We start from the raw sequence: 56866 nt of genomic DNA, 5'->3' as shown, positions 1-56866 counted from the left end.
ACGGCAGGCAGCTGACGTTGAACGTCGCCGACATCATCGACAGCCTCCGCCACGCCTTGGCCCCCGACCGCTGCTGGCTGGCCGGCCTGACACAGGGCGACCCGACGGAGCCCAACATCGCCGATCCGCTGTGCTGGCTCGATTTCGAGTTCGCCGGCCGCAACATCGCCGTGGGTGAAGCCGCCAACATGCTCTGGTACTTGATGGCCCTCGGCGGCTGGCTCGTCCCGGACTACCAACCCGACGTATACGCCCGCACCCTCCGCCTCGCCCTCCCGCCACAAACCCGCCCCCGCATCGAACACCTGGAGCTCCATGAGAGCCGCCGACACATCGACGTCCTGTACTCCTGGAACACCGGCCCCGGCCGGAGTGCGGCCATCGCCCGGGCCCTGGACGGTCTCCAAGGAGAGGACGGCACCACCCTGCAGGAGATCCACGCCCACCTTGCCCTGCGCATCCTCGGCGTCATTCCGGCAGCCCGGCTGACCGGACACGACCTCCTGCTCGTGCTGATCAAGCTCGCCGAAAGCCAGGACCCGATCACGACCCTCGACACGTTCTTCACCACCACACAGGCACCTAACCCCAACCACGGTGAAGGGAGCAGCCATGCCCCTGCCCCTGCTTGAGATCCCCCTCCAGGCCCGGCCGCTCCAGGGCCGCAACGCCCTCGTCACCGGCGGAGCCACCGGCATCGGCGCCGAGATCGGACGGGCCCTCGCCGCAGCCGGAGCCACCGTCGCCGTCAACCACCTTGGCCAGGACGCCGACGCCCTCCTCGCCGCCCTCGAGCGCGACGGAAACGCCGGCATCGCAGTGAACGCCGACCTGACCGATCCCACCGCCGTGCAGACCATGGCCGACCTCGTACGTGCCGAGATCGGGCCCGTCGACATCCTCGTCAACAACGCCGGCTCCTACCCCCGCGTCCCCTGGCAGAACACCGACGAAGCCGCCTGGAACTACTCCCTCGACGTGAACCTCACCGCCCACTACCGCACCTGCCACGTCCTGACTCCCGGCATGATCGAACGCCACTGGGGCCGGATCGTGAACATTGGCAGCGTCAATGCCCGCGCCGGCCGAACCAACCTCGTCGCCTACAGCACAGCCAAGGCGGGCCTCCTGGGCCTGACCCGCTCCCCGGCCCGCGAGCTCGGCCCGCACGGCATCTGCGTCAACACCGTCCTGCCCGGCGCCATCGAGGTGGAAGCCGAGACCGCCATCCCCGCCCAACACCGCGCCCGCCCGGAAGACCAGATCAACCGCCAGTGCGTCCCGCGACGCGGGCGCCCCGAAGACGTGGCAGCCCTGGTGGCGTTCCTCGTCGGCCCGTCCGCATCGTTCATCACTGGGCAATCCGTCCACGTCGACGGCGGTTGGCTGCTGCACTGAGACCATCAACAAACAAGGAGACAGAGCGAAATGATCGAACGAGTCCGAGCCGTCCTCGTCACCGCGGACGACACGATGCTGGTCATCTGCCGCACCAAGCCCGGCCTCCCCGTGTACTGGGTCCTGCCCGGCGGCGGCGTCGAAGCCGGCGACGACTCCCGGGAAGCCGCCCTCCACCGGGAGATCCACGAAGAGGTCGCGGGCAACGCCGACATCGTCCGCCTGCTGCACACGATAGAGACGGACGAGGAGCGTCAGTTCTTCTACCTCGCCCGCATCGCGACGTGGAACTTCGACGACCGCACCGGTCCCGAGTTCAGCGCCGAAGGCCGAGGCGAATACGCGCTGCAAGAGATCCCGCTGACCGTGGAGCGACTAGACGGCATCGACCTCAAGCCCGAGGAGATCGCCCACGTCCTGCGTGGTGCCATCGATGACGGCACCCTCATGGACGCATCGGCACTCTGACCGCCGCGTGGATGTGCGGACGGGGCCAATGCTGAAGTGCGTTGATCCCGTCTGCGGTTGTGTGATCAGGCCGTGAAGGTCAGGCGTGCGGCGACGCCACGTGCTGCTGGGGAGACCGGCCCTCCAGGCCGCGTGACCGAACCTGTCACCCAAACCTGCAGCAGACCCGATTCCCGTCCCGCCGCCTGGGGCGAGGCGCGGCCATGGCTGTCTTGGAGGCAGGAGCGGCACCCAGGAGCGGAGCCGGGAAGCGCACCTGGCGGAGCGGAGCGCAGCCGTGTGCCTTGATGAGAGAAAGTTCTATTGCGTTGCTGTCAGACGCTTGCTGTCGTGCTCCGGCGCGTGGGGCCGGCGCCATCGAGGGCGTTCAGGAGACTCCTCAAGCGGGACCCGGAGCAGTAGCCAGGCAGATAGACACGCACGCAGAAACAGGTGAAGCGTCTACCGAATCCGGTAGTCGTCTTCGCACCCTCACCTCAGACCACCGCTGAACCCTCGACCAAGATCAGCGACACCCGTGCTGCCCGCCGCCGACGGCGCCGCATCCTCTGAGCGGAAAAACCCGGCGGCACCCCATGTCCGCATCCACATCAGCATCGACCGATTCTGATGTGGATGACAGTGGTTAGACCCCGGGTCCCGGGTCACCGCCGCCGTCGAGGCATTCCCTTGCGGCATCGAGCCAGTCGCCTGCTGATTCAGCAACCCGCTCGCGTTCGATGCCGGTTGCCCGTCGAGGACGAGCCGACCAGCACCACCATCTGCGTGCGCCCGTGCGCCCGTGCGTCGTGGCGTCGACGAGAGCAAACAGTTCCTCATCGTGCCTACGGCCCACATACGACGGCAGTGGGGACTGCCGCCCTCGCCCGATCGCACCGTCCGGGCCTCTGCCGTATCCATGACGCGTGGGGACTTCGGCCGCGGGATGCACTTCCAGGTCATGCGGATTGCAGTCCGCGATTGGCTTTCCCAGTGCGCCGCCCGGGCCGTGAGGCGCCCCACTCGCAGTGGCCAGCAAGTCTAGTAAGGGGCGGACTTCTAGGCGGAGGGCACGCGCCAACGCGCCCACCGTCTGCGCAGTAGGCGAAGGCGCGGTGTTGCTGAGCGCCTGGCTGACCGAGGTACGGCCCAGGCTGGCACGGCGGGCCAGTTCAGTCTGGTTCAGCCCCAACGCAACCCGACCAGCCTCCAGTTGGGCGCGCAGTTCCGCCAGTGCGGCTGCCGGATCCTGGAAGTGGTTCGTCCCCACGCTGCCCCCCTGTGCTGTGCCGCTGTTCGCCATCGTTCATCTTCGACCGTGCGAACCACGGCGAACACTGGATCCACAAGATTCGGCATCACGACAACACTCGCTGTGCCGAGAGGAACTGACACCATGTCTGACCACATCGCCCTGATTTTGCTCGCCTGCACCCTGGCACTTGTGGTCGCCGCCATCGTCGGGACGGGCGCCGGCTACCTCGCCCGCCGCGACTACGCCACCTATCCCACCGCGCTGACTCGCGCCGCTGTAGCCTTCGCCGCGACCCTCAACCTCGCCGCCGCCCTCACTACAGCCCTGTTCGCACTGGGGTATTAGTTCCTGCCGTAGGCCAGATATGAGTCAGTCACCGGCCAGGCAAACTGCCGCGATCACTGTCGCGGGATCACCGGCATGCGTAAGGTGCGGTTCGTCTGCCTCGGGGAGAAAGAAGCGGGCGCGGTACCGCTGGAGGTCACTCACGGAGAAGTAGGGTCGACTCGGCCCCGCTGCCGCCGCACATACGAAGATAATGTCGGCGACGCTTGAATTGTGAGCCAGTTCCGCACGGCCGGGTCGAGCGACAGGCGTTCCTCGCCAACTACGGCTTCCGTGCGGCCTCCAGCTACCTGCTCGTTCACGATGTCGGATCAGAGGAGGAGCGCACGTGCCATTGGAGTTCGGGCTGTGGCGAGTGGATGACAGGCCGATACGGGTCACTACGCGGCCGATGCGAGTGGAGGCGAGACTCGAAGACCTCATTGAGGCTGATCCGGAGATCCTGGGGAGGCCCCTCCTCTTGATCGGTCGGCAGGTGCAGACCGACCACGGAAAATTCATAGACCTACTCGGCATAGACGTCGAGGGGGGCTTGCACGTCCTGGAGCTCAAACGGGACCGCACGCCTCGGGAGGTCGTCGCCCAGCTCCTCGACTACGGCTCTTGGGTCCAAGACCTCAGCAATGAGCAGGTGCGTGAGATCTACGGAGGGTACGCCCGAGGGCGCGGCTTGGCAGAGGAGCTGGACGAGGCGTTCGCGCTCCGCTTCGGTGGCAGCCCGCCGGAAGCGCTAAACAGCGCCCACACCCTCACTGTCGTCGCGAGCGAGATCGATGCGGCCACGGAGCGGATCGTCACCTACCTGGCAGCCGGCTACCAGGTTCCCCTCAACGTACTGTTCTTCCGCCACTTCGAGGATGAGGGGCGCTCTTATCTCGCCCGTACCTGGCTGATGGACGAGGCCGAGACGGTGGTGGCTCCCGCTGGTGCCAAGGCCCGCGGGAAACAGGAGCCCTGGAACGGCACGGACTGGTACGTCTCGTTCGGGGATGAGTCCGGAAGCCGCAGTTGGGAGGACGCCCTTCAGTACGGCTTTGTGTCAGCCGGCGGTGGAGACTGGTTCTCCCGGACGCTGCGCTCTCTACCTGTAGGGGCGCGGGTGTTCACCCATATCCCCAAGGCGGGATACGTAGGAGTGGGCACGGTGTCCGGTGAGCCGCGGCCCTTTGAGGACGCCACGCTCACCGTTGACGGCGAGAGCCGGCAGATGGCCGAGCTACCCCTAAAGGGCAGCTACCGAGCCCACGCAGATACGGCGGACGACGGAGATGGGGAGGACCGCCGCGAGTGGGTCGTGCCAGTCGACTGGGAAGAAGCTCTGCCGCGCGCGGGGGCGTTGTGGCGGGCTGGCTTCTTCGCCAACCAGAACTCCGCCTGCAAGCTCCGCGCCCGCTTCACGATCGAAGAAGTCTCCCGCCACTTCGGTATCGGTTGACGGCGCAGGAGCCGCCGAGGTCGCGCTACGGGGCTCAGCAGCGTTAGAGCGAGGCGGGAGACCAAAACTGAGACTTCGCACGTTGAAGGGCCCCACTGCGAACTCATTTTGCTTGATCTCCGCCCGTGTGGGCCGCCCGGGGGATCGGCGCGATGGGGCCGGGCGCAGGCCGGGCCGATCGAAGAGTGTTAGCGGCGGCGGAACACGCAGACGAGGCCAACGCGTTCGTCGCCACTGAGGGTCTTGCTCTCGCCTGTCGCCATGTTGGCCAACGCCCATCCTTCGGCTTCGATGGCTTCGATCTGCTCGCCTACGCCGGTCATGGGTCCGGTGTAATCAATGCTGCCCCCGCTCGCTTCTATGATCTTGTACACGAGAACGGCGCGTCCTTCGGCGTAGGCCTTACGCGCTTCGTCGGTGGCACCTTGCGCCTTGGCATTCTTGATGAACTCGGCGCCGCGCGCCATGGCGTCGTTGATGAACCCCACGGATCCCCCAGGAACGTTGAGATGGAAGACCCATCGTCCCGACCGGTGTGGACGGTGTGAAGGGGTATGACGTGCCTGTGACGTTGCGATCTGCAAGATCGATCGCTGCGCGATGCGAGGTGCCGGAACGAGGCCAGCTGGTCGCTCACACATCCGGCTTCAGTCACCGCCGTGTGCCATCGTTCGCCGTCATTGACGTCAGTTGGTGATGTCAGACCGACAGACGGTCTATGCGCTGACGGCCAACTCTCGTGCGCGCTCGCGAGCTTGGGATCTCAGGTTCTTGAGACGGCTGTGGAACGGGTTGTGGCGGTTCTGGTCGAGGTTCAGCGGCAGGTCGAGTTGAGAGATGAGTTCCGACTCCAGCGCCCACGGTTCGTTGTGCTCGATCCAGCACACTCGGGCGTTCTCTGCCATCCACTGGCTGAGGACGGCTTCCCCGGCCTTGCCGAAGGTCATACGCGTCCCGCTCCCCACCCGACGAAGCTCAATCCCGAGCAGGCAACCGAGCGTGAGGCGAAGCGTCGATCCGGCCGCATTGCCCCGGTAGTGATACCTCACGCGCTTACGCAGGTTCTGCGTGCTGGTCCGGTTCGCCATGTGTCGCGGGGCTATACCGACGTAGAGCAGGCGCCCGGCATCGAGGTCTGGGCAGGGAGCGGCGATGAGACAGTGGCTGAGCGTCTCGGAGAGCGCGGCTGGCTGTCCCGGGATGCTGAAGTGTTTACGACACCCTCGTGACAGCAGCGATCGAGGTCGCCACGCAGACCGAAACCCCAACACCGCTCCTTCACGCCCTGATCCGGGCGTCGCCGAGCACCTGCTCGCGACGGGCGAGGGTCGCCTCGTACAGGTGTACCGCGCCAGCAATTCATCGAGGTCAGCCAGTAGCAGGCCAACGGTTTCCTGTGCCCCGGCGGTCGCCCTGGTCGCAGGCTTCAAGGACTTCGGCAACTTCACTGTGGATAACGGAGAGAGAGTCACCCTGGATCAAGACGCCGGGGAACCGACGCGGCGGCAGGCGCACCACAGCGTTGTTCCCACCGTCCGTGAACAGCTCTGCCTCAACGCGCTCCATCGCACCATCCAACCCCGCTGGATGCCCACGAGGTCCCGCGGCCGGACTGATCTCAAGGCTCCGGTCAAAGCTGGATCGCTGCTTTGTAAGGGCGGGGGTACGGGGTCGCCGTGATGCCCAGGTCACAAGGGCTCTGGCTGCAGCCCAGGTCAACGGCGCATCTCGACTGCAGCAAACCCTCATTGACCGTGATTGACCGCACGATGTGGCACGGCTGTGGCACGTTCTAAGCGGCCGAGCGCTTAGAAGGCGCCCGGACAGTGCGGGAGAGGACACCGCCTGAGCTGCCTTTATCCGCTATCACTGTTGGCTGGCGAGCTCGCTTCGACACGCATTCGACACGGCGGCGACGCTACCAGTCGCGCCACCGGTCCGTGAGTTCGTAGTGCCCCAAACCATGTCGTGCGGTCAGAGCAAGGACATTGACTCCCTGCTCGGCGAGGGCTTCGTCGATGTAGTGGCACAGTTGCTCACGTTCGTCCGTCTCGTAAGCGGCACCGTCGTGCTCGTCGTTGACGGCGTTCAGGGCCAGGACAACACGCTGAACTGCATCGAAGATGCGCTCGTCGGAAGCATCCTGGAGCGCTGAGATATCTGCTTCGAACGCGTCCAGGACGCTGTCTGTGGCGGTGATCAGGCTCTCCGGGAACAGTTCAGCCATGCACGCACAGTCCGCATCCAGCGTGCCGGTGGCCAGCTTGCGTTGCTCCCTCTCTATGCCCTTGCGCCAACCTGTCGTGGGTCTTTCGTTCATGGGCGGACCGTACAGCTGGCCACTGACAGCGCTGCTCCGCGATCGCACACGACTCCGGAGGGCAGGCGCCATTGATCTTGACTTCCCGGCATGACCTGAGGAAACGTCAGCAGGTAGCGAGAAGTCTCGGACGCTCACGCGCCACTCACGCGCGCCCTAGCGGAGAGGCGTTCGCGTGAGCCAACGCGTCACGAGGCAGGCCCTGACTTCGAGGTCCAATCACTCCAAGCTCGACAAGGCCCTGACCTGCATGGAAGCGGATGGGGCGGGTGCCGTCGTCATCTGCGCCACCGGCTATATCCCGGAATGTTGCATTCCGTGAGCGCGCGACCAGCGGCCGAAGAGCTTGATCCTTAAGGGGGCGGGAACGAGGTGGCTTTAGTCTGACCGCGCACCTCCTCTCTATCGGCGGTACGCGCGTGGATGGAGCGGTAGTCTGCCTGCGGAGACAGCCAGTGTCGTATGGGAGTGGACAGTGAGCGGGGAAGAGCGAGTTGTAGAGGCCCGCCTGCCTGACGGTGGGCTCGTCTCGATCGTCGCGATGGCGACCGACGGACACGACCCTGCGCAGGACATCGCCGCCCGGGGCGTCCCCTCGCTTGACGATGTGCGGTCCGCGATCACGGGCATGGCTACCTTGGCTCGTGACGCTGTGCAGGCTGTTCGCCCTGATTCGGCGAGCGTAGAGTTCGGTGTTGATGTCAAGGTTGAATCCGGCAAGCTCGGCGGCTTGATTGTCTCTGGCTCGGCAAATGCAACTCTGAAAGTTACGCTCACCTGGAATTCTGCGCCGACTCCACCGTCGGCTTGAGGGAGCAGAGCGGCGCGAGGCAGCTAGTTGGAGTCGCAATCAAATCCTGTGCATGACCTGCTTATGGAGTGCACAGCTCAAGTAAGATCAACTAGAGCAATTGGCACGGGCTTTTTTGTTGCGCCTGGTCGACTAATTACGTGTGCTCATGTCGTCGCAGAGGCATCCCGAATCGGGGAGGCACTTACGGTGGAAATGCGCGATATGAGTCACTCAGCTCACGTTCGCGTTATTTGCCCCCCACCCCCAGAGCTCCCCGCGCAGCTAGCAAGCCCCTATCCATGGCCAGACATGGCCTGTTTAGAGATCGACTATCAGCAGCATCGCTGCGTTCAGCTAGATCCAAGAGAGCCGAGCCTCGCGCACCCTGCTACGGAAGGGTGGGCATGGGGCTACACTGATCGTTTCCAGCAGAGCATCTTCCGGCCGTCATCAGCTCGGTTTATTTTCGAAGGGCCGGCTGACATTGGGGATGGTCGTAGGTGGACTCTCAAGTCCGGTCAGGCATCGCCTGGCATGAGTGGCGCGCCTCTTCTCAACCAGGACACCCATCAGGTCTTCGGAATGGTTACGCGCACGCGAGATGCTGCGAGCGACTTGGGCGCGTGGGCAGTGCCCATAGTCGAGGCGATGCGTGTCTCGCCAGGTCTATCAGAGCTACTCGATCTGAATCTTCGATTCCACGAATCTGATAAGACTTGGCAGAATGCTCTAGCGCGTAGTGCGCAGCAGACGGTTTTGAGGCCCAGCATTGTCTGGGTGAACAGCGGGGACCCTGACACTGTTAGCCCGATCATCGGGTCCGCTGTTGACATGCTAACGGCGCAGTGGCCGCCGAATGAAATTTCTGTGACCAAGGTCCGATTCGCCTCCCGTCCCGGAGCAGAGGCAGATGCGATCGACAAAATGATGGCGCGCGTTTCAGCAGCAATCATTATCGTCGATGACGAGTCGCCCTCAGCCTCCTGCGTGGAGCTTGCAGAGGCAGCGGCGCGAGGTGGCATCCCCACTATTGTGCTTTCCAAAATGGATCTGGACTGGTACTCGAAGGGTCTATTCGAGCAGCTAGGAGCTGACCATGCATACTCTTTCGAGTATGGAACCTACCAAGGCGAGTCACCCATCCAAGCTGTCGTGGCTTATCTGAATAGAACGGCTCTCCAGATGGATCGCATGGATCCCGGTAGACGGCGAGGAAATCTTCGCTCCATTCCCATGCGAGGCAGGTGAAAGACGATATGAATGACTGGGTAGTGGCGGCACTTTGCCCGCACGACGTATTGCCGGTTAATGGGCGAGATCCTGGGTACTCGCGGAGTGCCACCGCACTTTCATTTGTCCTCTTGGGGCGTCTGATGGAGTACGATCTTTGGCGTGGCCGGGAATCTCCCGAGTCTGTCCCAGATCTGCTTGGCGAGTACCCGATGCCCTCTAGTGAGTGGGCGTTCGTTCGCTCGGTCTTGCGCTCTGTCTTGGACGAGACGCAAGAAATGGGAGCCATCGAACTCGAAAATTTCGCTTTCGATGGAGATCTAGATTCCGACCTGCGGGCCATTTCGTGCATTCTAGCAAGTGTCGCATATGCCGACATGGAAATGCATGATCAAGCCCTTCATATTTGCGAGCGGCTACTCGAAGAGCAGCCGGATCTAAGCGCTTTCCCTAGCGTCATGATGCAGCTTCAGGCATCCCTGCGGAACGCAGAGGTCAAGAAATACTCACGCGCTCTATATTGGGCAAACTCTGCGAAAGTGAAGATTGCAGAGTTCCCGCCTGGCGGCGCTCATACTCTAAAAGTAGCGCTCGACGGACTAAAGTATTCGGCTGAAAGCAACGTCGGCGCCATGAATGCCATGCTGTCCGATGAGTTTCTTCTGGCTGAACGTGGTGATCGGCCGGCCTCCCCCCGCTTCTGGATCGACCTTGACTCAATGGCATCCTCAGCCGCTGTTGAGTACATGTCGGAGGACTTCAAAAATCGAATTAGAGATCGAGCCTTGCCGAAGCCTCCTCGCGCGATCAGAAATGATGACTACATCTCGCGTAACCTGTACGCCTACTACTTGCGCGTACAGGTGGTTGGTCATTGGCATAGATACCTTGAAGCTTCTCAGCGGCTTGGGATGGAGCGAATGCTTCGACCACTTGAGGGCGCAGACGGAGTAACAGCGCAGTTTAGCCAAGGGCTGGCTTACCTCAGGAAAGGTTGGGGAAGTCGTAGTTATATCGATGGACTGCGACTCGTACGTGAAGAGGGCCCGCTAGATGCGCTAGACAGCGAATTGCAGAAGGCGCTAGGAAGACTAGAGCGCGAAGTTACCGATCTTGAGTTTCACCTTCTTCGTGTGGGAGCTCCCCTGCTCCGAGCTGAAGAAGCTGACTCGGTAATCCGTTCGTTGCTCGACGATCGGCTTCCTATGCATGCGCGTAGGGCTCATGGTTGGTACCGAACCGAATTTCCGCTTTGGGATGCGGTAGCGGCTTTGGCTCGAGAGCTTGCGGATGGTGATTATCTATCGCGACGCATAAGGGAAAGAGTGGGAGATGAGGATTCGACGCAATCTTTCCACATGGGTAAGGCTGTCGACGTCCTCGATTGGTCCCTAGTTTCCTCCACTGAGCAAGAGAATTGGATCAACCTGCTTCGCTCAAGTGCTGCTGTCGACGGTGACTGGCGTACTCTGCTTGACTCGGTCCTCTATGAAATCTGCCGAACCGGAAATCCTGTAGCCAGAGAGCTCTTCCACTCGGCGTGCCGCACGGAACTTACACTTGAGCGCTCTGCGCAGCTAGTGGACTTGCCAGATGAGGTGGGTGCAGACCTACTAGGAATCCTTTCTGGAGCCGTTGCCGATTTGTGCACAAGGGAAATTGGCAGAATCCGCAATCAAGCTTCGCGAGGATCGTGGAATTTCGGTGCCAGTAATCCTGCTTTGATTGGTGCGGCTCTCTCGACCAAGAGGCCGTGGGATTCCATTTGGCCTGCGATTTCAGAGTTCCTGCGGGATCCGCTGGTTGCAGCGGATGACAAAGAGCCAGTCTTGGACTTTCTTGCCGTCCGGGTGAGTGAAATCCCGAGTGATGTTGTGCGAGAGATTTCAAGTGATCCAGATCGCTTGACTTCAGTTCATTCTGGCCTATTCGATAGTTCCGATCGAAGCTCTGGTGCACTGTTCAGATTTCTCTGTGCTGCTCAGGCAATTGGATCGAATGATGCCTTGGTCACGCTTCTTCGACTTTCAAGCACGTCCGCATCGAGCGTTCGCGTTGAGGCAGCCAAGTCGCTACCCGCTGCCCGCAAAGTGCTAGGAGACGCCCTTGCTATCGGATACTTGATGCAGATGACTGCTGACGTATCAGTGTTCGTGCGGGCTCAGGCTGCCGAGATGCTCGGGTACTGCCTCGACGACGACTCTGGAAATGTCGATCGCCGACTGGTGAGTCAGAGGTTGGTGCAGATGCTCGGCGCGAACGGTGTGGCTGTGCCGTTCGGTGCCCTCCGTGGTCTACTGCGGGCTAAAAGGAGAGGCGTGGCACTCGGGTATCCCGATATCTCTGAAGAGTTGCGTAAAATCGAGCGCGATCATCCTATTGCCAGAGTTCGAAAGGCAGCAAGATCTCTACTTGATTGAGCGCATGGCGGACTTGATTGCCGAGAGCTCCCTGGCGGTGCACTCGCTCGGAGTCGCCCCTGCCAGGTTTCAGGCACTGCCCGTCGGAGCTGGTGGCCATCCTGCTCACTGCCATCCGAACGATTTGCCCGCAGCCGGGAACGCGGCCCCCTCCCACCCGGTGCCGCCCGATTCCCCGCCGGAGGCATCGCCTTCCGACGGAGAGTTGAGCTGTGCGGTTGCCCGCTGCACAGCCCCGGCACCCATCATGTTGTCCCTCCCCTCATAGCGTGAAGACCGTGACTGCAGGGGAAGTTGAGAGTCATGGCGGAGAAGCGTCGAAAGTTCGATCCGGAGTTCCGTGAGGGGGCAGTACGGATCGTGGCGGAGACCGAGAAGTCGGTCGCCGAGGTCGCCAAGGATCTGGGCATCAACGAGACGACCCTGGCCAGTTGGGTGTCCCGGGCCCGCCGAGCCGGGACGGCGCCCGGTGCGGAAAACGATGAACTGGAGCGGCTGAGGCGGGAGCATGCTCAGCTCAAGCGGGACAACAAGGAACTGGTCATGGAGCGTGATGTGCTCAAACGCTGCATGGTCCTGTGGGTGAAGTAGCCGTGGCGGACCCGTCCCAAGTGGTCGGGGCGATTAGCGACTTCAGGACCGAGCAGGGCATTCCGCACCGCATCTCCTGCCGCGCCCTGGGCGTGAGTGAGTCGTGGTTCTACAAGCACCGCGGCCGCAGGCCCACCGCGCGACAGACGCGCCACCTGCTGCTGGTGGAGGCGGTCAAGGAGGAGTTCACGAGCTCCGGCGGCACTTACGGCTCCCCGAAAATTTGGATCACGCTGGTTCGCAAGGGCTGGCGCGTCTCGGTGAACACCATCGCGAAGATCATGGCCGAGCTCGGCCTGGCGGTCCGCACGGTCCGTAGACGGCGTGGGCTGACCAGGCCGGGCAGGCGACCGGCCAGCCCGGACTTCGTGCGCCGCGACTTCGCCGCGGAGGCGCCCGACCTCGTGTGGTGCGGGGACATGACTGAGATCGAGACCGGCGAGGGCAAGCTGTATCTGGCCACGGTCATCGACCTGTTCTCCCGCCGCCTGCTCGGCTATGCGATGGGAGAGCGACACGACGCCGGCCTGTTCGTCGCTGCCCTGAACATGGCCGCGGCCACCCGCGGTGGGGACGTCCGCGGCGTCATTTTCCACACCGACCGCGGCAGCGAATACGCCTCGCGAAAGTTCCGACGGGCCTGCCGCCGGCTGGGCGTCTTTCAATCCATGGGCCGGGTCGGCTCGTGCTTCGACAACGCCGTGAGTGAGGCGTTCAACAGCGTGCTGAAGGTCGAGTACGTCCACCGGCACGCCTTCGCAACTCGCGCCGAAGCCCGGATGCGGATTGCGACCTGGATCACCAATTTCTACAACACGCGACGACTGCACAGCGTTTGCGACTGGAAGAGCCCGATCGACTACGAACACGGCTACCGGGCCGGCTTCACCGAGGAGCTGGCTGCATAGGAAGGTCTCCACGAAACGGGGGGATTGACATGTGGGCGGGCGTAGGCGTAGTGCCCGTAGCGCGGGCCGAAGGCATGAGCGCGAAGGGCGGCGGAGCTGGGAGCCCGCCCGGTGGAGCCGAGCGCAGCCGGTCTTGATGAAGTAGAGAATGTTCTATCGCGTCGGCGTCGGACGCTTGCTGATGTGGCTCCGGCAACTCCCCGGGAGTGCCCGCCGTGTCTGCGGGGCCGGTGCGCTCGACGAGGGCGCCCGGGTGCTGGTCGCTGATGCCGCTCGTAGGGTGGGATCTCTAGGGGGCTGCTCTGGAGGTTCTTCATGCCCCATGCTGTTTGGAGCGGAGCTATCAGCTTTGGCCTGGTCACGATCCCGATCAAGGGCACGGCTGCGACCGAAGATCATTCGATCCGCTTCCACCAGTGCCACCTGGACGACATGGCTCGGATCCGCACGCGGAAGTTCTGCGAGATCGAGGGGGCCGAGGTCCGCGCCGAGGAGATTGGCAAAGGCTACGAGGTCAGCAAAGACACGATCGTCGCCATCTCGGACGAGGACCTCGCTGGCCTGCCCCTGACCACGGCGAAGGTGATCGAGATCGTGGCGTTCGTGCCGTACAGCGAGATCGACCCCATCCGCATCGGCGAGGGCTACTACCTTGAGCCCGACGGCCAGGTCGCTGCCAAGCCGTACACGCTCCTGCGTCAGGCTCTGGAGCGGAACTCGAATGCGGCCGTCGCACGGTTCGCGTGGCGGGGGCGGGAACGCCTCGGCCTGCTCCGCATCCGAGGCAACGCGATCGTCCTGCATTCAATGCGGTGGCCGGACGAAATCCGTTCCTCCGAGACGCTCGCCCCGCCGGCGGTCGACGTCCCCGAGGAGGAGATCGAGCGCGCCCTAGCGCTTATGGACGTCATGGCGAGCGACGACATTCCCGAAGACGCGGCGGTCGACCGGTACACGGATGCGATCTCCGACCTGATCGTCGCCAAGCAGGGCGGCAAGGAGCTGCCCCACGCAGCCGAGCCGGAAGCCCCGGCCGGAGCCGTCGTCGACCTCATGGCTGCCCTCCAGGAGTCCGTGCAGAAGGCAAAGGCCTCCCGCGGCGAGGGGAAGCACGCGACCGTCCACGACATGCCGAAGAAGACCGCAGCCAAGAAGACGGCCGCGAAAAAGGCCGCCGGCAAGAAGGCGCCCGCGAAGAAGTCGCCGAGGCGCAGCGCCTAGTCGAGCACGCCCAGCTCCGTGTCCGGCCGGCAGTGCGTACACGCGGGCACGCCCTCGGTGAGACCACGGAGGGCCTGATCGCGCTCGACGCCGCGGGACCGCTTGCCCGCCATGTGACAGCCGCCAACATGCACGTACACGGGGTCGCGGCCGCCGAGGCCCATCTCGATGAGCCAGTCCGGGGCGGGCGGCCGGGTCTGCTCGCCGTGGCGCCGCTCGGCCTCGCGGCGTTCTTCGGTGGCGATCCACCGGTCGATCTGCTTGACCTGCTGGACTGCGATGCGGCGCGCGAAGTGCAGCATGTCGAGTCGCGAGGTCGAGCTATCGTTCATATGTTCGATAGTACGTCGGCGGTCGCCGCGCCATCGCCAGGGCAGGAGGTACCCGTGGACCTCACTGACCTGCTGCAACGGCTCGCCCTCGACCCAGCCGACCTGAAGCCCGGGCCGCAACGGTCGGCGAACCAGGAGGACGCCGCCGCGCGCCTCGGCCCTACCCCCGGCCCCGTCCCGTGCGTGGCGTGCGGCGACCCGGCCCGCTCCACCCGCATCATCGCCACCCCCGACCACGGCCGACGATGGCTCGACCTTTGCCGCGACTGCATGCTCGCCACCGCCGACCGCGGTCGACGGGCCGTGCCGCTCGCCGACACCCTGGCTGTATTGCGTGCCGCCGCCGAGGAGGCCGGCTTCACGGTGCGGGTTCTCGTCGACCCGCCGCAAGGAGCGTGACACAGTGCAGGACATGGCCGACCTGGACCGATACCGCGTCACCCTCACGACCAGGGGAGCCGTTGTCATGCAGGGCGCGTGGTCCAACCGCGAGACCGGACAGCGAAAGTTCCGGTCATGGATCGGCAGCTATGGCAGCATCCCGGGTGCCCGGATCACACTGGCTGAGCAGGCTGCGGACGAGTCGTGGCGTGAACTGGAGGCATGGCCGGACAGCGCGGCGTAGCTGCCGTCAACTCAGGCGCCGCCCCGGGCCTTTGTCTTCACGTCCTGCTCGGCCTCATGCCGAGGAACACCCTGCTCATGAAGTAGGGAAAGTTCAATCGCGCAAGTACCGGGACGCATGACAAGTTGTCGGATCTTGCTCCGCGGCAGGCCGGGGGCGTCCATCAGACTCGCGTTTCCGCAGGTCATCAGGCAAGGCGGACAGACTCGCACTGTCCCGGACACCTGCGGACCGAACCTCGAATGAGACTGTCTCCAACGGCCCCTCGGCAGCGAGGACCTAGCCACCGCTGTAAAGCCTGACCGAGGCGACGCGAGGGCAAGTGCATTGTCATACCCGCCCCGTAGGCTCCGCTCATGGAAAAAGGGGCTATCTCGCGCGACGACATCCTGAAGACCTTGCGGGAGTACGACGAACTCGGAGCGGAGTCGTTCCTCGAGTTGTACGGCTTCAAGCCAGCCCGCAAGTTCCTCATCCTGCATGACGGCAAAGAGTACGACTCGAAGGCAGTCGCGGGAGTAGCCCATAAGCACTCCCAAGGGAGGACACTGTCCTGGGACGAACTCCGCGGCGGGGTAGGCCACGCAGTCGACTGGCTGAAGCGCGAAGGCTTCCAGGTCGGAGTGTCGCGCAGCCCCAAGTGGACCCGAGACGAGCTGATCCTCGCGTGCGATGTCGTCGCCCGGAACGGCTGGCAAGGACTCTCCTCCTCGGACCCGCGGATCGGAGAGCTGTCCGACCTCCTCCAACTCCTCGCTGTCTACCCGCCGGAGCAGCGCGCGGCCGAGTACCGCAACCGCAATGGGGCGGCCTACAAGAGCCTCAACATTGCCAGCTTCCATCCTGACTACACGGGCAAGCCAACAAACGGCGGGCGGCTGGACCGCGAGGTACTGCGCGACTTCCTGAACCGTCCGGCAGAGATGGCACGTGCAGCCGAGCTTCTTCGTGAGGGCCTGCGGTCTGGTGAGCTCCAGCCCGTACCACTGCCCGAAGACGAGGACTTGGACGACGACGTCAGCGCGCCCGAGGGACGCGTTCTCTACCGGCGCCACCGGACACGCGAACGCAGCAAGGGGCTCCGCAAGAAGAAAATCGCGTCGATTCTCAAGCGGGGAGGCACCCTGTCCTGCGAGGCGTGCGGGTTCGACTTCGCCAGGGTCTACGGCGAGCGGGGTGAGGGCTACATCGAGTGCCACCACGTGGTGCCGCTCCACGAGGCCGGAGAAGGCACCACGAAGTTGGCGGACCTCGCGCTGATCTGCTCGAACTGCCACCGCATGATTCACCGCAGTGCCCCATGGCCCACGCCGGCCGAACTGCGCTTACTGGTCCAGGAGCAGACCAGTATCCAGGGAGCAAAGCTACCGAGACCGCGCTCCGCGGCAGAGACCGCCCAAGCGTGACACCTCGGCTCCCACGGAGGGCAAACACGGAGGCGCCCCGCTACTCGTGCAGCTGCGGTGGAAACGAGGGAGGTGGCCGGTCGTCTCCAACAAGCCGCTGGCGGCACCCCAGGGCCAGGCCTATGGTGCAGGCGACGAGGCTGGATACCCCGGAGGGCTGGGATGAGTCGACTGAAGGTCGCGGCTGTGACCGTATTGCTGCTGAGTGCCGTCGGCTGCGGGCACATGGAGGACCCGGGCGCGGCGGCCAAAGGCTCACCGTCCCCCAGCGGCCCCGTCTGGGAGGCCTACCAAGCAGGCAGGTCATTCGGCCGGGAGCACAAGGACACCGCCCGCATCCCTGACAGCGTGGCCCGTACGTCCGACCCCCAGGGGTCCGTCCAGGACGCAGTGGAGGCGGACAGTGAGAACGCGCGCTGGTGGTGCCAGCGCAACCTCCCCGCCGACCTGGAGAGCGAGCACGAGGACCACGGCGACGCGCTCACCGCTGGGTGCGTCGGTGGTGTCCTGCCCCTGATGGACACGCCGGAACTGTGGGCACGGTAGGGCGGCGGGGGCGCACGGTCCACCAAGACCCGCCCCTACACTCCCCACACTCAAGCCGGTGGTAAAGACTGCTCCTTGTCTGCCAAGTCCACGTGCGCGAACGCCGGATTCTCTGACGTGACTGGCTAGCGGAAGACGATCCCGTTGATAGACCTGTGATGGTTCGCTCAACGCCCGCCGCACGAACGGAAATAGTGCCGCCGAGACACCGGCCTGCGCCGTATGGTTCTCACCTTACGAGTGAGGAGCGAACGGTGGCATACATAGCGAAGCCGGACTTCGATCAGACCCTCGCGGATTTCGGATCGGCGAGGTTCACTCGGCTCCGGCCTGGTCAGCGCCAGGTCCTCGCGGCGTACGCGGAGCAGCACCTTGACGCTGCAGACCTGGCCATCGAGATGCCCACCGGCGAGGGTAAAACACTGCTGTGAAGCTTCCCCGTGATCTTGGACACTTGATCTCTATGCTGCGAGGCCGTGTTGGTGCCGTTGCCGGGTCTCGGCTGGGGTGAGGTAGCCGAAGGCCTTGTGCTTGCGTAGTCGGCGGCGGTTATAGAACGTCTCGATGAAGTCGAAAACGTCGGCGCGGGCGGTGGCCCGGTCGGGCCAGACTCTGGTGCCGATCTCTTCCTTGAGTAGGGCCCAGAAACTCTCCGCGGCGGCGTTATCGAAGCATGATCCGGTGCGTCCGCAGCTTTGCCGGAGGTTCAACTCGCCTATTTCACAGCGGAATTGACTGCTGGTGTATTCGCTGCCGCGGTCCGAATGCGCTATGCAGCCGGGCCGGAGCCGCCCACGGCCGGCGGCCATCTTCAGGGCATCCACGACCAGGTCTGCGCGGTGGTGGTCGGCCATCGAGTAGCCGACGACCTCGCGGGTGGCCAGGTCCAGCCAGCAGGCGAGGTAGAGCCAGCCCTCGGCGGTCGGGAGGCAGGTGATGTCGCCGACCAGCTTCGTGCCGGGGATCTCGGCGTGGAAATCCCGGCCGATCAGGTCCGGCGCCGGCTTCGCCTTCTTATCCGGCCGGGTCAGCGACCGCCGCCTGCGGCGATGGGCTCCCTGAATACCGTGTTCGCGCATCAGGCGGGCGACCCGCTTGCGGTTCACACGCCGCCCCAGACGCCGCAGCTCGGCATGGATGCGCGGGACGCCGTAGGTCTGGCGTGAGCCGACGTGGATGACGGTGATCTCGTGTACCAGGGCCTCGTCGGCGGCCTTGCGGACTGATCGGGTCCTGGCCGCGGCGAGCCAGGCGTAGAAGGAGGAGCGGGCAACCTTCAGCAGCCTGCAGAGGAAAGCGACGCCGTGGGTGGTCTTCTCCGCCTCGATGAACGCGTACGTGTCGTTCACCGATCGCTCTCCTTCGCGAAGAAGACCGCGGCTTTTCGCAGCACCTCGATCGTCTTGGCCTGCTCGACGTTCTGCCGACGCAGCCGCCTGAGCTCCTCGCGCTCGGCCGTGGTGAGCTCACCCGGGGCTCCCTCGCCCCGATCTGCCTTGGCCCGGCGATACCAGCCGCGCAGGGACTCGGAGCTGATGCCGAGATCCCGGGCGACCGCCGTGACCGTCTTGCCCGAAGAGTCGACGAGCGCGATCGCGTCCCGCTTGAACTCCTCGGTGTACCGCTTCGTGTACTTGCTTCCCACCTGGCGCTACTTCCTCTGGAACCTCAGGTCCCAGTCTCCAGGTGTCCACGATCAAGGGGAAGGTTCACACCGTCGACGCTACCTTGAGATCGGACAGGTCTGGGACGACTCGGCTCCCACGTGCCTTCGACCAGCGCGAACGTCTGGATCGGTGCAGGTCCTTACTGCGCACAACTGCTGGACGTCCCGGACAAAAAGTTTGGTTCGGTGGACAGGGATGCCTCCTCGTTGTCACGCTCTTCCTGTTCCACGGAAGCAGGTTTACAGCTTTATAGCTGCCTGGCGAGGGGGTATCGGTGCAGCGATATGGAATGCAAGATCGAAATGCGAGGACCGGCCCTTTACAGTCCTGGCTGATTCGGGAAAAGTATCGCGCTGGCCTCAGTTTCGGAGAACTTGCCGCGTTGACATTTATCTCGAAATCTTCGCTGCATCGCGCCACGCAAGGGTTCGAAATGCCTAGTCGGCAAGTCTTCGAAGCATTCGTTCGAGGTTGCGGATCGGACCTCAAGACTGCCGATGAGGAATGGCGGAAGGCTGAATCGGTAAACTCTTTGTTTGGCTTCACGACCGTGTCGATTCACCCCGATGACGTTACCACTCACAACGAGTTGCGTAGGGCTCTGGGGCGCCTCATGAAGCGGAAAGGGTTGACTTTGCGGCAGATCGAAAAGATGGCTGAGCAGCGGAGCGTCAAGCTTCGCAGAAGCACGCTCGGTGATGCTCTCAGTGGGCGTCAGAATTTCAGCCGTAGTTCAACTAGCAAGCTTGCGCGCACCTGCGGCGAGACGGAGAGTTCGGTCCAAGCATGGGATGAGGCATGGGACCGCGCTGAGCGTGATAGGAGAAGTAGAAACGGTCATTTGGGTGGGATGTATAGACTGCCAGCGGGTGCCAGGCAGTACGTTGAACTCGGTATTGAAGAGATATTTGAGGTCTGCGAGCGATACAACGTCCCGAGTGCAGAGATAGATATGTACATTCGCAGGCAAGTTGAGCTCAGACGTATCTCAAATTCGCGAACTTTCTGGGGTGATCCTCCCGAGTCGTGGAGGGTTTCTGTGTCGAACCCTGCCAATGACGTATCGGGTCGAATTGAAGAGGCTCTGAGGGGGGTTCTGGTGAAGAGGCTTCCCTTTCCCTTGGACGGGTCGCTGTTGCGTGGGCTCACGAGTTCCGTTCTTCACGCGCTGGGGAAAGATGCAGACGCCGATGGAGTCAGCGGCGTGGAAATGACTAAATGAGCAGCCCGTTTCTTCCGGCGTGGACTGATACGCCGGCTGTAGGGGGGCACTGACCCGTGGGTAATCGGTACCCGTCGCAGTGTGCAACGGCGACCAACCTTCCTTACAGGCCGTGTAGTTGGCCAGGCCAGGGGCTCTCAAGGTCCGTATGATGAGTCACGCTCGCCAGTTCTTCCTCTTGAGCGCTGCGTACCCCGTTGTCGATCTGTATGCAGCGGGTGGCAGCTTGCTTTGACAGTTCCGTCAAAGCAACACTGGAAGAACAGGAGGGGCGTGTGGTGGAAGGCCCGATCGAGCGGAAACCGAGCAGGAGTTGGACTTGGCCCGAAAGGTGGCAAGTCGCGCTAGCTGCGGCAGGTCTGCTGGTGGCGGTCATCGCCACGGTGGGGCAGTTCGTCCATTAGGACGTCCACCTACGAACCCGTCGCGATCGGGAGCTGCGTGCGCAGCGAGCCCGGTCTCGTGAAGCGCGACCGGGCTCGTGAACTGCGCGGAGGGCCTGGCTCTGGCAGGAGCTGGGCCCTCTGTTTGCTTGTCAAGGCTTATCTCATCACTCATTGTCAAGCAAAGAGAACAGTACAGCGGCTGGAGGCTGAAAGCCATGGTGCGTCGTTAGGCAGTGAGGTTCCCCCGTTGCTCGGGAGTTGCTGATCAGCTGGTCAGAGCGGGTTGACGGGTGTTCAGGTTCGTTGATTCGGCCGTCGCCTGGTCGGCGTAGTACTTCTCCTCGAACTCGATCGGGCTGAGGAAGCCGAGCCGTTCCTGGATGCGGCGGGAGTTATAGAAGCCGTCGATGTACTCGAATAGGGCGAGGTTCGCCTCGGCCCGGGTGGTGAAGACGCGACCACGCAGGCCCTCGGTTTTGATGAGCATCCAGAGGTTCTCCGCGAGGGCGTTGTCGTACGAGTCCCCGACCGAACCCATGGAGGCCTCAACTCCCACTCGCATCAGTCGAGTTGTCAGCTTGATGGACGTATATTGACAGCCGTGATCCGCGTGGTGAATGAGCTTGCCGGGCTCGACCTCACGGGACGCGAGTGCGTACTCGAGCGTGGTCAGCACCAGGTCGGCGTCCGCGCGGGCCGAGGTCTCCCACGCGACGACGCGGCGGGAGAACGCGTCGCGGATCGCGGACAGCCACAAGGGCCCCTCACCGGTGGAGATCATCGTGAGGTCGGTGACCCACAGCCGGTTCGGCGCGGGCGCCGTGAAGTCCCGGTTGACCAGGTCCGGGGCCAGGGTGGCCTTCGGGTCGCGGCGCGTGAAGCCCTTCCGCCGCGGGCTCACGCCCGCCAGTCCGTCCTCACGCATCAATCGCTCGACCCGCTTGCGGCCGACGTGGACATCCTCGCGTTTGAGGGCGGCGTGCACGCGCGGCGATCCGTAGATGCCGCCCGAGGCGGCGTGGATCTCGCGGATCTGCTCGGTCAACTCAACGTCGCGGCAGCGCCGTTCACATGGCTCCTTCTCCGCGCGGCGCCAGCGGTAGTACGTCGAGGAGGGAATGTGCAGTTCCCGGAGCACGCACTCGACCCCCAGACGCGGATGCTCGTCAACGAGCGCCGTCACCTGGGCCGGGTCGGGTCGAGTTGCGCCGCGAAAAAAGCTGAGGCCGTCCGCAGGACGTCGTTGGCCCGCTTGAGCTGGGTGTTCTCCTTGCGCAGGGCCGCAAGCTCGGCCCGCTCGTCAGTGGTGAGCCGGTCGTCGCGCTCGCCGGCGTCGGCCTCGGCCTGGCGGATCCAGCCGCGCAGGGCCTCGGGATGCACGCCGAGGTCGACGGCCAGCTTCTTGATCTGCGGCTTCGGATCCGTCGTGCGATACATCCGCACCGCACGCTCACGCAACTCCAGCGAGTACTTCCTGGGGGCAGCCATGGTCGATGTTCCTCTCATGAGTCCCATCTGACCCGCTGTCAGCATCCTCCGCATCTCGGGGGAACCTCAACCGCGTCGTACGCTGCGCCGTTGGCCAGCCACGCTCCTTCTGGCACGCCATGCACAGCGCCCTACGCGCCGACGACTACGCCCTCCAGCGTGAGCTGCTCGTCCTGAAGCAGGCTGCCGGACTACCCGAGGCGGTCAGCGTGCTGCGGGTTTGCGATGTCGTGGTCTGGATGCGGCATCACACCGATCACCAAGATGTCGGCTGCACCTGGGACTGATCGCGGGCCAGGGCTATTCAGTCCGGATCGAAGCCCTATCCGTTCGCCCGTGCCCCTTCAGGAGTACCTCCAGCGCCATGCGTTCGCGCTGTATGCGCACTTGATTCGCGCACCGCTGACGGTGGTCGTCAGGGTTCCATGATGGCTGTTCCGGCAAAACTGTCTCGCCTCGTAGCCGTTGCCCGGGTGGGAGACGATGGAGCGCCTGCCGCTGCTGCCACGGCTGTTGTTGGCCCTGGCGGACTGGGGGCCTGGGGGACGGTGACGGTCGGGACAGGCGTCTGGACGGTTCTGGACTTGCAACCGTGAGTGGGGCCTCGAGCCGTGAACCGCACGGCTGGTACGGGGAACCCCTACGGCCTGGTTCGGTTCGCCGCTTGGTGCACTTCTCCGTGTCCAAGAGGTTTCCTCTCTCAGCAATGGCCCGCCCCAACCGGTGCGGGGAGTGCCTCCCGGCGACTCCGCCGGGCGGCCGAACCCACAGATCGGGTAGGGCGGATGAAGCTTGAGAAAGGGCTTGGATGAAACAATACCGGTCTGCGCACCCCGTGATTCACGGGGGCATCCCCGCCTGAGCAGGGCACTGCCCGCCCCGCGCAGACATCAGACCGCGGCCACGAGGGATCGTCACGAAGTCCCATTTGCGTTGGCCAGGGACGGCTGGCCCGCTTACATCAGCGTCACGTCGTCAACTAGGTTCTTGATCGCATACGCAGCACCGTTGCGCCTGCGAGCGAGGCGTGGGACACAGGGGAGAGGTACGGGGGATGGGTTACACGATACCGGGCTGGCTGGACGAGGTTCTGGACTTCATCGGGATCAATTTCCCGAACGTGGATGAGGATGACTACCGCGACATGGCTGACGCCATGCGGGAGTTCGCGGAGAAGTTCGAGGGGCATGGCGGGGACGCACACAAGGCGTTTTCACGGATCCTGTCCTCCTCCGAGGGCTGGGCAGTCGACTCCATGGAAAAGCACTGGAACACGATCAAGGCCAGTCACCTGGAGAAACTCCCGGAGCTGGCCCGGCTGTTCGCGGACGCCTGCGACACCCTCGCCGAGATCATCGAGTGGATGAAGCACAAGGCCGAGGCCGAACTCGCCATCATGGCAGGCTCGGTGGGCCTGTCCATCGGCCTTGCCTGGGTGACCGGCGGTCTGTCCGCCATCCTCGGTGCGGCCGAGATCCAGGCGATGCGGCAGGTGGTCAAGCGGATCATCGACGAGGCGGTCGAGCGGATCGTAGACGAGGTGATAGCGAAGCTGACCGAGCCAGTCAACGCGAAGCTGGAAGCGATGGTCGAGGACATGGTCCTGGACCTCGCGGATGGCGCGTTCAGCATGCCGCCCGCGGCCGGCAGCGGTGGTGGTGACGGTGGGCACGGCGGCAAGGGCGGTATGCACCTGGCCTCGGCCGGCGGCGGCAGCGGGGACAGCGGCGGTGCCGGCAAGCAGACCCGTATCGATCACGTCGAGTTCGAGAACGGTGCGGGGAAGGTCTCCCGGCACGGCAGCGAGCTGCACACGGCGGCTTCCGATCCGCTGGGCCGGGTCAAAGGTGCGTTCGGCCGCAGCAAGGGCCGCGACCCGTTCACGAAGGCCTTCGACAGCGTGCTGCACGGCGCGATCAAGGGCTCGGAGAAGGCCCTGAAGAAAATTTCCAAGCACATCACCGAGACCGTGCCTGAGCGGGTCAAGGGTGCGTCCCGGGTCCACAAGGGCAAGGACCACGACGTCCGCACCAAGGTCGACGGGATCGACGCGGGCAAGCACGATGGCGGCAAGGGTGACGACGGCCGCAAGGGCGGCGGCCGGGGCGGGCGCCGTCCCGACTCCCTCAAGGACGCCCTGGCGAACGCGCGGGCCAGGGCCGTCGCCCTGACCCGCCGGCGCTGCAAGACTGACCCGGTCGATGTCGCCAGCGGCGAGATGGTGCTGACCCAGACAGACCTCGAACTGCCGGGCGCGCTGCCGCTGGTGCTCCGGCGCACCCACATATCCGGCTACCGGTACGGCCGGTGCTTCGGGACGAGCTGGGCCTCGACCCTCGACGAGCGCCTGGAACTGGCGGGGAACGGTGCGGCCTGGGCGCGTGAGGACGGTTCGGTGTTGGTGTATTCCCGGATGCCGACGGGGACCGACGACGAGGTGCTGCCGGTCGAGGGCGAGCGCATCCCGCTCACGTACGTCGACCGTAACGCGCTGGGCGAGATCACCTACGCTACGCGCGACCCCTGGTCCGGCATCGCGCACCGGTTCGTCGGCAGCCCCTACACGTCCGGCGGCCTGTACTGGTTGGCCGAGATCGAGGACCGCAACGGGAACACCCTGTCCTTCGTCCGCGACGAGGAGGGCCTGCCGAGCGCCGTCGTCCACCACGGCGGCTATGACGTGCGGATCGGCTGCGACCGTACCCAGGGCAGGGTCACGTCGGTGGAACTGCGCGCCCCCGACGGGCCGGTCGCGGTCGCGTCGTACGGCTACGAGGGCGGCGACTTGGCCGACGTCCTGTCCTACTCTGAGACCGCCGCGCTGCGCTTCACCTACGATGCCGGGCACCGCGTCACCTCGTGGACCGACCGCAACGACCACACCTATGCCTACGTCTACGACGGCGCGGGTCGCGTCGTGGAGACGATCGGGCCGGACGGAGCGCTCTCCTCCCGCTTCTCCTACGACACCTCCGAGCGTGTCACCCGCTTCACGGACTCCACCGGTGCGCTCACCCTCACCCGGCTCAACGCGCTCGGCCAGACCATTGCGGAGACCGACCCGCTCGGCCACACCGTGCGCTTCGTGTGGGACCGCCACGACAACCTGCTGGAACGGACCGACGAGCTCGGCCGCACCGCCCGCTTCACCTGGGACGAGCGCGGCAACCTGACCGCTGTCCGGTTCCCCGACGGCAGCGAGGCCACGACCCGTTACGACGACCTCAACCAGCCGGTGACGGTCGTCGAGGCCGACGGCACCACCTGGCGGCAGGACTTTGACGAGCAGGGCAACCGTGTCCTCGTCGTCGCGCCGGACGGGACCGAGACCCGCTTCACCTACGACGCCCGCGGTGCACTGCTCAGCCTGACCGAACCCGACGGCACGAGCGAGCACTTCGTCAACGACGCAGCGGGTCTGGTCCGTTCACGTACCGACCCCCTCGGCGCCACCGCCTCAGCCGAGCGTGACTCCTTCGGCCGCCCCGTGCGCTTCGTCGCCCCCGGCGGCGCTACGACCCTCCTCGAATGGCTGCCGCAGGGCCGGCTCGCCCGGCGCATGCACCCGGACGGCACCACGGAGCACTGGTCCTGGGACGCCGAGGGGAACTGCACCTCGCACACCGGCCCCACGGGCGCTGTGACCCGCTTCGAGTACACACACTTCGACCTGCTGGCTGCCCGTACCGGAGCCGACGGCGCCCGCTACACCTTCGCCTACGACACCGAACTGCGCCTCACACAGGTCATCAACCCGCAGGGAATGGCCTGGCGTTACCACTACGACGCGGTCGGCGGCCTCGTCCGCGAGACCGACTTCGACGGCCGCTCGATCGACTACGCGTACGACCCGGCGGGCCAGCCCGTCGCGCGTATCACGCCCCTCGGGGCGCGGATCACCAGCACCTACGACGTGATGGGCCGCGTCGTCGAGAAGGACGTGGCGGGCCGCGTGACGCGCTACACCTATGACGCGGCGGGCCGCATCGCGTCGCTGACCTCAGCTACATCCACCCTGTCCGTGGAACGGGACGTGATCGGCCGGGTCGTCGCGGAGACCGTGGACGGCCGGACCACACGCTTTGCCTACGACGCCGTGGGCCGCCGCGTCAGCCGCACGACGCCCAGCGGCGCGGTGACGCACTACAGCTACGACGCGGTCGGCAACCGCACCGGACTGCTCAGCGACGGCCACGCGCTGACCTTCACCCATGACGCCTGGGGTAAAGAGCTGACGCGGAGCTTCGGCCCTGAGCACGCACCGGTCACCCTCACCTCCACCTGGAACGAGATGGGCCGGCTCACCTCGCGGCTCCTCACCACCGGTAGCCGTACCCTGCGCGAGCGCGCCTACGGCTACCGCGCCGACGGCTGCCTGGAGCAGATCACGGACCAAGAGTCCGGCGCGAGCCGCCGTTTCGAACTCGACCCGGTCGGCCGCCCGCTGCGCGTCACTGCGGACAACTGGGCGGAGAGCTATGCCTACGACAGCGCGGGCAACCAGGTCGGCGCGGCCTGGCCACAGCGAGCCGGCCGGGCTGAGAGCCGCGGTGAGCGTACCTACGAGGGCACCCGCGTGGTCTCCGCCGGCCAGGTCCACTGCGTGTACGACGCCGGAGGCCGCACCGTCCTGCGCCAGCGCAAGCGACTCTCCCGCAAGCCCGACACCTGGCACTACACCTGGGACGAGGAGAACCGCCTGATCGCCTGTGTCACTCCGGACGGCACCCGGTGGACGTACAGCTACGACCCGCTGGGGCGGCGCACCGCCAAATGCCGGCTGGCTGACGACGGCCGCACCGTTGTGCACTGCGTCCACTTCACCTGGGACGGCACCCGGCTCGCCGAGCAGACTGACAGTGCCCACGACATCACCACCACCTGGGACTACGAGGGCTACCGCCCGCTGACCCAGCTGGAGCGCCGGCCATCCGACCAGGGTGAGGTCGACGCCCGGTTCTTCGCAATCGTCACCGATCTGATAGGTACGCCCAGCGAACTCGTCGACGAGGCGGGCACGGTCGCCTGGCGCAGCCGCTCCACTGTCTGGGGTGCCACGGGCTGGAACCGGGATGCCACCGCCTACACGCCGCTGCGGATGCCCGGCCAGTACGACGACCCGGAGACCGGCTTCCACTACAACTACCAGCGCCACTACGACCCCGACACCGCGCGCTACGCGAGCCCGGACCCGCTTGGCCTTGCCCCTGCCCCGAATCCGGTCGCGTACGTCACCAACCCGCACACCCGGATGGACCCCGAGGGCCTGATCGCCAAGGGCTGCACGGAGAACGGCGGCTGGTACAGCGGCATGAAGCCCGCCAACCTCCTGGACAAGAACAAGCAGCGCATCAACCCCGTGGACCAGGAGATCAACCACATTCCGGCGAAGGCGTCCTACGCCCACCTGGACATCGCCGGATTCCGCACGGACAAGAACGGCGGCGGCGCCGGCATGGGGCCCGCAATCCGCATGGACTCCGACGACCACCGCAAGCTGACCAGCACCGGATCCAGCAAGAGGAGCGAACGCTGGCGTGCGAAGCAACGGGCGTTCATCGACGCCGGGCGCTGGGACAAGGCCATGAAAATGGACATCGACGAGATCCGCAAACTCTACGGGGACAAGTACGACACCCACATCAAGGACATGGTCGACAGCTTGGACAACAACAGGAAGTTCCAGGCAATGCTGAAGCAGAAGGGCTGGAAGATAGACTCCGACCTGCTCAAATGACCGATGAGGACGCACCGTGACCCCCGACGTCACGGCACAGGTGCGGCTCTGCCCGAGCATGAGGTGAGAAGCGACCGATGGACCTGGTACTCGACCCGCCGCACGGCGTGGCCCCGTTGCGGCTCGGCATGACGCTGGAGGAGGCGGTCGCCGCGGCGCCGCGGGAGTGGGGCGAGGCCAGCGTCCTGCGCCGATCCGAGGACGACGCGATGGCCGAGTGGACGCTGGACCACGTCGGCGTCCAGGCCATGGCCGAGGAGGACGGGGTCGTCGTGACCGCGATCGAGCTGTGGTGGCCCGGTGAGGGCCGTGTCTCCAGCACACGCGTACTGCTCGACGGGGACGAGGTGTTCACCACCCCCGCTCAGGAGGTCTTCGCGCGCGCCGTCAGCCGCGGCTGGCGGGTCGACACGTCGCAGCCCGAGTACCCGGTGATCCCCGGCGTGTCCCTGGGTTTCACCCGGCAGACCTCCCAGGAGGTCGAGCGGGACGCGGACGGGCTGCCACGCTGTGTCACCTCGGTCCTCGTCGGCGCCAAGGATTACTACGACTACCGCTACGAGTGATCGGGGACAGGGGGCGACCCGGGTGCGGCAGAGCGGCGTTGCCTGCCAGCACCACCGCGGACCTGGGCTGCTGCCGCGTGGAGCGGACGAGCTCTCGAGCCAGTCCTTCACCGTCCCCGTCGAGCAACTGGTTTTCGAATCCTCACAGCGGCTCGGCGGCCACCGATGGGTTGTTGAAAGGACCGTGTCCTGGCTCGCCGGCTGCCGTCGACTCCACCACCGTTACGAACGCAAGGCGGAACATTTCCTCGCCTTCGTCGGCATAGCCGCAGCCCTTATCTGCCACCGCCGACTCGTCCGTGCGGACGGGCAGGACCATTCAGCGTGAGGCTTCGACACTGCTGACCCAGACACCGAAGGACACGATCTCCGGCTCGCTCTCGGTCTTCTCCGAGAGACTCTGCACGTCGTCCAGGTCCGGCCAGGCGATGAAGCCTGGCTCGCTGTCGGCCAGAAATCCCTCGACGATCGGACCGAGGTCGTCGGAAGCCGCATAGGTACCGCTGAACGGCAACGCATCCGGGGGCACAGAACCGGTCGAGCAACAAAGCTGCCCGGCCTGTTCGTCGTGCCACACGTAGAACGTCGCCACCCCGGGAAAGCCCAGATCGTGAATGCGTTCCCGGCTGGCAGCAGCAGTCCGCTCGAAGGCAGCCACCACCTCGGCGACGGACAACGAACTCCTGTCCTCGTCCGCCGCACCCAGCGACCAGGTGTTGGTCTCCCACTCCACCCGCCGGTCAGTCGGCTCCAACACCAGCGGCTCGGCCGCCACCTCAGCGATCCACGTCAACAGCACCACAGCAGTATCCCGACACAGCTCGGCCCGAGAACCACCAAAAGAAACGACGTCTTAGTCCGGCGCCAATCGCCAGTGTTCGCGCCGGTGGTGTCACACGGTGATGTCAGCAGTAGCGGCAGCATCTGAGGCGCCGGTGCGGTTCAGCCCGCGGCGGACGAGCGCGGCGAGGGTGCTCACCGCACGGGCAGGGCGAGCACCTCCGTCCCGTACGACACGAACAGGCGCCGGCCCTCGCTCACGAGGGCCGTGCGTCCGTCGCTCAGATTCTGCGGCAGGCGCCCGTCGTCCTCGGCGCCGCTGCGCAGCGTCCACGGCGGGCGGTGCGTGCGCAGGTCGACCGCGAACAGCGGCTGCCCGATGGTGCCGGTGTCGACGTACAGGACGCCGTTGTGCAGATACGGCTGCGGCCCGAGCTTGACCATGGAGTGCGTGAGCTGAACCACGGACCTGAGGCTTCTCGTTCGGATCCTGACGAAAGACCCCGGCCGGAGCGGCTCGGAGAGAGGGCGGGCCGCACGGCGGTGTGCGGGCGGGCTCGCGCGGTGGCTTCCCGGGATCATCGCGCTGAACGGACAGCGGGCGCGCGCAACGGACAGCGCTTTTCGCGTCGAGGAGGACGTCCGCTGTGACGTCTTTGCCGAGGAACCCGCTCGCTCCGGCGCGCAGCGCGCGGGCGACGTACTCGTCGGTCTCGAACGTGGTGAGGATGAGGATGCGTACGTCCGAGAGGGAGGGGTCGCCACAGATGGCGGTCGTGGCGGCGAGGCCATCGGTGCCGGGCATACGGATGTCCATGATGACGATGTCGGGGTGGAGTGTTCCCGCGAGGGTGATGGCTTGCGCGCCGTCGGACGCCTGGCCGACGACTTCCAGGTCGCCGGCGGAGTTGATCAGGATGCGGAAGGTGTCCCTGAGGAGGGCGTGATCGTCGGCGAGGAGCACTCGGATGGTCATAAGGTTCCCGGATCAGAAGTTGAGGGGGAGCTCGGCGATGGCGGTGTACCCACCGTCGGGGCGGGGGCCTGCGGTGAACCGGCCTCCGGCGGACAGGGCGCGTTCGCGCATGCTGATGAGTCCGAACCTGGAATGCACGGACATCGAGGCGGTTGTGGCCGGGTGTCCTCGCTTGTTGGTGACCTCGATCTTCAGTACGTCGTCCGTATAGGTCAGCGTCACTTGTGCCGTTGGGGTTCCAGCGTGCTTGGAGACGTTGGTGAGCGCCTCTTGGATGATCCGGTAGGCGGTCAGGTCCACGGCTGGGGAGAGCGGCTGGGTCGCTCCGTCGGTTGTGACGGTGACAGTGAGTCCTGCGGTCGCGAGCGCCGCGACCATGGCGGGGAGCTGGTCAAGCTTGGGGGCTGGCTGGAGAGGCGAGTCAGTGTCCTCCGGGCGGCGCAGCAGCCCTACCGTCGCCTTCAGTTCGCGCAGGGCGGTGGCGGTCGTGCCGCTCAGGCCGGTGAGCAGGTGCTCCGCCTGTTCGGGGTCGCTGAGGATGAGGTGCGCGGCGGTGGTCGCCTGGGCGTTGGCGAGGGTGAGGTGGTGGGCTACGACATCGTGGAGTTCGCGGGCGATGCGTACACGTTCCTCCGCCACCCGGCGCAGTGCTTCCTCCTCGCGGGTGCGTTCAGCGTTTTCGGCGCGGGCCCGCAGCGAGTCGGTGAACGCGCGGCGCAGCCGTAGAGCGGAGCCCCAGGCTACGGGCAGGAGCAATGCCAGAGCCGGGTTCAGGGTCACGATGATGAAGCTGGCGTAGCGGGGTGCCTGCACGATCGCGATGGGGACCATGGGCACGACCACGCCGAGGCCGAAGAGGTGAGCGGTCCGGCGCTCGTCGAGGAGCGCGAGCCAGAACAACGCCACCATGACGGGGGCGAGCAAGAGCATGGTGGTGAGGTAGCCCAGGCTCACCGCGGCGATGGCGCACACGCCGGTGACGACGACGACCGGGCGAGGGTGAGTGCGCCGCCACAGCAGTGCGGTGGTGGCGATGACCCCCAGGACCAGCCCTGGCCACCAGGCGATCGGTTCGCGCACGTCCCATGTGCCGAAGAAGCTCGCTGTGACCACGCAGGCGAACACAAAGGTCAGCAGTGCCGTGTCCATGACGTGCGGGTGGTTGAGAGCGAATCGGCGGGCGGCGCTGGGCATCGCGGTCTCCGGTTGCAGTGGCTGTCGGACCCATGGTGGAGCATCCAGTGGGGAAGGCCGGTGAGGGCGGTCTGACGACATCGGGCGGCCCTCACCTGGGTGTACTCAGATTCCGGCGGTTTCCAGTGGCTTCTGGTCGGGCTGTGTCGCTGGGGTGTCGGTTTGCGTGAGCGCTTCGCCTTCGATGTCGACTCGGGGGAGCACGCGGTCGAGCCATCGGGGCAGCCGCCAGGCCCGGTGGCCGAGGAGCGCGAGGACAGCAGGCACGAACGCCATGCGGACGACGAAGGCGTCGAAGAGTACGGCGATGGCGAGACCGAAGCCGATCATCTTGATCATCGATTCACCGGCGGTGATGAAGCCGGAGAACACGCTCATCATGATCAGTGCTGCCGCGACGACGACGCGTGCGCTGTGACCGAAGCCGGTGACCATGGCACGGCCCGGGCTCTGGCCGTGGACATAGGCCTCCCGCATGCGGGACACGAGGAAGACCTGGTAGTCCATGGCCAGGCCGAAGACGATGCCGACGAGGAAGATCGGCATCATGCTCATGATCGGGCCGGTCTGTTCGACGCCGAGGAGGCCGGCGGCCCATCCCCATTGGAATACCGCGACGACCGCGCCCAGCGAGGCCAGGACGGACAGGAGGAACCCGACGGCCGCCTTGACGGGCACCAGGATGGAGCGGAAGACGACGAGCAGCAGCAGGAAGGCCAGCCCGACCACGACGGCCAGGTACGGGATCAGCGCGCTCTGCATCTTCTGCGCGACATCGATGTTGGCCGCTGTCGTCCCGGTGACCTGGAACGTTGCGTCCGTCGCCGTTTCCAGCCCCGAGCGCTCGCTGCGGATGGTGTGGACGAGATCCTTCGTCTCCTCGCTGGTGGGCGAGGTGGACGGCGTGGCGGAGATGATTGCGGTGTCCCCGGCTTGGTTGAAGCGCGGCTTGGACACGGACACGACGCCGTCCGTCGAAGCGATCTTCTTCGCGATGGTGTTCACCGCTCCCGTCGCGTCGGGGGCGCGCTGAGCGTCGACCACGACGGTCAATGGGCCGTTGAAGCCGGGGCCGAAACCGTCCGCGAGGGCGTCGTAGGCACGCCGTTCGGTGGTGGAGGTGGGCTTGGCCTCGTCGCCGGAGGTGCCCAACTGAAGATCGGCCACCGGCAGGGCGAGCACTCCGAGGCCGATGACGGACAGCAGGAGGACCGGCAGCGGGCGACGCAGCACGAAGCGGGCCCACCTCGATTCCTTGATGCCGCCTGCCGCTCCGGTGACGGTCGCGAGGTGCTGCTCGTCGGATTTTGCGGCCGTACGGTTGCGGCGGCGCAGGTGTCGAGGCAGGACCGCGTTCGGCCAGAACCCGAGCAGCGCGGGAACCAGTGTCAGCGCGATGATCACGGACAGCAGGACCGCTCCGGCGGCTGCGAGCCCCATCTTGGTGAGCATCGGGACGCCGACGATCGAGAGTCCCGCCAGTGCGACGACGACGGTGAGCCCGGCGAAGACGACGGCGGAACCAGCTGTACCGGTGGCCCGGCCGGCTGCCTCCTGCGGGGCATGGCCCCTGCCTCGCTCCTCCCTGTACCGGGAAACGATGAACATCGCGTAGTCGATTCCGACCGCGAGGCCCAGCATGGTGGCGAGGGTTCCCGTCGAGGACGACAGGCCGAACGCACTGCTCAGGGCCGTGATGGCAAGCATGCTCGTGGCCACGCCGATGATGGCGGTCAGCAAGGGCAGTCCGGCCGCGGCCATGGATCCGAAGGTCACCAGGAGGACGAGCGCGGCCACCAGCACACCCGCCGCCTCGCCCACGCCACCGGCCTCCGTCTGCGCACCCATGGCGCTGCCGCCGGTCTCGACGGTGAGGCCGGCCTCCTTCGCATCGCTCAGCACTTCCTGGAGCTCATCCTTGCTGCCGTCGGAGATGTCTTTGGCCGTCACCTTGTAGGTGACAGTCGCGTAGGCAGTGCTCCCGTCCTTGCTGACGGCGTTCGCCTGGAACGGGTCCACCGCGCTCGCGACCTGGCTGCCGGCAGCGGCATCGGTGACCGTCTTCTCGATGGCCTGCCGGTTGTCGGCGGCCGTGACCTTCTGTCCGTCCGGCGCGACGAAGACGATACGTGCACTCGCCCCGTCGGCTGTGGTTCCTGGGAAGCGCTGGTCGATGAGGTCGAAGGCCTTCTGAGATTCGATCCCAGGCATCGACGACGAGTCGTCGGAAGGGGCAGTGGCGGTGAGGCCCTTGAAGCCGACGACGGCCACGACGGCCACCCACAGCAACAGGACCCAACGGCGTTTCCGGAAGGCCGTCCGGCCCAGCCGGTAGAGGAAGGACGCCATGACAGAGAATCTCCACATCTGGTCTCGGGAATCTTCCACAAGACTCCAAGACCAGGGCTGTCCCGTCGTCGTGCAGCTGCTGGCAATCCCTTCTACTGCACTCGCACTACTCCAGTCCGCCGGATCCATACGGGAGAAGGACCTACGCCTCTGGAGACGCGGTATGCCGCAGAGCGCATTGATCTTTGAGTGCACACGGCGCGGACAGCGACCGCTGGGCCGTCTCTGGGCCGTGAAGGGCTGACCAACGGTGACAGAGGTCACCGGAGGGTGACAGGTCCCTCGTCCATCTGACCTGGGCGGCGCCAAACGATCTGCGACACCGGAAGCGTTACGCCTGCATCCGGAGAGTGCTCATCGTTAGGCATACTCAGCGAGGAACTCCGGGCGGTACGTGGCTTGGTAGTCGTCGAGCGCCCGGCGAAGCATGGCGGCCCCGCGGGGAACACCGGCCGCGAGCTGATCCCAGCCGAGAAAGCGCACATGATCGGGGAGGCTGACCAGTCCGGTGATTGCGTCCCAGAAGGCAGCCCAGTTCATGCCGTAGAACTCCGGGAAGTCCAGCTCCCACATCAGAAGCAGGTGGAGAGAGCCCTCGTCGCTCACCTCGCTGACATCGATGGTGATCACGGGACATGCTTACACGGAGTTGCACCGTTCTGACATCCACGAGCGACATCAACGCCAGCGAAGCAGTCGCGTGCGACACCGGTCCACGACGCGGCCCCAGTTGGACCGGGTGGAGATCGAACTCCTAAGGCGAGTGTCGGCACGTGCCAGAGCCGTGCCACATTGTGCGGTCAACCACGGTCAACGGCGGCTCGCTGCAGTCCTGATGCGTCGCTGAGCTGGGCAGCAGCTACAGCCGGAGTGACCTGGGCGCTTCCGCTTCGGATCACGTCCGCCCTTGCAAGGCAGATGTCGGCGGTTCGAAACCGTCCGCGCCCACCCGGGAGAAGACCCCCGGCCGGTGTCGGTCGGGTGTCTTCGACGTACAGGACTGCATCAACGCCCAAATCCCGTGATCGCTCGCGCTCGAGCCGCCTCCTGAGCAGCCAGTCCATGTGGCTGACAGCCTCGCGCTGCGTGTCCTGGACGCCGTGCGTGTACGCGTTCATCATGACCGCAATCTGACGATGGCCGGAGGGTTACGGCAACGGCCCTCCAAGGCCGAGCTGTTACAGATTTCTCTACCTCATCAAGCACCCGGCTGCGCTCCGCTCCGCCGGGCGGGCTTCCCGGCTCCGCTGGGGCTGCCGCTCCTGCCTTCGGCCCGCTCCGCCCCGGCTGCGCCGACGCCCGCCCACTGTGGATAGGCCCGGAGGTCATGAGTCGAGCACCCGACGAACGCGGCCCACGGTCACAGACGATGCCTCCGGCGGGGGATCGGCCGGCACCGGGGGGAGGGGGCACCGTTCCCGGCCGCGGGCACATCGTGGCGAGCGTGGTGGGCTCCCATCCCGTCCACCATCGCCCCAGGCAGAGCCGAGCAGACGCGGCCCATGGCGTCCAGGGCGCTCCACCTGGACGCCATGAACCACGCCCGCTCCACGATGTGTGGGTCGACGGCGGACGGGATGGGAGCTGAGGTAGGTGGTGGGTTGAGCTGGGTGTCGGAGCAGCCGCGTCGAGCTGTTTGATGACGCAGAAACCTCAGCTGCACCCTGTGTATGTCCCTTGACCGCCTGATCGACCCCACTGAGGATGGGGCAGGCCCGTAGACGGTGTCCAAGCAGAGGGGGATTGGTGAGGCTTGCGGAAGAAAGCGATGCGCAGATCTTGGTAGGGATCTTGGGCGTCGTTCTCACGCTCCTCGGAGGCTTGTTCCTCGGCTTCGCCGCTCTCACCAGCAAGGTGATTCGGGAAGAGGACGAGGAAGGGCGTTCCGCTGAAGCTCAGAAAGTCCGCCGAACCAGAGCGGGATCGATTGCGATCGGGGGCCTTCTGGTCGGAGTCGGAGTGTTTCTCTTCTCTCTTAGGCCATCTGACATCAGCGGCTGACACCAACAAGGGCGTACGCCACCGATCAACGCCGAACCTCAGCGCTAGCCGGACCATGGGTCTACAGACGTTCACCATGGTCGAGGAGGTGCCTCGATCGACCTGATAAGGATGAGGCCACAGGTTCAAATCCTGCGGCCGCCGGCGACCGGGCCTCACCGACCTCATCCCGCCGAGTGATCTACTGGATGCTCCAGCGGTGCGGGTGGCAGGGATCTTCGGGGCAGGCGAAGATGTTGAGTTCGCCCCAGCGGCCCACGGTGACCTCGGTTGGCTTGGCGTACAGGTGTGTGGGCAAGTCCCGTTCTTCGAGCGGTTTCCAGCTGCCGCTGCCGCCGTCCCATTCCGAGCTGTCGATGGTCAGCAGCAGGTGCATCGGTGTGGCGCAGGCCAGGCAGTTCATGGGGGACGGGTCCGTGGTGTGCCAGGAGGCGAAACCGCCCACGCGCCAGCCGGGTGGGATGGACAGGTCGTACTGGTAGCCCACTGGTGTGGCGGCGTCTTCGTCCTCCGATTCCTCGGCCTCCTCCTCCAGGGCCTCTTCCCAGGCATCGATCCGTGCGCACAGGTCCTCTGGGAGGAGGCCGGCGAACGGGTAGGTGGCCACCTGCTCCGGATGCAGCACGCACGGCTCGGGCACGTACCCCTCGAAGCCGACGACCTGCGGCTGTGGCGGTGAAGTCTGCACCTCGGTGACCTCCCACGACCGGCGCCAGCGCAGGTCGAGCAGCATGCCGTGATCGGTCGGCCCGTGTGCGTCGAAGGGGCACCAGAACACCTGGAGCAGATCGCAGTCGTCCGGTCCGGCCGGCAGATCGGGGATGTCCCTCCGGTGCAGCTGTGCCACGCCGATGAGTGGCAGTGGATCGGTCGCAGCATCCTCTTGAATGCGATGTTTCTGGTCCAGCTCCTCCAGTAGCTGTCGTTCCTCGTCCGTGGGGCCTGGGTTCGATTCACGGAGCCATGCGGAAGCCAGGATCTGTCGCCGCCGGTGGATGTCCGCCGGGCGTCGGCCCCGTGCATGGCTGTGAGGCTCGGTGCACACCGGCCAGGATTCGTCCACCGGCCACAGCAGCGGGCCGCCCACGGAACTGGCCGCCACATCAGGTCGGCCCGGTCGCGGATGGAGCCGGGTGGTAGTGCCCCGATGGGTAGCCAGTTCCGGGAAAAGCGCCTCGACATCGAGCGGGCGCGGCGGTGTGGTCCTCGACATGCACGTGACCCTAGACAGTCGCTGGCCGCCATGATTCGGCGCCCCCGAAAGCGCCCACATCTACCAGCGCTGTCGGAACCCGTGAGCATTTCGATTCCCACGTAGGTGTTGGCTGCCTCCCACACTGGTGCACAACTGCTGTCCGGTCTCGGGTTCTGGCTCAAGTTCCGTGACCTGCGCACGCTGAGTCACGGTTCGTGGTCGTGTTGGGCCCCTGAAAGTCGCCCGAAAATGATCAGTGGTGACCTCGGGTACATGACAGTTCGGGACCGTGGAAGAAGTGGTCCTCCGGCTGGAGGAGTTGTTGCTCCCGTCGATCGCGGACGTGTCGGTGGTGTCGGTGGACGTGAGCAACGAGACGATACGAGTCGAGGCCCGCAGCACAACGACCGGTTCCGCGTGTTCGGGCTGTGGGAACTGGTCGATCCGGGTTCATAGCTCCTACCTGCGGTTTCCTGCGGATGTTCCCAGCGCGGGGCGCCGGGTGGTGCTCTGTCTGCGGGTCCGCCGCTTCGCCTGCCCGGTCGCTTCGTGCGGGCGACGGACGTTCGTTGAGCAGGTGCCGGGATTGACCCGGAGGTACGGCCAGTGGACTGAGCGTCTGCGTTCGACTCTGGCGGCGGTCGGCCTCGCCCTGGCTGGCCGGGCGGGAGCCCGGATGGCTGGCATCTTTGGGGTGTCCGTCAGCCGCAGCACGGTCCTGCGGCTCGTCGAGGCGCTGCCCGAACCGGATCTGCCAGCCCCGAGAGTGGTCGGCGTCGACGAGTACGCGACGCACAAAGGCCGGCACTACGGCACGGTGCTGGTCGACGTCGAAACGCGACGGCCGGTGGACCTGCTGCCAGACCGGGAGGCATCGAGCCTGGCCGCCTGGCTGGCCAAGAGGCCAGGGATCGAGGTCGCCTGCCGGGACCGGGCTCCGTTCTTCGCCGAAGGCGCCACCGTCGGGGCACCGCAGGCGGTGCAGGTCGCGGACCGCTGGCACCTGTGGCACAACCTCAGCGAAGCCGCCGAACGGTGCGTCGCCGGCCATCGGGGCTGCCTGCGAGGCACCGCACGCGAGCCATCCCAACAGGTCAAGGAGCCAGCTGACCCCGCTGGCTGGCCGTGGCCCACCGGCCACCGGTTCGCCGACAGAACCCGGTCCAACCATGCCGCCGTTCACGCCGTGCTGGCGGCCGGCCGCAGCCGCCGCGCGATCCAACGCCAACTCGGGATGACCTACCGCACGGTCAAGCTCCTCGCCGACGCCACCACCCCGGAAGACCTCTTCCATGGCCAGTGGCAGGGCCGCCCCTCCGTCCTCGACGAGTACAGGCCCTACCTGGACGACCGCTGGAACCAGGGCTGCACCAACGCATGGAAAGCGTGGGAGGAGATCGTGCCACTCGGCTACAACGGCAGCTACCAGCGAGTTCGCGCCTACTTCCGCACCAAACGCCTTTCGGCCGATCCGGTCACCGCACCCCCGCCCTCATCCCGCACCGTCGCCAGTTGGATCCTGCGCCACCCTGACTCCCTCTCCGAGGTCGAACAGCTCCGGCTCAAGGCCGTCCTGGCCCACTGCCCCGAACCGGCAGCCCTCACCGGACATGTCCGCTCCTTCGCCCAGATCCTCACCCAGCGACAGGGCCAACGGCTGCCCGAGTGGCTCGACGCAGTCCGCCAGGACGACCTGCCCGGTCTCCATACCTTCGCTGCCGGCATCGATCGCGACCAGGCCGCGGTCATCGCCGGGCTCACGCTGCCCTGGAACTCCGGCGTCGTGGAAGGGCACGTCAACCGCATCAAGATGCTCAAACGCCAGATGTTCGGCCGAGCCGGCTTCGCACTCCTGAGGAAACGAGTACTCCTCGCTCCGTGATCGATACCCACACGTGAAAGGCTTCCGACATTGATCAACCCCACCGCAGGAGCCGCGAATGTCCAGGACCGCCGACATCGATCTCGTGTTCGCAGGTGCCCTCACCGTGGAGGCCGTGGTGCGAGCTCTGGCCGGTGAGGGATGGTCGCTGCAGGAACCGCTTGGCATCTCCTACATGGTCAACAACGACGACCTGTTCGACTGGCAGTCGACTTCAACCGACCAGGCAGCTGAGGTCCTGGCCGTGGTGGATTCACTGGACAACATCGGCTACCACGTCGGCGTCTGCATCTATCACTCAACTGCGGAAACCGGTGGCCAACTACTCTTTCATGCAGGCCGATCGCACTGCTCCTTCATCCCGACGATTGACCGGCGAAGGCTCTCCGGTGCACCGGCCCTGACTGACATGGCGTGGTATCTGAACGCGCTGGTACCGCCCCTGCTTGCCATGGGGCTCGCCAGCTACGAAGCGAGAGACCTTCTCGACTGAGACTTGTTCGTCAGCAGCGGTCGGTCGACATGCGGGCAGCACGCGTACTCGGATCGATCGTCGATGCCTGCCCAGCCGGTTTCACTCACGGCTACGCGATCACGGAAATTGAGCCAGAGCCCGAGAAACGACAGCACTCCGTCCAAGGCATCTGACGACGCTGATGACGCTTGCGAGGGTGTTCAGTAACAGGACCACCGGCGGGCAGGCATCCAGCCGGACCATGGATGTCAAGAGTTGCGCGGGGCTACCAGACCGGATTCGTAGGCGAGGACCACGAGTTGGGCCCGGTCGCGGGCGTGGAGCTTGGCCATGGACCGGTTGATGTGGGATTTCGCGGTCAGCGGGCTGATCACCATACGGCCCGCGATCTCGTCGTTGGACAGGCCCTGCGCGACCAGAACGACGGCCTCGCGTTCGCGGCTGGTCAGCCCCTCCAGCCCCGTGCCGGTGCCGGTGCCGGTGTTGAAAGGCTGGGTGACGAACCTGTCGATCAGCTTGCGGGTGATCGTGGGTGCGAGCAGGGCGTCGCCGCGCGCGGCGACGCGTACGGCGTGTAGGAAGTCCTCCGGCAGGATGTCTTTGACGAGGAATCCGGCTGCGCCGGCGCGCAGGGCGTTGAAGACGTATTCGTCCAAGCCGTAGTTGGTCAGGATGACGACGTGCACCCCGGCCAGGGCCGGGTCCGCGGCGATGCGCCGGGTCGCCTCGATGCCGTCGACGACCGGCATCTGGATATCGATGAGAGCGATGTCGGGCAGGTGCTCTTTGGCGAGCGCCAGGCCCTGCTTCCCGTCGGCGGCCTCGGCCACCACCTCGATGTCGTCTTCGAGATCGAGGAGCGCGCGAAATCCGCTGCAGATCAGCGGCTGGTCGTCGACCAGCAGGACACGGATCATGACGTTCGGTCCAGGGGGAGTTCGGCCTGGACGGTGAAGCCACCCTCGCTCCGCGGTTCCGCCCGCAGCCGGCCGCCGAGGGCGGTGACGCGTTCGCGCATGCCGAGCAGCCCGACGCCGGGCGTCAGTGCGATGACTGGTGTGCCCTTGCCGTCGTCATCGATGCGTACTGCGAGGGTGTCCGGGCGGCAGTCGATCCGGACCGACGCCGTGCCTGCGTTCGCGTGACGGGCGATGTTGGTGAGCGACTCCTGAACGATCCGGTAGACGGTCCGGCCCACCGCGGCCGGCACATCGTGCTGCTATCCCTCGATCGTCAGAGTCGCGTCCAGGCCGGTCCTGCCGGATCAAGGTCGGGAAGAACGCGGGCAGGTCGCCCTCGGTCGCCTCGCTCTACCGGGCGCTCGCCGAAGCCGAGGCCACCGCGGTGGACGACGGCCTACCCCTGCGGGCCAAGCCCGTCCGCATCCGCCAGCCCGAAGACCCGCAGCCAGGCCCCGTGATCAATCTGGGCACAGGCGGCTGTGCCGGTGCTACCCAGGGGCGTGCACCATGACCCATGGATGCAAGATTCTGTGAATTCAGGAATCCATGTACTGTCGGTGGTGTGCTGACTCTCGCTGCCGACATCGAGGTGCTGGCGCGGTTCGGCCGCGCCCTCGCCGACCCGATCCGCTGCCGGATCCTTCTCGCCCTGCGCGAGGCCCCGGCCCACCCCGCCGACCTCGCCGACACCCTGGAGATCTCCCGGACCCGGCTGTCGAACCACCTGGCGTGCCTGCGCGACTGCGGCCTGGTCGTCGCGGTACCGGTCGGCCGCCGCACCCGCTACGAACTCGCCGACGAGCGCCTCGGCCACGCGCTGGACGACCTGCGCACCGCCGTGGTCGCCGTCGCCGCCGACAAGACCTGCGCGGACGCGGACGAGAAGGGCTGCTGCTGAGATGACCGCCGAGACACCCATCGGCATAGGCCCGGCCCCGGCCCGCCGCGACGTCCTCGCCAAACGGATACGGCTGCTGGTCGCGGCCACCATCACCTACAACGTCATCGAGGCGATCGTCGCGATCACCGCCGGGACGATCGCCTCCTCCACCGCCCTGATCGGGTTCGGCCTGGACTCCGTCATCGAAGTCTCCTCCGCCGCCGCGGTCGCCTGGCAGTTCTCCGCCCGCGACCACGCCGTACGCGAGGCCCGGGAGAAGACCACCCTGCGGATCATCGCGGTGTCGTTCTTCGCGCTCGCCGCGTACGTCACCATCGACGCCGCCCGCGCGCTGGCCGGCACCGGCGAAGCCGAACGCTCCATCCCCGGCATCGTCATCGCCGCCCTCTCGCTCGCAGTGATGCCGTTCCTGTCCGCCGCCCAGCGCAAGGCAGGCCGCGAACTCGGCTCCGCCAGCGCCGTCGCCGACTCCAAGCAGACCCTGCTCTGCACGTACCTGTCCGCTGTCCTCCTGGTCGGCCTGGTCCTCAACGCCACCCTCGGCTGGTCCTGGGCCGACCCGATCGCCGCCCTGGTCATCGCCGCCATCGCCGTGAAGGAAGGCCGCGACGCATGGCAGGGGAAGGGCTGTTGCGCGACACCCGCCGCCGCAGCGGTCCCCTCCGCTGGCCCCGAGACAGCCGAGTGCGGCTGCCGCCCCGGCTGCGACTGCTGCGGCTGAACCAACACCTGCACACGCACAGGACCCCAGCCACCACGTGGCCGGGGTCCTCTGCTGCCCATGATCGAGTGCTTAGCGCCAACGGCTGTACCGCTGGTCCCCAACGCCGGTTGAGGTTTAGAAACAGGTAGGTCAGATGGCCGGGCTACCTCCTGCGGGCGAAGGGGAGTCCGTCGCAGATGGCGATCATGGTGACGTCGACGCACCTGTCGGTGCGGATTCGCCTGGATGTCCTAGTCCGCCCCGTCGAGTTGACCGCCAGCGCAAAGGCGGTCAACTCGGTGGCATGAGAGCGCGATACAGGCGTCGAGGCGACGCTTATCGTCCCCCGGTTCCAAGGCAAATACGCGGTCGTTGCGGCCCTGGTATACAGGCGTGCCAGCAGTGGGCTGTTGACCAGGCTGGCTTACTGCTCGCTGGTGAACTTCGGATCTTTCACCTGGTTGTAGATCTCCTTGCCTGATGCGTTGTAGGCATGTACGTAGGACGCCGGGCCGGCATAGTGCGGGCCGGGGGGTGCGTCAGGAGAGAGGGCCGCTGCGTAGGTGAACGCGCCGCCCGACATGACCGCCGGGTACTGCTTCGGGTCGTTGCCGTAGCTGATGGTGATCTTGGCGACGTCAGATGCGTAGTGCCCAGCACCCAGCATGAGGTACTTCCCCTTGCCAGCGTTGGCCATAAAGGAATCGAAGTACTCGATCACACGACCGGTGCCCCACAGGCGGTTGTTGATGAAGGTGGGCGGGACGGCCTGGCTTGTGCCCTTGTCGCCCTTCGATTCGCACTGCACGTACTGGTCGGCGGAGTTAACGGCTACGACCACGCCGTCCCAGTCCCCTGAGGCCACGGGAGTACGGACCGCGATCACGGCGTGGTACTGCGATGCGTCCTGCCCCAGGCAGGAAGACAGGATCTTGGCGATGGTCGCGGCTCCGATCGGGGTCGTCTTCGCGCTGGTGATGGTGAAGGCATCCTGAGTGGACGTCGCGCGAGCCGTGGACGACGTCGAGCCAGCTCCGCCCGACGTGGAACCGGCTCTTGTGTTCGGACTCGATGACGTGGCGGCGCTCGACGGCCCTCCACCTCCTGCCGCAGGGTCAGCGAGGCTCGGTTCGGCCTCCCCTGTCCCGCCGAAGACGGCCACAGCCGCGGCGCACACCGCCGTGACACCGGCGGCGACACTGAGCGGCACACCCCACCTGCGGCGCAGCGAAACATCGTTGTCCTCTGGATCGATCTTCATCAGCAACTCCTCTCGCATCCGCCGGTGGTTCGGCAGATCACGATCAGAAGGAGCCGTGGGAATGTCCTGCGTGTCATTCATCGTGCGGCCTCCTTCACGTCGACGGGATTCCTCGGACTGAACGACACCGGAACCGTGGCTCCGCCCACGAGGTCGGCCCCCAGCCTCCGCCGCGCCCGGTGCAGTCGGGACTTCACGGTTCCGACCGCCACCTTCAGCACTGCCGCGGCCGCCTGTTGGTCCAGGCCCGACCACACGCAGAGCTCGATGACCTCGCGTTCGTGGCGCGGCAGCCGAGCCAGCGCCCGGTGGATCTCCGACATGCGCCGCTCGTCGTCGACCCGGCCGGCGACGCGGTCCGCGTGGTCGCCCACCGACTCGTTATGAGAGACGAGCCGGTGCAGCAGCGCCTCGGCCCGTCTCAGCCGCCGTCTGGTGTTCGACAGCAAGCGGTCGGCGATGCCCAGCAGCCACGGCAAGGCGGAGTCGCGGTCCAGCACCGTCTCCGATCGCCGACGCCAGGCATGCATGAACACGGTCGACGTGAGGTCTTCGGCCTCGGACCAGTCAGCCGTCCGCCGGAACGCATAGTTGTAGATGGCCTTCCCGTGCCGGTCGAAGATCCGACCGAACGCCTCCCGGTCGCCGTCGACAGCCCTCGCCCACAACTCTTGGTCAGATATCCATCCGACCGGGACGGCGGGACCAGCGTCGTTCAGTTCCATGCTCTGTACGTGTCCGGCACCCGGCCGAAGGTTCCCACTGAGCTAACTCCACTCTGACGGACGGTTCTGGCCTGACTCGACAGCAGCCGCAGGCGGGGGTGGATCCGTGGGAGAGCCGGGACAGCTCTCCGGCGACGGCCGACGGGCAGATGTGGGAATCCGATCCCAATCCAAGAAGGTCTCAATCACCCCGAACAACGCTACGGCCCCCTCAGTGATCACATGAGGGGGCCGTAGTACGTCCGCCGCGCCTAGGGGTGCGAAGCATCACACGTCAGAGGGTGATAAGAGCCAACTCGCCCTGATTCAGGCGAGCGGGCCGGTCTCCGCGCTGTCGGATTCGGCGGACGGGCGTGTCGCTCTCGCCGGAACCAAGGACGGTGAGGTGGAGCAATGGCCGGTCACCGGGACGACGATCGGGCCGCCCTTCATGCACACCAGAGCAATGCCCATCGATGGAGGGCCCGTTGGGAGCAGCACGCAGGCTGGTCGACGCTGACACCGGCGAAGCGGTCCCCTATGCGCCGTACGCCTTCTCGGGCGGGCATACCCAGGTCGACAAGGCGCGCGTCGAGGCGATCACCGAGAGCAAGGAGTTCACCCCGAGCCAGAAGTTCCTGGTTCTGTGGTGGATTGAGTGGTGAACTGGGAAAACGGGTCGGGTGCCGGCCGTCGTGGGCGCAATGCCGGAACGGACACGGCACCCTGATCACCGTCCTGCGGTTCAGAGCCGCTTCTGCTCGTAACACTTCCACTGCTCGTCGGCGTCGTCCTTCCGCGCCACCGCGTCGCGGGACTGGTAGTGCCAGCTGCACACCAGCGTCGGATCGACAGGCGTACGGCAAACCCATTTGTGCGGCGGGCTGGATCTGGCCGTGACCTTGTCGTTCAGCAGGGCTTGATCAAGTTCCGTTGAGGTCGGGCTTGTAGGTGATGCCCAGGATGGGGAGGGCTCGTTCGGGTTGGTCGCGGATGGCGCGAGTGGTCTTGGCGATGTTGGTCGCTCCGAGGGCTTTGAGGGCTCCGATTGCGAGGTTGCGGAGGGCGGCCATGACGCGGGGTGCGTTGCCGGCGTGGACGGTGGAGGCGTCTTCGGCGAAGGTACGGTCGCGGATGTGGTGCTGGGCTTCCACGATCCAGTGTCCGCGCAGGTGGGAGGCGAGTTCGGCCGGTTTCGCCTGGTGGGCGTCGAGGCTGGTGACCGCGTAGACGGTCTCGCGGGTCTCCTTCCTGCCGGTTGCTTTGCGGCGGCGGTGGACGCGGAGGGCGAGCTTCGCGTGGGGGAAGGCGATGCCGCCGAGGTTGTCGGCGATGGCGAGAGTCTTGACCGAGCGGGACTCGCGACGGCCGTGTCCTTTGTTCGAGGCGGTGTGCTGGATGGCCACCGCGTGCCAGTCCAGACCGTCCAGCTGGGCCCAGGCGGTGGGCTGATTGGGCTTGATCACGGCCACGTAGTGCGCCTTCTTGGTCTCCACCAGCCAGGCGACATTGGCCTTCACGGAGTGCAGCGCGTCGAAGGTGACCACGTCTGCGTCCAGGTCGAGCGGTGCAAGCAGGGGCTGGAAGTGCCGTGTCTCGTTGGTCTTGGACCCGACCTCGGCCTGGGCGAGGGTGACCGGGCGGCCGTGGGTGACGGCGGACAGCAGGTGGCGGCGGGGCTGGCTCAGACGGGCGGAGCCGCGCAGTGCCTTGCCGTCCACGGCGATCACCCGTCGTCTGCCCGGGGCTGCGGCGGTATGGCGGTGAGCCAGCCAGGCTCCGACGGCCGCATCGAGTGCGTCGGCGTCGAGGCGCTCGAGGACCCTCCCGATCGCCGATCTGGACGGTGCATGCCGCCAGTGCAGCAGGTGACGGCGCACGTCGAGCGCGGCGAGCAGCCCGGCGTCGGCACGGGCACCCCACTCGGCGAGCTCGTCGATGGTCCGGGCTCCTGAGACCGCGGCGGCCGCGCAGACCAGCAGGATTGAGGCCAACGAGTACCAACGGCCCCGCCGGGAGCGAGGATCGGGCACCGCCTCCAGGAAGAACCGCAGGTCAGCCACGTCGTCCGGGTTGAGCGGACCCAACTTGGCCAACACGGCAGGGATCGGGGAAGATGAGACAGCGGACACGGGAACCCTCTTGATCACTCGGCTTAGACACCTGAATGATCACGGATTCCGTGTCCGCTCTGTCATCCACCCCAACCCGCGGCATCCTCACGCCAGTTGGGCGAACCCGGGAACTTGCGCAAGCCCTGGTCGTTCAGCGGATACTTCGCGCGGCAGTATTCCGGCAGGTTGTCGACGCCCTTCTTCGTATTGCGCCCGGAAGCCGTGAAGCACACGCCGCTGTCCGGGTCCTTGGGGTCGGTGAACCTCATGGTGTCGCCTTCCCTGTCCCACCGCTTGTCGCAGGCGGCACCCAGGTCGATCGGGGATTGGCAGCCCATCCCTTGGGTCCCCTTGAATTCGTACGAGGTGCAGTAGCCGGACAGGTCCACGCCGCCCAGCTCCTTCGCCTCGCTGGTCTGCTGAGCTATCAGGTACGCGCTGAGCATGAGTCCTGTGGAGATCGACCCTGCCGCCACGAAAACCAGGACCGCCTTCCACCACTTGCTGCCGGAGAGCCAGTCCGGCCAAGGGACCCGTCGCCCGTCGACAAGGATGGTGACAACTCCGGCCGCTATGCCAACTATCACGCCCGTGAGACCAAGCACCGTGTTCACCCTGTTACCCCCTCGTGGCAACACCTGATGCGGTGCGCCACTCGACGGCGGACGGGATGGGAGCTGGGGTGAGTGGTGGGTCGAGGAGAGTCCAATGGCTACGGGCATCGCCTAAGTAGCCACAGGAGGAAACGCCTTGCATCCGAAGGAAGCGCACCTGCAAAGGTTGGCCAGATTTAAAATCTTAGGCGAACGAGCCCTGTGACCTTTGAAGTTGCCAGCGGCGTGCGGGGTGGGGCAGACTACCGCCACGCGGAGCGCATCGCTACCCCGCCAACTGCTTCTGCATACCGGCCTGACCTGCACAAACGCCGAAGTGCCGGCGCTCGAAGACTAGTTGAGGATTCGGCGGTGTAGTGGTCCGGTCGTCCTCGTTCCGGCAACCGTCTCCGCAGAAAGCGTCATCGAGATTCCTAGGCGGCGCCAATGCTCGTCCCGGACTCGGGTCACACCTCCGCTCGCCCTCCGTATGCTTTCACAGCCCGGCATCCTCTCCTTCTGCGGACCGGGGAGGCTGTAGAAACAGCAGAACATGGCTGCACCGGTCACACACCAAGACCCTGGTCCCGCGCTGACGCGCCAGCCTTTTACCCGCCAGACGGACCTTTATGAATAGCGGGTGCATACCCGCGGCAACTCCCTCCGCCCTAACGAGCGGCCCCTCACACAGCGGACATTGAGACGGATAAAGACCTCGCACTGGCTCACCACTCAGCTCGTCAAGCACCAATGCTCCTTGATCTCCTAGCAGTTAGTAGCCTGAAGGCTATCCATGGCAGACAACACCGATGCGCCGTGGTCCCCACCCCCTAGCGTCCCCAATGCAGCCGAAGGGCGACCTGTATGACCGTCCGTGACCGATCTCTGTAGAGCTACGGATCAGAAGGGCCGGGAGATCCCGTGGGCTTCGAGCGCCTCGGTGTAGCGGACGAGCTTGGTGCCCAGATCGGCATGGAGGAGGCTCGCCACGTGACGGGCCTCCTCCAGGTCGCCGGCTGCGCACAGCTCGGCGAGCTCAGCCACATCCGCTTGGAGGGTGCTGAGAGTGTCCCCCTAGATCAGGACTCCGAGGAAGTTGCGTCCCGGGAGGCGCACCACGGCGTCGTTGCCGCCATCGGTGAACAGCTCAGCCTCTACTCGTTTCATCGGGGTCCCGTCTCAGTTTCCGTCTCATTCAGAGCCGTTCATGAGGGTTCAGGGCGGGACCGGAGCCAATACCGGCCGTGCCGCTGACCCCGGCGTGAACGCAGGTGAACAGCGTCGTACACAGCCCTCTGCGGCAGCAACAGACTTGGAAAGCGTGTTGGCGGTGCGAGATTCAGCGGGTGTCTAGGCCGTTTCTTCTGGATCAAGGTGGGGGTGAGTGATGACGGCGGTTCTGGGGTGGCACCCTGGAGCGATGCGGGGACCGACGTCACCGAGAACGGCCTGCGGCATCTGCTCAATGAGTGGGATCCGATCGGCGTCGCTGACGCGGTGCAGGACGAGTACGACTGCATGCTCGTCCCTCTCCTTCAGCGGCTCCGGAGGGGCGCCGACCAGGCGGAGATCGGTGAGTTCCTGCGGCATGAGCTGGAAGACCACTTCGGTCTCACCCCTCTTCCGTCAGAGCCGGAAGCGATAGCTGCCCGGGTGATGTCCTGGTGGACAGCTGCTGGGAAAACCGATGGCACCGGCTGCGTGTAGTCGCTCCCTTCGGATCGTCTGCTCGTTTGTCCTGGTGTGCCGTTGACTGACGCGCAGTGGGCGCGGATCGAGCCGTTGCTTCCGGACCGGACACCGAAGCGGGGTGGCCGGTGGCGGGACCACCGAGAGGTGATCGACGCCATCGCCTGGAAGTTTCAGACCGGGGCACAGTGGGTGCAACTGCCGGAGAAGTACGGCAACTGGCGGGGGGTCTACAACCGGCTGCGGATGTGGTCCGCCGATGGCACATGGGAGCGGGTGTTCACCGCGCTTGTGGCACAGGCCGACGCCGACGAGGAGCTGAACTGGGTCGTCTCGGTGGACTCCACGATCGTGCGAGCCCATCAGCACGCGGCCGGAGCCCGCAAAAAGGGGCCCCGGCCGACGAGCCGTACGACCACGCCATCGGCCGGTCCCGTGGCGGACTGACCACGAAGATCCATCTCGCGGCCGATGGCAACTGCCGGCCCCTGGCCTTCCATCTCACCGCCGGACAGGCCGGTGACGCGCCTGCCTTCGCTGACGTGATGGCGCGGCTGCGCGTTCCCCGACGGCGTGGACGGCCCCGGACCCGGCCAGCGGCAGTCCTCGCAGACAAGGCGTATTCGTCGCGGGCCATCCGTGAACACCTCAGGCGGCGCGGCATCCGGGCGGTCATCCCCGTGCCGGCCGATCAACGCGGCCACCGTCTGCGACGCGGCAGCCGGGGTGGCAGGCCACCAGCCTTCGACCGCGAGACCTACAAGCAACGCAACACGGTCGAACGCTGCATCAACCGCTTGAAACAGTGGCGAGGCATTGCCACCCGCTACGAGAAGACAGCAGCCATCTACCTGGCCGGACTCCACGTTGCGAGCATCTTCCTCTGGTCAGCCAGGTGATCCAAACGAAACCGCCTAGTCGCGCTGGCCCGGGTTGGGTTTGCCGGACGCCAGTGCACGCCACAAGCGTGCCGCCGTCCGCGTCGAGAAACAGCATGAAGACCCACGATCCGTCGGCAGCTCTGATCTGGCCCAGTCGAATCGGTCGGCCGTATAGGTCCAAGCGTTAGACGGCTCGCGCGAGCCCAGAGGTCTCGATACCCCTCCGATCGGTGTGCTGGAGTCGGCGCCCGTAGACCTTCGCGAGCGTATCGGTTGACGTTGTTCCGTCCCAGACAACGTGAGAAGCACCGGCGCGAAGAACAGACAGGGCGGCCGACGACGTCTCGTCGCCATCGCTCAGCAGCTGTTCGAGCTGTTCCCGTTCCATGGCCCACCCCCAGTCGAGATCCTGCTGTACAGCAGCGAAGTACAGCAACCTCAGCAACCGGCAGGGTTTAGCGCTGACCCGCATAGCCCTCGCCGCGGCCTGTATGACCTCCAATGGCCGATCTCTATTGAGCTACGGATCAGAAGTTCCCCGTGCCACAACCGCGCCAAATAGGGCGGGGAGTCACGGGGAACTGCGGACGCCAGCAGGGGCCACAGCAGACCGACGCCGACGTCCGCATCCCGCAGGTCAGGCCTCAACTCGCCCCACCTCGCTCCTAAAGCGGTGGCTTCCTGGCAACCAGCGGTAGCGGCCAGCTAGCGCAGGCCACGAGTGCGCTGCCGTCCTCGGTGAGAAAGAGCAGGGTGAACCGTGTCCGATTGCCAGGATCGATCAGCGCTGAGCGCACAGGCCGGCCGTATTCCCTGATGAGCTGCACTGCTCGCTCCAGGCCAGGGGGTTCGAATCCGCGCATCCGCATGCGCTGAAGTCGGCGACTGAAGACTCCGGCATGCGCGCCAGTGGGTTGTACCCGCTCCTCCACTGAGTAGGGGGCGCCGCTGCGGAGGGCGGCTAGAGCCATCACGGACGCCTCGTCGTCACCGGCCAACAGCGATTCCAGCACATGCCGTTCCATGGTCACCCCCGTTTGGATCCTGCGGTACAGCAGCCAGGTACCGCAACCCCAGCGATCGCCTGCGTCCGGTGGTGTCCCTCCGGGGCCTCGTAGCGGCCGGAATGACCGCCGCTGACCGATCCGGCTAGAGCTACGGATCAGAAGGCACCCGTGCCCCATCCGTGCCCGGTAGGCCGGGAACTCACGGGGAACTGCGGTCACCAACAGGCAATCTGCATGGCGAAGGCCCCTGACCGATGTTCCTGGTCAGGGGCCTTCGCCATGCGCGGTGGGTGTGGGATTTGAACCCACGGTGACTCGCGCCACGACGGTTTTCAAGACCGTGTACGGATTGACGCTTCCAAAGCGTCGAGTGCGCCCACGGCCGCGTGGATATGAGCCGGGCCGCGACGCAACCGTTCTCCTGCGCACCACCAGAACAGTCGCTCCTGTGCATCCCCCCTTGGATGCATGCCCAGGCCATGCTCGGGGCACAGGGGCCACGCCTGCCACAGAAGCTCCATGACGGTCTCCTGCGCGGCGTCGGCGACGCTCGCCAGTGCCGAGGCAAGGCTGTCCTGTGAGTTCGGGTCCAGGCAATTGCCGTGCCACTCGCCGTTGGCCATGGCGACGTAGACGTCCTCCGGCTCATCCGCAGCGTAGGACGGAAGGGCCAGCAGTTGCAGGGGTTCCAGCTGGGGAAGCGTCACCGCCAGGTCCCGGTTCAGAAGGGCGAGAGCCTGGTCCCACACTAGGTACTCGCCCGGCGAGACGCGGCGAGGCTCGGGGGGTTCGAAAAGAGCGGACATGAGCACCATCCTCCGCCACACCGGAGACAGCCCCAGTCGCTCAACAGCGTCGCCCTCTGCAAGAACCGTGTGTGACGGTTGACATCAGCGGCTGACACCGACAAGCACGAACAGCAGCGCTCGGCGGTGGACCTCAGTGGACGATCGGCCGAGGCGCAGGCCAAGTTGATCGGTGTCGACAGCCTCCTGTGATCGACCTGATAAGGATCATGCCAGAGTGCAAAATCGGTGGCGTCGGCCTCGGTAGACGGACGACACCGCGCAGGCTCCGCCGACCTCAGTGCTACATCTGGTCGTACACCTCTCGGCCCGATTCCTCAGGAAGCAGGTACAGCCTCAAGTGCCGACGGAGAAAGCTCTCCAACCGTGGAAGCTCGATCGCGTCGGCTGGAAGGTCACCGGGACGCGGACGGTAGAGCTCGACCAACCGGGCCATCAGCTCTTCGTCGAGCAACGGCGCCTGATAGCGATCTATCGTCCCGATGTAGAAAAGCCAGCTGAACAGCCGGTTGGCGGGACAATGCCCTTCGCCCGCATGCAGGTTCTCTGGCTCGTGCTCGGCGCTCCAGGAACCAACGTACAGGTAGGAGGCGCAACGCAAGCCCTCGGCCAAAGCTGGGGTCGGGTCGTCCTTGCAATTCCAATAGATCCGAGCCTCGCCCTCGGGTATGGGGCTCGGGGCGGCTGCCAACCACAGTTGGTAGATCTCCTCCACGACCGCAGTCTGGCATGCCGAGTCGCACGATAAACAGGCATCGAGAGGATCACCAGTGCACGGCTCTGTGCCACTCTCGTGCCAGAACGGTCGGGGAATCACGGGGAATAGGGGTGCGCAGGGGTACGGCCGCCGGACTGCGTCCAAGACAGGGAACCCGCAGTTCAGGCGCGTGACTGCCAACCTCGCTCCTAAAGCGGCACTCACGCGTGACGCGTGGCCAGGGCCAGCACGCCTTACCCTCCGATCCCGAACGACAGCCCTCTGTGATCACCGCCGAGTTCCGGCGGGGGCGCTCAGGCTCCAAGAGAGCTTCGCTCGCGGGACCTCGTCCGTCCACGGTCAGCGCATCCCGCAGGGCGGTTATGCCCCCGCCTCACGGGCACACGACCAGTAAGACTCCGCGGAGGTACCGATATGAGTGCCGGAGAAAAAGCCAAGGCCAAGGCCGAACAGGTCGTCGGAAAGACCGTGCGGAAGGCGGCCCACGCGGTCCACAAGCTCGAAGCGAAAGGGGCCGCACTCGAAGCGAAAGGGGCCGCACTGGAAGCACGGGGCATGATGCGGGGCGCGAAAGAGCGGGTCAAGGGCTCGGTTAAGGACTGACAAGGTCACGGCATTGGTGTCGTGGCACCGACCACCCCGGATCTTCGCCTTGCACAACCCATCGTGTGATCCCGGAGAGCAGGTACTTGCGGCCCAGTGACTTTCCCGGCCATTGCCGAGCGCAAGCGGCAGCGACTGGGCCCCTCAGTGATCACCTGAGGGGCCCTGGTACGTCCGCTGCGCCTGGGCATGCAAAGCATCACAGGTCAGAGTGCTTCCCTGTTCTCCTTCGGCGCCTCGCCAGACTGATGTACTGGAGGCAAGACACTCCAGGGGGAGTTGCTCCACGCAGCGCGCTGCCGTGCCCCAGCCGTGCCCGATGGAGCGGGGAACACCGGGGAACAGCGGAAACCCACGGGCACTGGCCAAGACGAAGGCCCCCGACCGATGTTCCTGGTCAGCGACTCAGCGCACCTTCGGTGCGCGCCGGGGGCGTGGTAAATGCCGTGGCGTGCGCTGGAGGTGCTTCTGTCTGCCCTGGCGTGGGCTGATGCCGGTCCGAGACGCTGGAGGGGTTCGTTCCGGCCGAAACCGATTGCTCTGTGATGCCGGTGGGCTCGCTGGTCAGCATGGTGCTGGGGGCCGTCCACGGGAACCGTGGAGTGTCGCTGCGAAGCACGTGCGTCAGAATTCCTGATTCACCCTGGCCCTCCCGGAACGGCATACGACGGGTCCGTCCACCAGGGAGGGAGCAAGGCCATGGACGTGCTGCACGAACACTGCGCTGGCCTCGACATCAGCAAGAAGGACGCCAAGGCATGTGTGCGCACCCTCAGTACGAAGCGTCGGGGGTCCTTCACGACCGAGACCCCGACGTGGGGATCGACAACGAACGCGGTCCTCGCCCTGCGGGAACACCTGCTCGCCGCACGGGTGACACTGGTGGTGATCGAGGCGACCTCGGACTACTGGAAGCCCTTCTACTACGTGCTGGCCGAGGGCCTGAACGTGATCCTCGTCAACGCGCGGCAGGTCAAGAACCTGCCCGGCCGCAAGACGGACGTCTCGGACGCGGCCTGGCTGGCCCAGCTCGGCGCCCACGGCCTGGTGAGGCCCTCCTTCGTCCCGCCTCAGCCGGTGCGCGAGTTGCGGGACTTGACCCGGGCCCGCACCACCGTCACCCGTGAACGCGGCCGGGTGGTCCAGCGGCTGGAGAAGCTGCTGTAGGACACCGGCATCAAACTCTCCGCGGTCGCCTCCGACATCATGGGCGTCTCCGGCCGGGCCATGCTCGAGGCCCTCATCCGCGGCGAAGCCGACCCCCACGTCCTCGCAGACCTGGCCAAACGCAGGCTCCGCAACAAGATCCCCGAACTCACAGAGGCCCTGACCGGACGCTTCCGCGAACACCACGCTTTCCTGACCCGCCTGCATCTGGACCACTACGACCAGCTCACAGAAAGCGGGTGTCGCAGGTTCGAATCCTGCCGGGGGCACCGATGCAATGGGCCGGGACCGATCACGGTCCGGGGCCATTGACATCAACGCGGGTGGTCACTGGCGCCCGCGCCGCGTTCTGAGCAGCGGATTCATGTGGCTCATGGCCTCGTGCTGGGTGTCCAGCGAATCGACGGGGGCCGGCTGGCTCACACCTGAAGAGGTCTCCGAGCGGATGGTCGATGTCTACGCGATCCGGCTCCTTACTCTCTCGACGATGCGGGCCCGCACGTGTGACGCCATGACGGCAAGCGTCTGACGCCAGCGCGGTGGAACTTTCCCTACTTCATCAAGCCCTGGCTGCGCTCCGCCCCGTCGGGCGCTCTCCCGGCTCCGCTCCGCGCGACGCTCCTGCCTTCGGCCCGCCCCGCGCGGACTGCGCCGACGCGCGCCCATGGGCAGGGCTGGGGTCTCTCGTTTGGATCATGTGAGAAGGGCGAGTCGCCGAAAGTGGAATGAACCAGTTCGCCCCGAGCTCCGTCATGTTCATGAATTGATCGGGAGACGCGCCCGGGGTCCGAACTCCCCATGGGTTACGCGGCACCCGGTGAGACGGAGCGCTCACGCTCCAGAAGGAGCCCACTGATGCGAATCAGAATTTCACGCCGCCGCGACGCCGACGCCTCGACATGGTCGCGGCGGCGGGTGTTGTACTCGGGCATGGTCGTGGTCGCGCTGACGACCGCCTGTTCAGCGCAGAGCGGTGGCGGGGAGGCCGAAGGGTCATGCGCGATCGCTGCCATGTACGGAGGCCGCACCTATACGCAGGTGGTCAACGTCGACTTCACCGTAGGCAAAGCACTCGGCCCCGCCGAGTTCCCGCCCTGCAATGACACGCCGGGCCACAACGACGATGCCGCAGGGCACGAACCGACCACGGCCTATGCCGTCGACGGCTTGAATCCACGTATCGCCATCGCGGTGCGGTACACCTCGGACGAGGTCATGCTCCTCGCCGTCCAACACGGTGGCAGCCTGCCTCCGGAGGTCAAAGCCCTGGCACGAGGCTAGCGGCGATGAGGCGATCACTGCAGAACGTGGGCTGTGGTCAAGACAGTGCCTCCGGCGGAGGAAAGGCCGGCACCGGGGTGGAGAGGGCGCCGCTTCCGACTGCGGGTCCGTAGTGGCATGCGCGGGGTGCTTCCATCCCGTCCACCATCGGCCCAGGTCCGTGATAGCGCCACTGTTTTCGCCTTCCGGGACACCGATTTGAGGTCTTGCTCAAGGATCAGCGCCTCGCCCATTGCCCGACGAAGCCCGCTCCGCCCTGCTCGGCAAGCTGCAGTTGGGCGCGCTTGTCACCGTCAGACACAGTGGCCAACCCCCCTGACCACCATGCTCTACAGGTGGGACTCCGAGGCCCGCATGGTGTGGTTCTCGGCGACGACCGATCGCGTCAAGGTGGGGCACCTGTGCCGCGGCCCGCGAGTGGTGGTGCATGTGCAGGGCGGCGGTGTGCGAGGGGCTACAGCATTGACGCGCAGATATGACTATTTGAGCCGAATGAGAAATAGATCTGTATTTCCTAAGAGGCAGTGTTCTGCGGTGATTTGGTGGTGTCGGAGGGTGAGGATCAGTGCGTGCCCGGCCGAACGGTCCGGCAGTGCCGGGGCGTCAGCCCCGGTTCGTACGGAAAGGTCTGAACATGATCAACGGGTTGAAGAAGGCAGCGGCCCTGGGGGCGGCGACGGTGGCCCTGGCCGCGGGCGCGGTCGTCGGCGCGGTCGGCACCGCGTCGGCCGCTCCGCAGGACCACCGTCCGTCGGCGGCGTCGCACCACTGCGTGAAGGTGGCGGGCCACTGGGCACGGCAGTGGCACCCGGCGTTCCGGGACCGGCACCACCGCTGGCACCCCGGTCAGTGGACCCGCGTCTGGCGCCCCGCCCATCAGGAGTGCCACCGCGGCCCCCGTGGCTGACGCCGGCATCCGCCCGTAGGGGGCGGCGATCCCAACCGGAACCGGCCCCGACGCGCCCCTTCGAGGGTGTGCCGGGGCCGGTTCGTCGCATCGCACCCGCTCTTCAGGCTGTGCCTGCCGGGTCATGGCCGAGGAGGGCGGGGCCGTCGTGACCGCGATCGAGCTGTGGTGGCCCGGTGCGGGCCGCGTCTCCAGCACGCGCGTGCTGCTCGACGAGGACGAGGTGTTCACCACCCCCCGCCCAGGAGCTCTTCGCGCGCGGCGCCGGTCGCGGCCGGCGCGTCGACACGTCGCAGCCCGAGTACCCGGTGATCCCCGGTGTGTCCCTGGCCTTCACCGGCAGACCTCCCGGGACATCGAGGGGGACGCGGACGGGCTGCCACGCTGTGTACCTCGGTCCTCGTCGGGGCCAAGGACTACTGCGACTACCGCTGCGAGTGATCGGACGGGCGCGTGCGATCCGAATTCGGCACAGTGGCCCTGCCTGCCTGTACCGCAGCGGACTTGGGCTTGCTCACGCGCGGAGCGGACGAGGTCTCGAGCCGACCTGAGCCGAACGGCGAAACCGCAGAGTCGGTCTGGACTCCCAATACCGACGTCGCTCGCCTCGGCCGATCTTCGCTGCTCGACATCGGCCTCTGCCTGGCACAGAGCGTTCCGACAACCGGCCACGTCGATCCCGTCCAAGTAGGCGGCCCAATCCGACACTGAGGACAGCACGCTCTCACACGGCCATGTGCGGCCATGCGGGGTGTTCTGTGCGTTCCCTCGTTCTGCGGGTCAGCCCAGTGCGTCAATGGCCTTCACGAGTTGGTCCAGAAGCACCCGCCGGGGCTTGCGCAGATCTTGGACGCTCAGTCGACCGAGAGCGGCGTGTGGGAGCCGGCCGCCGATGCTCGCGCGCCGACGGGTTGCGCGACCATTCGGGTACGCCGCGCATAGGCCAGGTACAGCACCGTCGCCACCAGCAGGCCGACGATCCAGGAGATGTCGGCGCCGCCCAGGTAGTCGACCAGCGGCCCGGTGTAGAGGCTGCTGCTGATGAAGGGGATCTGCGCCGCAATGGCGACCAGGTAGACAACGACGGCCGGCCAGTTCACCAAGCCGTACTCGCCCCGAGGCCGGAAGAGCTCGCCGACGTCGTAGTGGCCGCGCCGTACGACGTAGTAGTCGGCGAGGTTGATGGCGGTCCACGGCACCAGCAGGTACAGCAGGAACAACGTGATGTTCTCGACGGTGCTCAGGATGTGGCCGCTTGCCATCAAAGTGGCTGCGATCGTGAGCGCGGCGCTCACCACGATGAAGACGGCGCGCACCAGCGGCGTCGCGGAGCCATGGCCCTTGGCCGAGAAGGCGCTGATCGCGGTGAGGTACATACC

General features: G+C 65.9%; 55 protein-coding genes and 7 pseudogenes (2 of these 62 only partly in view). 33 read left to right on the top strand and 29 right to left on the bottom strand.

Going from position 1 to position 56866, the window contains the following annotated elements; genetic code table 11:
* The 3 genes in view from OG758_RS09840 to OG758_RS09830 are tightly spaced (at most 30 nt apart) and all read left to right on the top strand, a layout consistent with a single transcriptional unit that may run on beyond the window.
* Positions 1–632, top strand: partial view of a hypothetical protein gene (locus tag OG758_RS09840; protein ID WP_326709627.1) — the 3' portion only. Its footprint begins 487 nt before the window's first position; 632 of the gene's 1119 nt are visible here — the last part of the coding sequence; its start codon lies off the left edge, out of view; its stop codon occupies positions 630–632.
* Complete coding sequence (locus OG758_RS09835) at positions 613–1398, top strand: SDR family NAD(P)-dependent oxidoreductase (protein WP_326709626.1); 786 nt, start codon at positions 613–615, stop codon at positions 1396–1398. Before OG758_RS09840 ends, OG758_RS09835 begins: the two co-directional genes overlap by 20 nt.
* 30 nt (positions 1399–1428) lie before the next feature.
* Positions 1429–1866 carry an NUDIX hydrolase gene (locus OG758_RS09830; protein WP_326709625.1) on the top strand — a complete coding sequence of 146 codons (438 nt, stop codon included), beginning with the start codon at positions 1429–1431 and terminating at the stop codon, positions 1864–1866.
* Between the two features lie 625 nt (positions 1867–2491).
* On the opposite strand, the gene OG758_RS09825 is transcribed toward OG758_RS09830, so the two are convergent.
* Positions 2492–3148 carry a helix-turn-helix transcriptional regulator gene (locus tag OG758_RS09825; protein ID WP_326709624.1) on the bottom strand — a complete coding sequence of 219 codons (657 nt, stop codon included), beginning with the start codon at positions 3146–3148 and terminating at the stop codon, positions 2492–2494.
* 93 nt (positions 3149–3241) lie between these two features.
* Between OG758_RS09825 and OG758_RS09820 the strand changes: the two genes are divergently transcribed.
* The gene (locus OG758_RS09820; RefSeq protein WP_326709623.1) at positions 3242–3445 is read left to right on the top strand and encodes a hypothetical protein; all 204 of its coding nucleotides are present in this window, start codon (positions 3242–3244) and stop codon (positions 3443–3445) included.
* A gap of 328 nt (positions 3446–3773) precedes the next feature.
* Positions 3774–4880 carry an endonuclease NucS domain-containing protein gene (locus OG758_RS09815; RefSeq protein ID WP_326709622.1) on the top strand — a complete coding sequence of 369 codons (1107 nt, stop codon included), beginning with the start codon at positions 3774–3776 and terminating at the stop codon, positions 4878–4880.
* Between the two features lie 188 nt (positions 4881–5068).
* Here the strand turns inward: OG758_RS09815 and OG758_RS09810 are convergent, their stop codons facing one another.
* From OG758_RS09810 to OG758_RS09800, 4 genes are all read right to left on the bottom strand, one after another.
* Positions 5069–5368, bottom strand: a complete 300-nt coding sequence (locus OG758_RS09810) for a hypothetical protein (RefSeq protein ID WP_326709621.1) — start codon at positions 5366–5368, stop codon at positions 5069–5071.
* Between the two features lie 228 nt (positions 5369–5596).
* On the bottom strand, positions 5597–6151 hold the full coding sequence (locus OG758_RS09805; RefSeq protein ID WP_442810280.1) for a GIY-YIG nuclease family protein: 555 nt from the start codon (positions 6149–6151) through the stop codon (positions 5597–5599).
* Positions 6152–6248: 97 nt separating this feature from the next.
* Positions 6249–6446: a DUF6959 family protein gene (locus tag OG758_RS48910; RefSeq protein ID WP_442810279.1), complete on the bottom strand. Its 198-nt coding sequence runs from the start codon at positions 6444–6446 to the stop codon at positions 6249–6251.
* Between the two features lie 352 nt (positions 6447–6798).
* On the bottom strand, positions 6799–7200 hold the full coding sequence (locus tag OG758_RS09800) for a hypothetical protein (RefSeq protein WP_326709620.1): 402 nt from the start codon (positions 7198–7200) through the stop codon (positions 6799–6801).
* A gap of 475 nt (positions 7201–7675) precedes the next feature.
* On the opposite strand from OG758_RS09800, the gene OG758_RS09795 reads away from it, so the two are divergent.
* The 6 genes from OG758_RS09795 to ku all read left to right on the top strand — a co-directional run bounded on the left by OG758_RS09795 (position 7676) and on the right by ku (position 14363).
* Positions 7676–8011, top strand: coding sequence for a CU044_2847 family protein (locus tag OG758_RS09795; protein WP_326709619.1), 336 nt, complete (start codon positions 7676–7678; stop codon positions 8009–8011).
* A 63-nt stretch (positions 8012–8074) separates the two neighbouring features.
* The gene (locus tag OG758_RS48905) at positions 8075–9241 is read left to right on the top strand and encodes a S1 family peptidase (protein WP_442810416.1); all 1167 of its coding nucleotides are present in this window, start codon (positions 8075–8077) and stop codon (positions 9239–9241) included.
* Positions 9242–9501: 260 nt separating this feature from the next.
* Positions 9502–11643, top strand: a complete 2142-nt coding sequence (locus OG758_RS09790) for a hypothetical protein (protein ID WP_326709618.1) — start codon at positions 9502–9504, stop codon at positions 11641–11643.
* Between the two features lie 303 nt (positions 11644–11946).
* Entirely contained in the window at positions 11947–12234 is a 288-nt protein-coding gene (locus tag OG758_RS09785; RefSeq protein ID WP_326709617.1) for a transposase, read from the top strand.
* Positions 12235–12236: 2 nt separating this feature from the next.
* Positions 12237–13142, top strand: coding sequence for an IS3 family transposase (locus tag OG758_RS09780; RefSeq protein WP_326709616.1), 906 nt, complete (start codon positions 12237–12239; stop codon positions 13140–13142).
* A 315-nt stretch (positions 13143–13457) separates the two neighbouring features.
* The gene (gene ku / locus OG758_RS09775) at positions 13458–14363 is read left to right on the top strand and encodes a non-homologous end joining protein Ku (RefSeq protein ID WP_326709615.1); all 906 of its coding nucleotides are present in this window, start codon (positions 13458–13460) and stop codon (positions 14361–14363) included.
* Here ku and OG758_RS09770 read toward each other — a convergent pair.
* A complete protein-coding gene (locus OG758_RS09770; RefSeq protein ID WP_326709614.1) occupies positions 14360–14695 on the bottom strand; it encodes a DUF6233 domain-containing protein in 336 nt (111 codons plus the stop codon). The genes ku and OG758_RS09770 overlap by 4 nt on opposite strands.
* A gap of 54 nt (positions 14696–14749) precedes the next feature.
* Between OG758_RS09770 and OG758_RS09765 the strand changes: the two genes are divergently transcribed.
* The 5 genes from OG758_RS09765 (at position 14750) to OG758_RS09745 (ending at position 17703) form a co-directional block, all read left to right on the top strand.
* The gene (locus OG758_RS09765; RefSeq protein WP_326709613.1) at positions 14750–15094 is read left to right on the top strand and encodes a hypothetical protein; all 345 of its coding nucleotides are present in this window, start codon (positions 14750–14752) and stop codon (positions 15092–15094) included.
* A gap of 13 nt (positions 15095–15107) precedes the next feature.
* Positions 15108–15320: a hypothetical protein gene (locus OG758_RS09760; RefSeq protein ID WP_326709612.1), complete on the top strand. Its 213-nt coding sequence runs from the start codon at positions 15108–15110 to the stop codon at positions 15318–15320.
* A gap of 356 nt (positions 15321–15676) precedes the next feature.
* Positions 15677–16726 carry an HNH endonuclease gene (locus OG758_RS09755; protein WP_326709611.1) on the top strand — a complete coding sequence of 350 codons (1050 nt, stop codon included), beginning with the start codon at positions 15677–15679 and terminating at the stop codon, positions 16724–16726.
* A 162-nt stretch (positions 16727–16888) separates the two neighbouring features.
* Positions 16889–17272 (top strand): hypothetical protein, encoded by a 384-nt coding sequence (locus OG758_RS09750; protein WP_326709610.1) that lies wholly within the window; start codon positions 16889–16891, stop codon positions 17270–17272.
* 254 nt (positions 17273–17526) lie between these two features.
* Positions 17527–17703, top strand: coding sequence for a hypothetical protein (locus tag OG758_RS09745; RefSeq protein ID WP_326709609.1), 177 nt, complete (start codon positions 17527–17529; stop codon positions 17701–17703).
* 30 nt (positions 17704–17733) lie between these two features.
* On the opposite strand, the gene OG758_RS09740 is transcribed toward OG758_RS09745, so the two are convergent.
* Both OG758_RS09740 and OG758_RS09735 read right to left on the bottom strand, forming a co-directional pair.
* A complete protein-coding gene (locus tag OG758_RS09740) occupies positions 17734–18621 on the bottom strand; it encodes an IS3 family transposase (protein WP_326709608.1) in 888 nt (295 codons plus the stop codon).
* Positions 18618–18917: a transposase gene (locus OG758_RS09735; protein ID WP_114041739.1), complete on the bottom strand. Its 300-nt coding sequence runs from the start codon at positions 18915–18917 to the stop codon at positions 18618–18620. The genes OG758_RS09740 and OG758_RS09735 overlap by 4 nt, the downstream gene beginning before the upstream one ends.
* Positions 18918–19228: 311 nt before the next feature.
* On the opposite strand from OG758_RS09735, the gene OG758_RS48900 reads away from it, so the two are divergent.
* Positions 19229–20161, top strand: a complete 933-nt coding sequence (locus tag OG758_RS48900) for a helix-turn-helix domain-containing protein (RefSeq protein WP_442810415.1) — start codon at positions 19229–19231, stop codon at positions 20159–20161.
* A gap of 651 nt (positions 20162–20812) precedes the next feature.
* Here the strand turns inward: OG758_RS48900 and OG758_RS09730 are convergent.
* Entirely contained in the window at positions 20813–21730 is a 918-nt protein-coding gene (locus tag OG758_RS09730) for an IS3 family transposase (RefSeq protein WP_326709607.1), read from the bottom strand.
* Positions 21727–22035: a transposase gene (locus tag OG758_RS09725; RefSeq protein ID WP_326708198.1), complete on the bottom strand. Its 309-nt coding sequence runs from the start codon at positions 22033–22035 to the stop codon at positions 21727–21729. The genes OG758_RS09730 and OG758_RS09725 overlap by 4 nt, the downstream gene beginning before the upstream one ends.
* 35 nt (positions 22036–22070) lie before the next feature.
* Between OG758_RS09725 and OG758_RS09720 the strand changes: the two genes are divergently transcribed.
* The 4 genes and pseudogenes from OG758_RS09720 to OG758_RS09705 all read left to right on the top strand — a co-directional run.
* Positions 22071–22322, top strand: coding sequence for a DUF6308 family protein (locus OG758_RS09720; protein ID WP_326715861.1), 252 nt, complete (start codon positions 22071–22073; stop codon positions 22320–22322).
* A 767-nt stretch (positions 22323–23089) separates the two neighbouring features.
* The gene (locus OG758_RS09715) at positions 23090–27772 is read left to right on the top strand and encodes a DUF6531 domain-containing protein (protein ID WP_326709606.1); all 4683 of its coding nucleotides are present in this window, start codon (positions 23090–23092) and stop codon (positions 27770–27772) included.
* A gap of 77 nt (positions 27773–27849) precedes the next feature.
* Entirely contained in the window at positions 27850–28338 is a 489-nt protein-coding gene (locus OG758_RS09710; RefSeq protein WP_326709605.1) for a hypothetical protein, read from the top strand.
* A 136-nt stretch (positions 28339–28474) separates the two neighbouring features.
* Positions 28475–28666: pseudogene (locus OG758_RS09705) on the top strand (transposase); the annotation flags it as partial.
* Here OG758_RS09705 and OG758_RS09700 read toward each other — a convergent pair.
* From OG758_RS09700 to OG758_RS09665, 8 genes and pseudogenes are all read right to left on the bottom strand, one after another.
* Entirely contained in the window at positions 28658–29140 is a 483-nt protein-coding gene (locus tag OG758_RS09700) for a hypothetical protein (RefSeq protein WP_326709604.1), read from the bottom strand. The pseudogene OG758_RS09705 and the gene OG758_RS09700 overlap by 9 nt on opposite strands.
* A 173-nt stretch (positions 29141–29313) precedes the next feature.
* The gene (locus OG758_RS09695; protein WP_326716294.1) at positions 29314–29583 is read right to left on the bottom strand and encodes a hypothetical protein; all 270 of its coding nucleotides are present in this window, start codon (positions 29581–29583) and stop codon (positions 29314–29316) included.
* Positions 29584–29749: 166 nt separating this feature from the next.
* Positions 29750–30094, bottom strand: a pseudogene (locus OG758_RS09690) (response regulator); the annotation flags it as partial.
* Positions 30095–30106: 12 nt separating this feature from the next.
* Entirely contained in the window at positions 30107–31288 is a 1182-nt protein-coding gene (locus OG758_RS09685; protein ID WP_326709603.1) for a sensor histidine kinase, read from the bottom strand.
* Positions 31289–31393: 105 nt separating this feature from the next.
* Entirely contained in the window at positions 31394–33637 is a 2244-nt protein-coding gene (locus OG758_RS09680; RefSeq protein ID WP_326709602.1) for an MMPL family transporter, read from the bottom strand.
* 360 nt (positions 33638–33997) lie between these two features.
* Positions 33998–34267 (bottom strand): barstar family protein, encoded by a 270-nt coding sequence (locus tag OG758_RS09675; protein ID WP_326709601.1) that lies wholly within the window; start codon positions 34265–34267, stop codon positions 33998–34000.
* Positions 34268–34437: 170 nt separating this feature from the next.
* Positions 34438–34758, bottom strand: coding sequence for a hypothetical protein (locus tag OG758_RS09670; RefSeq protein WP_326709600.1), 321 nt, complete (start codon positions 34756–34758; stop codon positions 34438–34440).
* A gap of 1061 nt (positions 34759–35819) precedes the next feature.
* Positions 35820–36851: a hypothetical protein gene (locus OG758_RS09665; protein ID WP_326715860.1), complete on the bottom strand. Its 1032-nt coding sequence runs from the start codon at positions 36849–36851 to the stop codon at positions 35820–35822.
* Between the two features lie 271 nt (positions 36852–37122).
* Between OG758_RS09665 and OG758_RS09660 the strand changes: the two genes are divergently transcribed.
* Together OG758_RS09660 and OG758_RS09655 are read left to right on the top strand one after the other, a co-directional pair.
* A complete protein-coding gene (locus OG758_RS09660; RefSeq protein ID WP_326709599.1) occupies positions 37123–38715 on the top strand; it encodes an ISL3 family transposase in 1593 nt (530 codons plus the stop codon).
* A 58-nt stretch (positions 38716–38773) separates the two neighbouring features.
* Positions 38774–39208, top strand: coding sequence for a hypothetical protein (locus tag OG758_RS09655; protein WP_326709598.1), 435 nt, complete (start codon positions 38774–38776; stop codon positions 39206–39208).
* A gap of 230 nt (positions 39209–39438) precedes the next feature.
* Here OG758_RS09655 and OG758_RS09650 read toward each other — a convergent pair whose 3' ends face one another.
* Positions 39439–40107, bottom strand: coding sequence for a response regulator transcription factor (locus OG758_RS09650; protein ID WP_326709597.1), 669 nt, complete (start codon positions 40105–40107; stop codon positions 39439–39441).
* Positions 40104–40442: pseudogene (locus OG758_RS09645) on the bottom strand (sensor histidine kinase); the annotation flags it as partial. The gene OG758_RS09650 and the pseudogene OG758_RS09645, both read right to left, overlap by 4 nt.
* 272 nt (positions 40443–40714) lie before the next feature.
* Here OG758_RS09645 and OG758_RS09640 point away from each other — a divergent pair.
* Entirely contained in the window at positions 40715–41050 is a 336-nt protein-coding gene (locus OG758_RS09640) for an ArsR/SmtB family transcription factor (protein WP_326709596.1), read from the top strand.
* A gap of 1 nt (position 41051) precedes the next feature.
* Positions 41052–41774 (top strand): cation transporter, encoded by a 723-nt coding sequence (locus OG758_RS09635; RefSeq protein WP_326709595.1) that lies wholly within the window; start codon positions 41052–41054, stop codon positions 41772–41774.
* Positions 41775–42180: 406 nt separating this feature from the next.
* Here OG758_RS09635 and OG758_RS09630 read toward each other — a convergent pair whose 3' ends face one another.
* Together OG758_RS09630 and OG758_RS09625 are read right to left on the bottom strand one after the other, a co-directional pair.
* Positions 42181–43017 (bottom strand): hypothetical protein, encoded by an 837-nt coding sequence (locus tag OG758_RS09630; protein WP_326715859.1) that lies wholly within the window; start codon positions 43015–43017, stop codon positions 42181–42183.
* A 77-nt stretch (positions 43018–43094) separates the two neighbouring features.
* The gene (locus tag OG758_RS09625) at positions 43095–43742 is read right to left on the bottom strand and encodes an RNA polymerase sigma factor (RefSeq protein WP_326709594.1); all 648 of its coding nucleotides are present in this window, start codon (positions 43740–43742) and stop codon (positions 43095–43097) included.
* 467 nt (positions 43743–44209) lie between these two features.
* On the opposite strand from OG758_RS09625, the pseudogene OG758_RS09620 reads away from it, so the two are divergent.
* Positions 44210–44377: pseudogene (locus OG758_RS09620) on the top strand (MarR family transcriptional regulator); the annotation flags it as partial.
* Positions 44378–44644: 267 nt separating this feature from the next.
* On the opposite strand, the gene OG758_RS09615 reads toward OG758_RS09620, so the two are convergent.
* From OG758_RS09615 to OG758_RS48895, 3 genes and pseudogenes are all read right to left on the bottom strand, one after another.
* Positions 44645–45820 carry an ISAs1 family transposase gene (locus OG758_RS09615; RefSeq protein WP_326708336.1) on the bottom strand — a complete coding sequence of 392 codons (1176 nt, stop codon included), beginning with the start codon at positions 45818–45820 and terminating at the stop codon, positions 44645–44647.
* Between the two features lie 95 nt (positions 45821–45915).
* On the bottom strand, positions 45916–46449 hold the full coding sequence (locus tag OG758_RS09610; RefSeq protein WP_326709593.1) for a hypothetical protein: 534 nt from the start codon (positions 46447–46449) through the stop codon (positions 45916–45918).
* 879 nt (positions 46450–47328) lie between these two features.
* Positions 47329–47595, bottom strand: a pseudogene (locus tag OG758_RS48895) (DUF6959 family protein).
* 213 nt (positions 47596–47808) lie between these two features.
* On the opposite strand from OG758_RS48895, the gene OG758_RS09600 reads away from it, so the two are divergent.
* The gene (locus OG758_RS09600) at positions 47809–48135 is read left to right on the top strand and encodes a hypothetical protein (RefSeq protein ID WP_326709591.1); all 327 of its coding nucleotides are present in this window, start codon (positions 47809–47811) and stop codon (positions 48133–48135) included.
* A gap of 36 nt (positions 48136–48171) precedes the next feature.
* Positions 48172–49016 (top strand): IS5 family transposase gene (locus tag OG758_RS09595; RefSeq protein ID WP_442810277.1). Its coding sequence is split into 2 segments (ribosomal slippage): positions 48172–48505 and positions 48505–49016, totalling 846 coding nucleotides; the frame shifts between segments, so codons are not numbered across the junction.
* A 1321-nt stretch (positions 49017–50337) separates the two neighbouring features.
* Here OG758_RS09595 and OG758_RS09590 read toward each other — a convergent pair.
* Together OG758_RS09590 and OG758_RS09585 are read right to left on the bottom strand one after the other, a co-directional pair.
* Positions 50338–50811, bottom strand: a complete 474-nt coding sequence (locus OG758_RS09590; RefSeq protein WP_326709590.1) for a hypothetical protein — start codon at positions 50809–50811, stop codon at positions 50338–50340.
* Between the two features lie 283 nt (positions 50812–51094).
* A complete protein-coding gene (locus OG758_RS09585) occupies positions 51095–51526 on the bottom strand; it encodes a hypothetical protein (protein ID WP_326709589.1) in 432 nt (143 codons plus the stop codon).
* A 417-nt stretch (positions 51527–51943) separates the two neighbouring features.
* On the opposite strand from OG758_RS09585, the gene OG758_RS09580 reads away from it, so the two are divergent.
* The 5 genes and pseudogenes from OG758_RS09580 to OG758_RS09555 all read left to right on the top strand — a co-directional run bounded on the left by OG758_RS09580 (position 51944) and on the right by OG758_RS09555 (position 55487).
* Positions 51944–52132, top strand: a complete 189-nt coding sequence (locus OG758_RS09580; protein WP_326709588.1) for a hypothetical protein — start codon at positions 51944–51946, stop codon at positions 52130–52132.
* 699 nt (positions 52133–52831) lie between these two features.
* Positions 52832–53530, top strand: a pseudogene (locus tag OG758_RS09570) (IS110 family transposase); the annotation flags it as partial.
* 160 nt (positions 53531–53690) lie between these two features.
* Positions 53691–53806 (top strand): annotated as a pseudogene (locus OG758_RS09565) (NUDIX hydrolase); the annotation flags it as partial.
* Between the two features lie 348 nt (positions 53807–54154).
* Positions 54155–54580 carry a DUF6281 family protein gene (locus OG758_RS09560; protein ID WP_326709587.1) on the top strand — a complete coding sequence of 142 codons (426 nt, stop codon included), beginning with the start codon at positions 54155–54157 and terminating at the stop codon, positions 54578–54580.
* Between the two features lie 634 nt (positions 54581–55214).
* Complete coding sequence (locus OG758_RS09555) at positions 55215–55487, top strand: hypothetical protein (protein WP_326709586.1); 273 nt, start codon at positions 55215–55217, stop codon at positions 55485–55487.
* A gap of 103 nt (positions 55488–55590) precedes the next feature.
* On the opposite strand, the gene OG758_RS09550 is transcribed toward OG758_RS09555, so the two are convergent.
* On the bottom strand, positions 55591–55824 hold the full coding sequence (locus OG758_RS09550) for a hypothetical protein (RefSeq protein WP_326709585.1): 234 nt from the start codon (positions 55822–55824) through the stop codon (positions 55591–55593).
* Positions 55825–56341: 517 nt separating this feature from the next.
* On the bottom strand, positions 56342–56866 hold the end of the coding sequence (locus tag OG758_RS09540; protein ID WP_326709584.1) for a purine-cytosine permease family protein. 900 nt of this gene lie beyond the right edge of the window; the window shows 525 of its 1425 coding nt (coding positions 901–1425); its start codon lies beyond the right edge, outside the window — the gene reads right to left on this strand; it ends in the stop codon at positions 56342–56344.

The organism is Streptomyces sp. NBC_01474 (assembly GCF_035918215.1).
Lineage (GTDB): Bacteria > Actinomycetota > Actinomycetes > Streptomycetales > Streptomycetaceae > Streptomyces > Streptomyces aureus.
This window is presented reverse-complemented; position numbering and strand designations above follow the sequence as displayed.

Excerpts from the sequence above, each read along its gene's own strand:
- OG758_RS09835 (WP_326709626.1), top strand. The coding sequence starts at position 613 with ATGCCCCTGCCCCTGCTTGAGATCCCCCTCCAGGCCCGGCCGCTCCAG.
- OG758_RS09830 (WP_326709625.1), top strand. The coding sequence starts at position 1,429 with ATGATCGAACGAGTCCGAGCCGTCCTCGTCACCGCGGACGACACGATG.
- OG758_RS09825 (WP_326709624.1), bottom strand. The coding sequence starts at position 3,148 with ATGGCGAACAGCGGCACAGCACAGGGGGGCAGCGTGGGGACGAACCAC.
- OG758_RS09820 (WP_326709623.1), top strand. The coding sequence starts at position 3,242 with ATGTCTGACCACATCGCCCTGATTTTGCTCGCCTGCACCCTGGCACTT.
- OG758_RS48910 (WP_442810279.1), bottom strand. The coding sequence starts at position 6,446 with ATGGAGCGCGTTGAGGCAGAGCTGTTCACGGACGGTGGGAACAACGCT.
- OG758_RS09800 (WP_326709620.1), bottom strand. The coding sequence starts at position 7,200 with ATGAACGAAAGACCCACGACAGGTTGGCGCAAGGGCATAGAGAGGGAG.
- OG758_RS48905 (WP_442810416.1), top strand. The coding sequence starts at position 8,075 with ATGGAGTGCACAGCTCAAGTAAGATCAACTAGAGCAATTGGCACGGGC.
- OG758_RS09790 (WP_326709618.1), top strand. The coding sequence starts at position 9,502 with ATGGGAGCCATCGAACTCGAAAATTTCGCTTTCGATGGAGATCTAGAT.
- OG758_RS09785 (WP_326709617.1), top strand. The coding sequence starts at position 11,947 with ATGGCGGAGAAGCGTCGAAAGTTCGATCCGGAGTTCCGTGAGGGGGCA.
- ku (WP_326709615.1), top strand. The coding sequence starts at position 13,458 with ATGCCCCATGCTGTTTGGAGCGGAGCTATCAGCTTTGGCCTGGTCACG.
- OG758_RS09770 (WP_326709614.1), bottom strand. The coding sequence starts at position 14,695 with ATGAACGATAGCTCGACCTCGCGACTCGACATGCTGCACTTCGCGCGC.
- OG758_RS09760 (WP_326709612.1), top strand. The coding sequence starts at position 15,108 with ATGGCCGACCTGGACCGATACCGCGTCACCCTCACGACCAGGGGAGCC.
- OG758_RS09755 (WP_326709611.1), top strand. The coding sequence starts at position 15,677 with ATGGAAAAAGGGGCTATCTCGCGCGACGACATCCTGAAGACCTTGCGG.
- OG758_RS09750 (WP_326709610.1), top strand. The coding sequence starts at position 16,889 with ATGAGTCGACTGAAGGTCGCGGCTGTGACCGTATTGCTGCTGAGTGCC.
- OG758_RS48900 (WP_442810415.1), top strand. The coding sequence starts at position 19,229 with ATGCAAGATCGAAATGCGAGGACCGGCCCTTTACAGTCCTGGCTGATT.
- OG758_RS09725 (WP_326708198.1), bottom strand. The coding sequence starts at position 22,035 with ATGGCTGCCCCCAGGAAGTACTCGCTGGAGTTGCGTGAGCGTGCGGTG.
- OG758_RS09715 (WP_326709606.1), top strand. The coding sequence starts at position 23,090 with ATGGGTTACACGATACCGGGCTGGCTGGACGAGGTTCTGGACTTCATC.
- OG758_RS09710 (WP_326709605.1), top strand. The coding sequence starts at position 27,850 with ATGGACCTGGTACTCGACCCGCCGCACGGCGTGGCCCCGTTGCGGCTC.
- OG758_RS09685 (WP_326709603.1), bottom strand. The coding sequence starts at position 31,288 with ATGCCCAGCGCCGCCCGCCGATTCGCTCTCAACCACCCGCACGTCATG.
- OG758_RS09680 (WP_326709602.1), bottom strand. The coding sequence starts at position 33,637 with ATGGCGTCCTTCCTCTACCGGCTGGGCCGGACGGCCTTCCGGAAACGC.
- OG758_RS09670 (WP_326709600.1), bottom strand. The coding sequence starts at position 34,758 with ATGATGAACGCGTACACGCACGGCGTCCAGGACACGCAGCGCGAGGCT.
- OG758_RS09665 (WP_326715860.1), bottom strand. The coding sequence starts at position 36,851 with ATGTCGAGGACCACACCGCCGCGCCCGCTCGATGTCGAGGCGCTTTTC.
- OG758_RS09655 (WP_326709598.1), top strand. The coding sequence starts at position 38,774 with ATGTCCAGGACCGCCGACATCGATCTCGTGTTCGCAGGTGCCCTCACC.
- OG758_RS09650 (WP_326709597.1), bottom strand. The coding sequence starts at position 40,107 with ATGATCCGTGTCCTGCTGGTCGACGACCAGCCGCTGATCTGCAGCGGA.
- OG758_RS09635 (WP_326709595.1), top strand. The coding sequence starts at position 41,052 with ATGACCGCCGAGACACCCATCGGCATAGGCCCGGCCCCGGCCCGCCGC.
- OG758_RS09630 (WP_326715859.1), bottom strand. The coding sequence starts at position 43,017 with ATGAAGATCGATCCAGAGGACAACGATGTTTCGCTGCGCCGCAGGTGG.
- OG758_RS09625 (WP_326709594.1), bottom strand. The coding sequence starts at position 43,742 with ATGGAACTGAACGACGCTGGTCCCGCCGTCCCGGTCGGATGGATATCT.
- OG758_RS09590 (WP_326709590.1), bottom strand. The coding sequence starts at position 50,811 with ATGTCCGCTCTTTTCGAACCCCCCGAGCCTCGCCGCGTCTCGCCGGGC.
- OG758_RS09580 (WP_326709588.1), top strand. The coding sequence starts at position 51,944 with ATGAGTGCCGGAGAAAAAGCCAAGGCCAAGGCCGAACAGGTCGTCGGA.
- OG758_RS09560 (WP_326709587.1), top strand. The coding sequence starts at position 54,155 with ATGCGAATCAGAATTTCACGCCGCCGCGACGCCGACGCCTCGACATGG.
- OG758_RS09555 (WP_326709586.1), top strand. The coding sequence starts at position 55,215 with ATGATCAACGGGTTGAAGAAGGCAGCGGCCCTGGGGGCGGCGACGGTG.